The following is a 54,940-nucleotide window of genomic DNA, read 5'->3' as shown; positions in this document are numbered from 1 at the left end:
CACGCCGAAGTGGTGCTACGGCAAGACCTCGAAGAAGCTCGTCGGCTCCGCCGCCAAGAAGATCGAGGAGCACATCGCCCTCAAGTGCGCCATGACCGAGGGTGCCGACGGTGGCCCGTGGCTGTACAAGTACAGCAACACCAAGCGTCTCGGCTACGTGAACGGTGTCACCAGCACCTTCAACGACCAGGACGGCAACGGCCGCGTCGACTACATCTCCTCGCCGTACTTCGACGGCGAGACGGCTGCCGTCTACAAGGCCGCCTCCAACGTGTGGTCCGGCAAGATCGTCTAGTTCGCTAGATCCCCAACGATCATCTCCCAGGCGATCGTTGACCCTGTAACACCCGAGGGGCCCGGCATTGCCGGGCCCCTCGGTCGTTTTTGTGTGGCCCATTGGACGCAGGAGACGCGCTGGCGGTGCCATCCGGGCGATGTGATGTGCATCACACACGGATGGGAAGGTCCTCCTGGGCGGCACTTCAGTCACAGAAGCCACACTTACCCCGCACTTATGCTGATCAGCTCAAATGCCACCCAAGCGACACTCCGCCGGGCCATGCGCTTCTGCCGCCTAAACATCACAGAACGATCACGGCCGATCTGTCCCGGCTTTTCCCGCCAAAGCGGCTACCAGATCCCAAGATCGACACTGTATGTTCCTGGCTATCCCTTTACTGACGCATGGGACGCAAGAAGCGTTCCACGACAGCGCAAGGAGTTACCTTGAAGCGCATCCTCCTCCCCGCCGGTGGCGCCATTCTGGCCACCGGTCTGCTGGCTGCTGGCCTGGCCGGCACCGCTCAGGCCGACAACCCGTACGACATGGACCAGATGGCGGCTGCCGCCAAGGTCAACGATGTCCTCAACTTCTGGACGGCCGCCAACGGCGCTGCCCTGAAGAGGGCTGAGGCGTACACCTTCGACTACAAGAAGGTCAGCCACATCCAGCAGAAGGGCGGGTATACGCCCGACACGAAGCCCAGCTCCGTGCCGGCGATCGGTGACGAGCCGAAGAAGGCCATCAAGTACCAGAACATCAACGTTCCGAAGAGCATCGGTCGCGTGTTCTTCGCGATCGGCGACAAGCTGTACTGGTGCTCCGGCACCTCGGTGCAGTCGCAGTACCGCAACCTGGTCGCCACGGCCGGCCACTGCGTCTACGACATCGCTGGTAACAACGACGTCCTCGACAAGTGGGTCTTCGTCCCGGGCTACTACCAGGGCAAGGCTCCGGCTGGCATCTACGTTGGTAAGACGGCGTTCACGCACTACGACTTCACCAACTACGAGGACTTCGACCGCGACTACGCGTTCGTCCAGGTCTACAACGGCCTGAAGACGCAGGAGCAGATCCAGCCGAAGAAGGTCTCCTACGAGGAGTTCCAGGCCTGGAAGGGCCTGAGCGACGCCAAGGACATCGAGATCGGCTACGACGAGTACAAGAAGTGCTACGACCTGCACGGCGGCGAGACCCCGGACTGCTGGGCCAAGGCGAGCACCACGGACGACCAGGTTGGTCCTGACTTCGTGGGCGCCATCAAGGTTCTCAAGGAAGTCCCGGTCGAGACGTACAACGCCGCGCCGACCGGCAAGGTGAACGGTGGCAAGGCTATCTCCGCCACCTACACCGAGCAGGTCACCAAGTCGGCGTACGACGCGTACACCGGCCCGGGCTACCGGAAGATCGACGCCAAGGGCAACTACACCATCACCCACTACTTCGTGAAGTACTGGGTGAAGCGCACCAACAGCGTCAAGTTCTACCGGACCGAGTTCTACATCATCGACAGCGCGGCGGTCGACGCCGGTCGCCTCGGCGACAACGTCGGCGGCGCTGGCCTGGCGTGGAACCAGCCCACCAACAAGTACGTCCGTACCTTCGGCTACCCGGGTGGCGAGCACCCCGACGGCAACCGTCCCTACACGGGCGTCACGCCGAAGTGGTGCTACAACAAGACCTCGGGCAAGGCGACTGTCATCGCCGCCTACAAGGTCGAGGAGCAGGTGGCCCTGAAGTGCGCCGTCACCGGCGGCATGGACGGTTCCTCCTGGCTGTACAAGTACAGCAACGCCAAGCGCACCGGTTACGTCAACGGCATCACCAGCCTCATCCTGGACGTCGACGGCAACAACCGTTACGACACGATCACCTCGCCGTACTTCGACGGTGAGACCGCTGTGGTCTACAAGGCCGCCAGCAACCAGTGGTCCGGCAAGCTGTACTAAATCAGCTTCCTCTGGCCTGGGGTCCAAACCCAGTCCAACCAGCTTCACCCGAAGGGCTCGGCGCAAGCCGGGCCCTTCGGCCTTTCACCGGAAGGGGCTCCTGCATACGCAGGGGCCCCTTCCGGCTTCTCTCCGATATCACCGCACTTCAGGAGCTCCAAGACATCCGGCAAGATCCCTTACCTCTGTGACCAGAGTGACGCTAGGGTCTTTACACCCCAAGTGTTAACTCTGTGGAGTCCCTTGTGAAGCGCCTGCTCATCCCCCTGACCATCGCCGGCCTGAGCGCAGCTGCTCTGACCCTCCCCGCCCAAGCCGACCCGACCGATCCCCTCACGCCCAAGGCCGCAGACGCCTACCGCGCGGCCTCCTTCTGGCTGGACGCCAACGGCGCGGCACTCAAGAAGGCCACCGAGTACCACTGGGATCTCAAGCAAGTCCCTAAGCTCATCCAGGCCAAGACCACCCCGGACGGCAAGCCGGGCGAGACCGCCCCCATCACCCCGCAGGCTCCCAAGCACGCCCAGAACATCAACCTGCCCATCACCCTGGGCAAGATGTTCTTCCTGGACCGCGAGGGCAACTACCGCTGGTGCTCCGCCTCCTCCATCCAGGCCCGCAACCGCAACCTGGTGGCCACCGCCGCCCACTGCGTCTACGAGGGCGCCGATCGCACCTACGCCAAGTGGGTCTTCGTGCCCGGCTACTACCAGGGCAAGGCCAACTGGGGCGTCTACGTCGGCGCCTACGCCTTCTCCGGTGACGCCGACGTGGCATTCGTCGCCGTACACAATGGCTTCGCCTTCAACGGCGAGAAGCAGGTGTCCTTCGAAGAGTTCAAGAACTGGCAGGGCGACAAGTGGGTCAAGCCCCGCGAGATCGCCCCGAAGGATTGCCTGCTCAAGCTGGGCCAGTGCTGGTCCGAGGGATCCAGCAAGGAACTCGTGGGCCCCAGCTTCCCCAACGCCGCCCTTGAGCGCAGCGAGGTCACCGAGCAGGTGTACGGCGCGGCCAAGCCGGGCAAGGGCAACGGCTTCAAGCTCGGCGAGCCCATCCCCACCCCCGTCACCAAGTCCCAGTGGGACGCCTACAAGGGCCCCGGTAAGAAGAGCGTCGACGCGGCGGGCAACTACCTCATCACCCACTTCTACACGCAGAAGTGGGTCAAGCCCGGCCTGGACCGTAAGTTCTACGTGGCCGAGTTCATCATCGGCCTGGCCAAGGACACCGGCCGCCTCGGCGACGCCGTCGGCGGCCAGGGCGTCTCCTGGAACCAGCCCATGGGCAGCCCGGTCATGGCCTTCGGTTACCCCGCCGACCCGCAGCCCGACGGCGACAAGCAGTTCACCGGCCTGACGCCCAAGTGGTGCAGCGGCAAGACGGGCACCAAGATGTACCAGGTCAATACCTTCCGGGCGGAGACGCACCAGATCCTGAAGTGCTCGATGACCGGCGGCGCCGACGGCGGCCCATGGATCGCCAAGTACGACAACAACAAGCGCAGCGGCTTCGTCAACGGCGTCACCAGCCTGATCCAGGACACCGACAACAACGGCCGCATCGACACGATCAGCACCGCCTACTTCGACGGCGAGATCGCCGGCATCTACAACAAGGCCACCTCCGCCGCCACCAACCCGGTCGTCAGCCCCAAGGGCGAACTGATGCAGTAGCCGCCTAGGTGAGGGCGAGCTCCTTGGTCTGCTCGTGCAACTCGATGACGACCGGCTCTGACTTGTACGGCTCAAGCCGCCGCCGCAGGTCGTTGGCGTAGGAACGAGATCGGGCGGACTGGAGCTCGCCCGCCATCGTGAACGCCTCGGCGGCAGCCGTACAGGCCTCCTCGAGTTCGCCGCACTGCAGCAGGCCCGCGGTCAGCAGCGACAGATTGAACATCTTGCCGCGGACGAATCGACCGTCCATGTCGAGCGAACGGCGGGCCTGACGGACCGTGCGATCGCCCTCCCCCAGGTCGCGAAAGCAGTGGGCGAACTTGGCCGACAGATACGCCTCGTCGAAGTAGCCGAGCCACTCCGGCTCGTCGGCACGGACACGCCGATCGAAGGACACCTCCGACTGGTGCAACGAAGTCGCGCAGGAACGCGCGTCGCCCAGGCCCGCATGGGCGTGGGCCTCCAGGACGTGGCACGAGGCCACCAAGGCGGGAGTGTCCGACTGGCGGGCCGACATCTGCGCGGCGCGCGCCAGATCGAGCGCGTGCGCCGGCTGGCCCATGTAGATCGCCTGGTGAGCCATGCCGGCCAGGATCTCCGCGCCCAGCGCGTGGTCGCCCGCGCCGCGGGCCAGGCGCAGCGCCTGGATGAGGTAGCGCTGGGCCAGGCCGTGCTGCTCCAGGTCGTAGGCCATCCATCCGGCCAGCCGGGTCAGCTCGGCCGCGGCAAGTGCCAGCTGCTTCCCGGTGGCCTCGCCGTACGAACCCTCCTTGAGCAGCGGGGAGACGGCCGAGTCCAGATATTTGATGACAGAGGAGCGGACGCGCCCGCTGCCGAAGCGATTGTCCAGCTCACCGAACGACCGCGTGATCTCGTGGATCGCGGCGATGTCCGCCTTGCCCACTCTGCGGCTACCTGTGCCCTGAGGTCGGGCTTCGGGTGGAGAGGTGAGCCATCGGATCGCCCCCACGGATCCCGCCCCGATCGCGAACGTCGAGTCGAGCAGGAACCTCCGTCTCTCCACATCGGCCCGCCACAGCGCCGTCACGGTCGCGACCCCCTCCTGCCAGGTGTGCGTGAACTCCTGCCCGAGATGGAGGGGTGTAGTAGCGCTCGGCATGCCGAGGTCCTCGGGGGTGACCGGCCTGCCCAGGCTCAGCGCGAAGATCTCTGTCAGGAGGCACGGCACGGGATCGCGCGGCCGCTGACCACCGATCCAGCGCAGCACGGAACTGTGGTCGTAGCGCAGGCCAGGAGTCCCACGGGCAACGCCAAGGTCATTGAGACGCCTGGCCAGCCCCTTGTGGGAGAAGCCCGCCTCGGTGATGATCCGCTGGAGCAGTCGGTTGGGCTCGCGTTCCATCGCTCTCCTCGTCACAGGAGTCGGCGCTCCGCATCCTTACAGAGAGCACCTGTTATAGCACGATGAGTAAAGCCTCTCTTGACGTTCCCAAACCTCTTTGCTGAAGGTCCAGCTCGAGACCCTCATCGGACGGCGGGCCGCTCCGGTCGTCTAGGGAGATGCTCCTCCGACGACACGGGCTAGTCGCCGGAGGTGGTGTACGAATTCAGCCTGGTGATAGGCGCGGCTGCCGTGTCTCCAGGATCTACGCCAGAAAGAAGGCAATGACCCTCAATGTGCAGGTGGAGGCGTTCTGCATCCGAGCTTTGGACCGCCGGCCGCACGCTGACGCACTGCCCCAGAAGGTGCGCGAGTACCCAAGGTGTGGGGTGGACGACTTCGCCCTGCACCGCCGTCACCGCTACGCCACCGTGCTGCGCCCGCTGGATGAACCATCATCAAGCGCCAGGCACGCGTGCCCGAACCCGAACGCCTACAACGCGTGCCGCACTACCGGCCCATCCTCGTCGCCCTCTGTCGCGACCGCTGCGTCGGCGATCCCGCTGTTCCCCTCCTGCACGTATTCAACGAGATCAAGGCCCTCGGCTACCCCGGCAGCTTCAACCTTCTCCACCGCTACATCACCCAAGGCCAGGTCGAAGCAGACCGCCTGCCCATCGGACCTTTCGGGCCTATCGAACGTAACGATGGAGAGGACCAGGTGGCGAGCTTGCATCAGCAGGTTGAGCTTAGACGCTGCATTGGCGTTCAGCGCCATCGCAAATTTCCAGCGCCTTGAGTGACGCGCCATGGATAGATGGCTTACAGCATTAAAGAACGGCGTGAACAACCGCTAGCTTCCCATCCATCGACCAATTGTAGCTTTCTGCTCAGCTATTGTTCCTACAGCGTCCGGAGCGGCAGGGGAGAATATATCGACGCTAGGCAGAGGGTCGGAAGATCGCGACTCAACGTGGACGTATGCATACCGCCCACGGGCCATTTGACGCTGCATGGCCGACGAAAAGACATCACGCCGAGCACCATTACATAGAAGGAGTAGTCCTGCGTCTTCCAAATCCTGGCGAACCCACGCCAGACATTCGAAGAGGTCCAGGCCGGAAGCGCTCACCACATGGCCGCCAGGTAGTTCAACCTCAACTATCGGGGTCCCTGTACTTGAGAATCAAACCTGGGCCTCTTCCGATGAGTCGGACTCAACAACCCGCAGGGTGACTGATTTCATACCGCCAGCATTCGACATTAGGCAACCATTCATCTGATTTCAGAATCCCAGGCACCTTGCCGATCTGACGATGTATGTGCCGCGGAACGGACACCTCGTTCTCGCCTGCTGTCACACTCCGGCCCAACGAGGGCGACCACGCAAGGACGCCGAGCATCACTCCCCGCCATATCTGCCTACACAGACGGCTCAGAGCACTACACAACATCCGGACTTTAACTTTGGCTTACACTGCACACAAGATCCCAAAAACGTGACAGGAAAGTCGCAATCCGTGGCAATCGGACTATTTCACCAAACCTGCCTGGATCCGCTCCTGGCCGTCCCGATGACTGCGGCTGCATGTTTAACATGCATCGTGCGGGGCGCGGATCAACTGGTCCGGAACGCTTCTATCGATCCCGATTGGTCCTTTTCCTCTGCGGGCTCAACAATCGCCCGATGGCGCCTGGGCCTTCCGGAAATACAAACGGCTCATACGCCTGTGCTCATTCATCCTGGGTGAGGTTTCGTGCTCCTGCGGTTGAGACGAGTACACCTCGCCGCTTCCACACCTGCTTGCAGTCTGTAGTGAATCACTAGCATCCCGTGTTCATGCCCTCACCGCGTCATGACGCCATGAAGAACCTCTTCCGCGACTGCCCACAGGCGGCAGTCGAGATCCTCCAATCCTTGGGGGTCGACCTGCCCGACACCTCGCTGATCCGGGAGGAGAGCCCTGTTTTCAACACCAGGCCCTCCGATGACCTGGAATCCGACCTGGTGTTGGTCCTCGGGCCGCCCCAGCAGCCGCTGCGCGGTATCGCCGTGGAGCCGCAGGGGGACAAGTCCAAGGATCCCGTCCAACTGGCACGATATGCGGCGGCGGGATGGCTGCAACTGCAGTGCCCGTTCCACGTGCTGGTGGTCACCCACGACCGCAAGGTCGCCGAGCACTATGCCAAGCCGGTGAGGACCGGCCTGCCTGGATACACCTTCCAGGCAATCGTCTTGGGCCCTCACAACGTGCCGGTCATTACCGATCCCAACCAGGTCACAGCACAGCCGGTGCTGGCCGCGTTCGGGGTCGCGATACACGGCCTCGACCCGGCGGTCAGGAGCGCATATGCCAAGGGTATCGCGCTGCTACCGTCCGATTACACTCCGGCTTACACTGAACACACCTACTGCATATCCCCCCGTGACATCCAACTGCTCCTGGAGGACGACATGCGCACCACCGACTGGCCGGTCTACAGCCCCTTCGCCAAGGAGCACTTCGGCCGAGGCCTCGCAGAGGGCCGCGCGGAGGAGGCGGCTCGAATGCTCCTACTGGTGCTGGAGACTCGGGACCTTGCCGTGCCAGACGAGTCGCGTACGCGGATCACTTCCTGCACCGATCTCGCCCAGTTGGAGTCCTGGACGCGCAGAGCTGTCACGGTCGCCACCATCCAGGAGCTGTTCGACTGACCATCGGCACAGGGATCAACCATTCGGGGCTCGCCTCGCCTGGCCTCCTACCGTCCACCACGTCACTCGACAGATGGGTGACGGCGGTTGTTGAAGTGGCGGGGCTCGGTTGGCGGTCGGGTGAGGCGGCCTTCAATGGCGCTCTCCGGGCGGTTGTGCGGCCTTGGCAATAGGTCGCTCCCCCTTTTAGCCGATGGGGAGCATGTGACTCCAGGGAATGCCTGAAAGCGCGATGTCGGACGACATGAGTACCACCGACTGGCCGGTCTACAGCCCCTTCGCCAAGGAGCACTTCGGCCGAGGCCTCGCAGAAGGCCTGGCAGAGGGCCTGGCAGAGGGCCGAGCAGAGGGCCGAGCAGAGGGCAGGGCAAAGGTGGCAGCGCGGATGCTCCTGCTGGTGCTGGAGGCTCGGGGCCTTGCCGTGCCAGAGGAGTTGCGTGTACGGATCACCTCCTGCACCGACCTCGCTCAGCTGGACTCCTCGACGATCAGAGGCGCTAACGCCGCCACCATTGAGGAGCTGTTCGACTGACGGGCGGCAAGGGGTCAACCCTTTAAGAGCTGCCTCATCTGACCTCCTACCGTCCATGCGACACTCGGCAAAACGGGTAGGCGGCGGGTCTTGGATGTCGGAGTTCAGTCCGTGATCGGGGAAGGCGCATTCCTCTGCTGAACCGCCGGCCTGACGTTGTCGTCTGCCTGCGTCTGGACATGAGCGGTTCACGCCGAGCAGTGCGTGTCTCCACCATTGAGGCGTATCAGCTCGACGGGCCCGCGAGGACATACAGGCACATCAACACGCTTATGAAGGACGAGCCCGGCGCGCCCGCCCTCGGCAGTCCCATTCCGATCGAGATCGACTGGGCCGAACTCGGGTTCTAGTGAGCTACGCGGGCGCAAGCTCTTGGAAAGCGCCCGAGCGCAGCGAGGACCACGCCGGTGTGGGGCTTGGGGGCGCCGAGGCCCCAGGGGAACACAGTCTGAGCGCCGCAGGCGTGAAGCCGTGCCCTTGTGGGGGGCGCTGAGCCCCCCACAGAGCGGTTAGCGGCGGGCGACGCCGTCTTCGCGGGCTTGGGTGGCGACCGCAGTGGTTACGGCGGGGGCGACTCGGGGGTCGAAGGGGCTGGGGATGATGTAGTCGGCGGCGAGGGCGTCGCCTACCACGTCTGCCAGGGCTCGCGCTGCGGCCACCTTCATGTTTTCGGTGATGGAGGAGGCTCGGACGTCCAGGGCGCCTCGGAAGACGCCGGGGAACGCCAGGACGTTGTTGATCTGGTTGGGGTAGTCGGAACGGCCTGTGGCCACGACGGCCGCGTGGCGGAGCGCCACCCCAGGGTCGATTTCGGGGGTCGGGTTCGACAGGGCGAAGACGATCGACTGGTCAGCCATGGACGCGATAGACGATTCCGAGACCGTGGAGCCCGACAGGCCGATGAAGACGTCGGCCCCCTCGAGGGCCTGCTCCGTCGAACCAGTGAAGCCGGCCTTGTTGGTGTCGCGGGCCAGGGCTTCCTTGTACGGGTTCAGGCCGGACCTGCCCGAATAGATCATGCCCTTGGAGTCGGAGACCGCGATGTCGCCGATGCCCGCTTCCAGCAAGATCCGGGTGACGGCAACGCCCGAGGCGCCGGCGCCCGCGACCACGGCACGCAGCGAACCCAGGGGCCTGCCGGTAAAGCGGGCCGCGTTGGTCAGGGCGGCGAGGGCGACGATGGCGGTGCCGTGCTGGTCGTCGTGGAAGACGGGGATGTCGAGCAGGTCGCGCAGCCGCTCTTCGACCTCGAAGCAGCGCGGGGCGCTGATGTCCTCCAGGTTGATCCCGCCGAAGGAGGGGGCCAGCCGTACAACCGTCTCGACGAGAGCGTCGACGTCGGTGCAGTCGAGGCAGATGGGGACGGAGTCGACGCCGCCGAACTCCTTGAACAGCAGCGCCTTGCCCTCCATCACGGGCATGGCGGCGGCGGGGCCGATGTCGCCGAGGCCGAGGACGGCGGTGCCGTCAGAGACGACGGCGACGACGTTGGAGACCCAGGTGTAGTCGTGGGCGAGCGACGGAGTGTCGGCGATCGCGGTGCAGACGCGGGCGACGCCGGGCGTGTAGGCCAGGGACAGGTCGTCGGCGTCGCGGACGGGGATGGTCGAGCGGACCTCCAGCTTGCCGCCCCTGTGCAGGGCGAAGGCGGGATCCAGGTCGAGCGTTTCGAGCGAAGTAGAAGCAGGCGTGACAGCCACAGCGACCCCTGTAGTTCATCGGACGGAAGAGACCTTCGGCAGACTTCGCGAGAGGCCTGGCTTCGGTAGCCGCCAGGATCCCCTCGACGATCGTCTCGTGAGGGGGATACGGGGGTCACCCGTTTGCCTATCGTGTCACATGCTCAGGTGAGTTGGGTGTCGGGGTCGACGCCGTTCTGTTGACGCATTGTTAAATACCTGAGGACGGAGTGCAGCAAGTCCAATCTAAACTTCACAAAACCCAACGTTCGTGGCATATCACTCACGAGGAGGCCAGACATGGCCAACTGGCCCATGCGCGGTGCGCTCGTCTTGACCGCCGCCCTCGCGCTGTCCGCCTGTGGCAGCAGCGGCGGCAGCCCTACCACGTCCACAAGTTCCGCAGCGGCGGGCGGTGTTCAGTTGGTCTCGCCGGGCAAGCTGACGACCTGCACGAACCTGCCCTATCCTCCCTTCCAGTCCAAGGACGCCAGCGGCAAGGTCGTCGGGTTCGACGTCGACATGATCGACCTGGCGGCGAAGAAGCTCGGCGTGACCCAGGAGATCGTCGACATCGACTTCGACGCGATCAAGGGTGGCGCGGCGCTCAACGCGGGAAAGTGTGATGTCGCCGCGGCCGGCATGACGATCACCGCGGACAGGAAGCAGCACCTGGACTTCTCCGACCCGTACTTCGACGAGGTGCTCGGCCTGGTCACCAAGAAGGGCGCGGGGGTCACCTCGCTGGAAGACGCCAAGGCCAAGAACCTCTCGGTCGGCGTCCAGGCGGGCACCACCAGCCTCGACATGGCCAAGAAGGCCGGCATCGAGGCCAAGGAGTTCAAGGACTCCGGCAAGGAACTTCTGGCGCTCCAGTCCGGCCAGGTCGACGTGGTCCTGCAGGACCTGCCCGTGGTCCTGGAGTGGATGAAGAAGCCTGCCGTCTCCTCGGCCTTCGAGCTGGCCGGCCAGGTCCCGACCCATGCGCAGTACGGCTTCGCCACCAAGAAGGGCAACACCGCGCTGCTCAAGGTCATCAATGACGCCCTGGCCGAGGCCGTCAAGGACGGCACCTGGGCGGCCGACTACCAGAAGTGGATGAGCAAGGCGCCCGTCTCCACGCCGTCGCCCGCCTCCTGATCATGGCGACCACCTCGACGCAGGCTGAGCCCGCCCGAAGCGGGCTCAGCCCCCGGCAACGGCGCCGGATCAGCCTGAGCATCCAGTACGTCGTCTTCGTCGTCGTCTGTCTCGCCGTCGCCCTGCTGGCCGACTGGCCGAAGATCGCGCAGAACTTCTTCAACGGCAAGGTGGCGGCGGGGATGTTCCCCGAGCTGTTCACGGTCGCGCTGAAGAACACGCTGATCTTCACCATCTCCGGCTATGCCATCGGCTTCGTCCTGGGCCTGGTGCTGGCGCTGATGCGGCTCTCGTCCGTGACGCCCTACCGGGTCGTGGCCCTGGTCTACATCGAGATCTTCCGCGGCCTGCCCGCGCTGATCATCTTCCTGCTGCTCGGGTTCGGCCTGCCGATCGCCTTCCCCGGCTTCAAGCTGCCCGGAGACGTGTACGGCACCGTCGCGCTCGCGCTCGGCCTGGTCGCCGCGGCCTACATGGCCGAGTCGTTCCGGGCGGGCATCCAGGCGGTGCCCAAGGGGCAGATGGAGGCGGCCCGGTCCCTCGGCATGAAACCCGGGCGCGCGATGCTGTCGATCATCCTGCCCCAGGCGATCAGGATCGTCATCCCGCCGCTGACCAACGAGCTGATCCTGCTGTTCAAGGACTCCTCATTGGTGTTCACGCTCGGCGTCACGGCGGCCACCACCGAACTCACCAAGTTCGGCTCCGACACGACGATCGACCAGGCCAACAGCACGCCCCTGATCGTCGCGGGGGCCACCTACCTGCTGATCACGATTCCGCTGGGCATCGTGGTACGCCGCCTCGAAGCACGCCAGGGGAGGAAGCGGTGACGCACGCGGTCGAGATCAGGGATCTGCACAAGTACTTCGGCGACAACGAGGTGCTCAAGGGGATCGACTTCACTGTCGAGCCCGGGCAGGTGGTCTGCGTGATCGGCCCCTCCGGCTCGGGCAAGTCCACGTTCTTGCGCTGCGTGAACATGCTGGAGACCCCGACGAAGGGACAGGTCTTCGTCAACGGCGCCGAGCTCACCGACCCGGACGCCGACATCGATGCCACCCGAATGCGCGTCGGCATGGTGTTCCAGCAGTTCAACCTCTTCCCGCATCTGACCGCGCTGCAGAACGTGATGATCGCCCAGCAGCGGGTGCTGAGGCGGAGCAAGAAAGAGGCGGCGATCGTCGCCAGGGACAACCTGGAGAAGGTGGGTGTCGCGGCCAAGGGCGACGCCTACCCGGGCCAGTTGTCCGGTGGCCAGCAACAACGGGTGGCCATCGCCAGGGCACTGGCGATGAATCCCGCGCTGATGCTGTTCGACGAACCCACCTCGGCTCTCGATCCCGAACTGGTCGGCGACGTCCTGGCCGTCATGCGCAAGCTGGCGGAGGACGGCATGACCATGCTCGTGGTCACCCACGAGATGGGCTTCGCCCGCGAGGTGGCCGACCGGGTCGTCTTCATGGACGGCGGCGTCATCGTCGAGGACGGCCCGCCGTCGCAGGTGATCGGAGCCCCTCAGCACGAGCGGACACGTTCCTTCCTCAAGCGCGTCCTGCACCCCGAGGGTTGAGTACGGCAGGCCTCCCATTCCGCGACCTGACACTCTGTTAAATCCGTAACGTGATCAGGCGGTTTACCGGGGACGACGGTGGAGATCTGATCAAATGGGGGATTCGATGGCGGATCGTTAACCTACCGAAGGGGACCTGCGACATCCTCCCCCATAACCTGCACAAAAACCGTAAATCTTCCTGCAACATCAAGGAGTCTGCCGATGCGCAGCACTTCCATCGGGGCCGGTGCACTCGCAGTGATCGCCGCCTGTACGCTGACCGCTTGCGGCGGCGGCACCACCACGGCGTCCCAGTCCAGCGCCCCGGCCGCCAAGCCGGAGAGCTCGCTGGCGGGGCAGGTGCCCGACGCCATCAAGAGCGACGGCAAGCTGGTCATCGGGACTGACGCCTCATACCCGCCGAACGAATCCGTCGACCCCGCCACCCAGAAGATCGTCGGGTGGGAGGTCGACCTCGGCAACGCCATCGCCGGCAAGCTGGGGTTGACGGCGGAGTTCCAGAACGCCGGGTTCGACACGATCATCCCGGGTATCGGCTCCGGCAAGTACGAAATGGGCATCTCCTCCTTCACCGACAACAAGGACAGGGAGAAGGTCGTCGACTTCGTCACCTACTACACCGCCGGCACCTCGTGGGCCGTGCTGAAGGGCAACCCGAAGCAGGTCAACCCGGAGGACCCGTGCGGTAAGACCATCGGCGTCCAGCAGGGCACCGTCCAGGTCGACGACATCAACGCGCGCAGCAAGAAGTGCGAGGCCGCGGGCAAGCCCAAGGTCAACGTCGTGGTGCGCAAGCAGCAGACCGAGGTCAACGCCGACCTGGTGTCCGGCAAGACCGACGGCATGCTGGCCGACTCGCCGATCGTCGGTTACGCGGTCAAGCAGACCGGTGACAAGCTGGAGATCATCGGCCAGGCCTACGACACCGCGCCGTACGGCTTCGCCGTCGGCAAGAACTCCGGCACGTTCAAGGACGCGGTCCTCGGCGCGCTCAAGGCGCTGATGGCCGACGGTACCTACAAGCAGATCCTGGACAAGTACGGCGTCGGCGATGGCGCCATCACGAACCCGGTGATCAACGGCGCGTCATGAGCGAGACTCCTACCGGCGGGCGGCCTGAGGCCATTCGGGCCGTCCCCGTCCGACACCCGGGGCGCTGGGTAGCCGCTGCCGTCATCGTGGTGCTCGCCGCGATGCTGATCAACAACGTGTTCACCAACACCGCCTACAACTGGTCGGAGCAGTGGAAGTACTTCCTGTCTCCGCCCGTGCTCAACGGCGTCCGCAACACGATCTGGCTCACGCTGGTGGCGATGGCCGGCGGTGTGGGTTTCGGGATCGTCCTGGCGCTCATGCGCATGTCACCGAACCCGCTGATGCGCGGCGCGTCGTGGCTCTACCTGTGGATCTTCCGCGGTACGCCGCTCTACACGCAGCTGCTCATCTGGGGCAACATCGGCGCGCTGTTCCCGCAGCTGAGCCTGGGCATCCCGTTCGGCCACGAGTTCGTCACGGTGCAGACCAACGCCCTCTACAGCGCGGCAATGGCGGCCGCCCTGGGGCTGGTGCTGAACGAGGCGGCCTACATGGCCGAGATCATCCGGGCGGGCATCCTGTCGGTCGATCCCGGGCAGCTGGAGGCCTCGAACGCGCTCGGCATGACCCGGATGAAGACCATGCGCCGGATCGTGCTGCCGCAGGCGATGCGGGTGATCGTGCCGCCGACGGGCAACGAGGCCATCTCGATGCTGAAGAACACCTCGCTCGTGGCGGCCGTGCCGTACCTCGAACTGACCTTCACGGCGCAGACGATCTACGCCTCGACCTACCAGGTCATCCCGATGCTGATCATGGTGTGCATCTGGTACCTGATCCTGTCGTCGATCATGATGGTCGGTCAGTACCACCTGGAGCGTTACTACGCCAAAGGCTCACTGACGGCGAGGATGGGACTGCGGGCCCGGCTCGCGGCGCGAGGGGGAGGCGGCGGCCAGTGAACGACATCATGGTCAAGGCCGAGCAGGTCTGTAAGAGCTTCGGCGCGCTCGAGGTGCTCAAGGGCATCGACCTGGTGGTGCGCAACGGCGAGGTCGTCTGCGTCATCGGCCCCTCGGGGTCGGGCAAGTCGACGTTCCTGCGCTGCGTGAACCACCTGGAAAAGATCAACGCCGGCCGGCTCTGGGTCGACGGCGAGCTCATGGGCTACCGCCAGAAGGGCGACAAGCTGCACGAGCTGCGCGAGAAGGAGGTCGCCGCCCAGCGCAGGGACATCGGCATGGTGTTCCAGCGCTTCAACCTCTTCCCGCACATGACCGCGCTGGAGAACATCATCGAGGCGCCGATCCGGGTCAAGGGCGAGAACAAGTCGGCGGCGATGACCCGCGGCAGGGAGCTGCTGGCCCAGGTTGGCCTGGGCGAGCGCTGCGACTCCTACCCCAACCAGCTGTCCGGCGGCCAGCAGCAGCGCGTGGCCATCGCCAGGGCGCTGGCCATGCAGCCCAAGCTGATGCTGTTCGACGAGCCGACCTCGGCCCTCGACCCCGAGCTGGTCGGCGAGGTGCTGGGGGTCATGCGGCAGCTGGCCGAGCAGGGCATGACGATGATCGTGGTCACCCACGAGATGGGCTTCGCCCGCGAGGTGGCCGATCGGGTCGTGTTCATGGACGGCGGCGTGGTCGTCGAGGATGGCGTGCCCAGCCAGGTCATCGCCAACCCGAAGCACGAGCGGACCAGGACGTTCCTCAGGCGAGTTCTCCACGCCGACGAGTAGATGGATCTGTCCTCCTACGCCGAGTGGGCGGTGCGGCTGGTCAATGACGGGGAGCCGCCCGCCGAGCTCGGTCAGGTGTTCACACTGGCCGCGCAAGGGCGCGAGCGGGATGCGATCGACCTGCTCAACGCCCTGCTCGTGCGGTATCCGGTGCGCCCGCAGCTGTCGGGGCACGACGGGCAGAGCTGGCATCTGCACCTGGCCGAGGAAACGGTGCCCTGCGCCGTGATGGGGCTGGCCGCGCTCGTCGCCGACCTGGGCGTGAACAGGCTGGGGCGGTGCGCCGATACCTCGTGCGGGCGGGCGTTCCTGGACACCTCGTCCAACCACTCGCGCCGCTACTGCTCGGCCCGCTGCGCCAGCCGGGCCAACGTGGCCGCCTACCGGGCGCGCCGGAGGATCGGCCAGTAGCGCAGCACGACCCGCCCGACGATGTCGGGCACCGGGCCGAAGTCCCAGCTGTCGCGCCGGCCGGGGGCGCGCTGGTTGTCGCTCTCCAGCCACCAGCCGTCCTCGCCGTGCCACTGGGCCCGCTTGACGATCAGCCGGTCCGGGTCGTCGGGCAGCCGGGCGACCACCAGGTCACCCGGGTGGACCGTGGCGCCGCGCCGTACCAGAAGCCAGTCGCCGGGCAGCAGGGCGGGCCGCATCGAATCCCCCTCGACACGCACTCTCATGGGCTCTGACCCCCTCCTCCGCAGGCGTATGGACCCGAGTAAGGTCGGTAGTTGGACCAAGCTGATTCAGCATCAAGGAAGGACTTTCTGATGCTCGCACGACTGCTACGACCCAAGCATGTCGCTTCCGCACACTGCGACCTGCCCTGCGGGGTCTACGACCCGGCGCAGGCCAGGATCGAGGCCGAGTCGGTCAAGGCGATCATGGAGAAGTACGCAGCCAACGAGGACCCTGTCTTCCGCGCTCGCGCCCTCACCATCAAGGAGGAGCGGGCCGAGCTGGTCAAGCACCACCTCTGGGTGCTGTGGACCGACTACTTCAAGCCGCCGCACCTCGAGACCTACCCGCAGCTCCACCAGCTCTTCTGGGACGCCACGAAGCTCGCGGGCGCGGCTGGGGCCAAGGGTACGGTCGACGTCGACAAGGCCGACGACCTGCTCGGCAAGATCGACGAGATCTCCAAGATCTTCTGGGAGACCAAGGCCGCCTAAATCGGGCCATAAGGCTCTGTGTGGTCCACACCGCACAGAGCCTTTTCCGTCGATGGCGAGTCTGAATCCGCCAACCACTCCTCCGGGGCGGTAAGTTGCAGTCAGCGTCGTATACGCGAGGAGGAACGTGACCAAGGAAACCGAGACGCGTGCGGCGGACGAGGCCGGCATCCGCGACGTGGTGAGCATCAGGCTGCCCGCCGCGAGCGCCTACCTGTCCGTGCTGCGTACGGCTACCGCCGGGCTGGCCGCCAGACTGGACTTCACGCTGGACGAGATCGAGGATCTGCGGATCGCGGTCGACGAGGCGTGCGCCATGCTGCTCAGTGAGGCCGTGCCGGGAACAGACCTGACCGCCGAGTTCGAGCTCTCCGGCCAGGAGATGCAGGTCAGGGTGGAGGTCGCGACCGTCGGCAGCTCAGCGCCGAAACGCGATGATTTCGCCTGGATGGTGCTGACAGCCCTGGCCGACGATGTGGACGCGGTGACAGACTCCCCCGATCGCATGGCGATCGTCCTGCGCAAGCGCCGAGGCGCGGCGAGGCCGGCGTGACGGAAAGGACTGGAGCCATGGCCACCAGCGAACACGCCGTGCCCGACAGGGTGCGTGCCCGTATGCTCTTCGCCGAACTGGCCGAGCTGGGTCCCGATGAGCCGCGCAGGCAGCGCATCAGGGACGAGCTCGTCGAGCTTCACCTTCCCCTGGTCGAATACCTGGCTCGCCGTTTCCGCAACCGCGGCGAGTGGCTGGACGACCTCACCCAGGTCGCCACCATCGGACTGATCAAGTCCATCGACCGCTTCGACCTCGCCCGCGGCGTGGAGTTCTCCACGTACGCCACGCCGACCATCGTCGGCGAGATCAAGCGGCACTTCCGCGACAAGGGCTGGGCGGTCCGGGTGCCGCGCCGCCTGCAGGAGCTCAAGCTCTCGCTGACCAAGGCGATCAGCGAGCTGTCGCAGCGCGAGGGCAGGGCCCCGACCGTCGCCGAGCTCGCCGCCTACCTGAAGATGACCGAGGAGGAGGTGCTCGAGGGACTGGAGTCGGCCAACGCCTACTCCACCGTGTCGCTCGACGCGCCCGACTCGGGCGACGACGACGCGCCCGCCGTGTCCGACTCGCTCGGCATCGTGGACGAGTCCCTCGAGGGCGTCGAATACCGGGAGTCACTCAAGCCGCTGCTTGAGCGGCTCCCGCCGCGGGAGAAGCGCATCCTGCTGCTGCGGTTCTTCGGCAACATGACCCAGTCGCAGATCGCCACCGAGCTGGGCATCTCGCAGATGCACGTCTCGCGTCTGCTGGCCCGCACGCTCGCCCAGCTGCGCGAAGGTCTCACCGCTGAGGACTAGCGTCCTCGCCGTAGAGCGCTTTGGTGGTGGGAGGCGCCAGGAGCGTGCCTAGCCCGATCAACGCGAGCACGACCAGCGGGATCCCGAGCAACGGCTTGCCCGAGTCGAACAGGGTGATCGCGACGGGGATCGCGATGATCTGCGCCAGCACGCCTGGCGCCCTCCCCCATCGCTCCATCCGCAGCAGCCCGCCCCAGGCGACCCACAGCAGCCCCGCGCCGAGCAGAATCCCGAACCCCGCCTCGGCCGCGGCCGGCGCGAGGTCCTTGGCCGCGCCCATCAGCGTCTCGACTGCCACGTAAACGCCCAGCCCCAGGGCCACGAGCCCCTCCAGGGCCACGACGGCCGCAGCAACGATGACAGTAACCGGACGCATGTTGGCACCCTATCTCCCGCCTGCTCCGGGCGCTGTTTCGCTTCCTGCCGTACGGCAGGCGTCTTGATCGTCCTCTTGTACGGCGAGGCCGCCCCACCGCCACCCGCCGCACTTCGGCCAGGCCCTGTCCAGGGAGACGCTCCTCCGGTGATGCGGGGTCCCCGCCGCTACGGCGCTCGGAAACCACCTGGGCGGTTTCTGGGCCGGGCCACCGTACCGGACAGAAGCTGGGCCACCGTACCCGGGCAGAAAAGGTATGACGGCACGGCAAAAAAGGGACGTTGTGGCGGGAAGGGGGACAAGGATCAGCGGTTACGCTGGCGATATGCGTGCCATGCTGCTGGTCAACCCCAAGGCGACCACCACGAACTCCAGGCGGCGGGACGTGCTGATCCGGGCGCTGGGCGCGGCCGTGGACCTGACCGTGGAGGAGACCGCCTACCGCGGCCACGCGGCGGCGCTTGCGGGCACGGCCTGCGAGAAGGGCTACGACGTGGTCGCCATCCTCGGCGGCGACGGCACGATCAACGAGGCCGTGAACGGCATCCTCGTCACCGACGCCGACCCGGAGACCAGGCCCGCGCTCATCGTGATCCCCGGGGGCAGCGCCAACGTGTTCGCCAGGGCGCTCGGGCTGCCCAACGACCCGGTGGAGGCGACCGGCGCGGCGCTGGAGGCCCTGCGGGAGGACCGGCGGCGGAGCGTGGGTTTGGGACAGGCCATCTGGGAGGACCAGAGCCGGTACTTCACTTTCTGCTCAGGCCTGGGCTTCGACGCCGAGGTGGTCAGGGCCGTGGAGGGCCTGCGGGGCGCGGGCCGCAAGGCGACCCCGGCACGGTATGTGAACACGGCCGTACGCCACTACATGGCCACCGACAAGCGGCATCCGGCGATGACCCTCACCGGGCCGGGCATCCCCACCGAAGAGGGCATCTTCATGGCGATCATCTCCAACGTCTCGCCGTGGACCTACGTGGGCACCCGCCCGGTCGCCCCGACGCCGTGGGCCAGCTTCGAGACGGGGCTGGACCTGCTCGGCCTGGAGCGGATGGGGCTGTTCTCGATGGGCTCACTGATCCGACAAGTACTCACGGAGCGTGACAGTCTTCCGTCCGGCCGGCACCTCGTCCAACTGCACGACGAACCCGAATTCACGCTCACAGCGGACCGCCCGATGGCCTTTGAACTCGACGGGGACTACCTCGGAGAACGGGAATCCGTAACATTCCGGTCTACACCGAACGCATTACAAGTTCTGGTCTAGCCGGTTACATTCGGTCATTGTGTGACGCATCCGACATCCATATCCGCCAAAACTTCCCGCCAACCCTCTTGCGTGCACTCTCCGTGGCTGAAAGGCTCGTCACTGACGTCGGAACGTAGGACCTTTGACGAACTCTAAGGCCCCTACCGGCGTCAACGGATGTCCCGGGTCCAAACCTCGATCCGGGTAAACGTTCGCGCGAGTTAGTGAAAGACTTCACAAAGTAGTAGCCGCACGGAGCCAACCAACGGCTCCATCTACTAAGGAGTGGACGCATGGACTGGCGCCACCGAGCTGCCTGCCGTGACGTGGACCCCGAGCTGTTCTTCCCGATCGGCAACACCGGCCCCGCTCTCTCGCAGATCGAGGAGGCCAAGGCAGTGTGCCGGTCCTGCTCGGCCGTCGACGCCTGTCTCAAGTGGGCCCTCGAATCCGGCCAGGACGCCGGTGTCTGGGGCGGCCTGAGCGAGGACGAGCGCCGCGCCCTCAAGCGCCGCAACGCCCGTCTTCGCGCTCGGGCGACCGCGTAGTTCTCCTTTACGGCAGGCCGTCCCACCGGCCGCCCGCCGTTCTTCGGCTGAGGGCCCGCGACCGGCGCTTCCGGCGAGTCGGGGACTCCTGCCGGCCGTAACGACGCCCTGTGTGCGGTCTGGCTGGTCGAGGCCGAAACCTCCGACGACCACGGCTCTCACGGGTTGGGCAGCGGGATCGACAGCGTGACCTCAGTCCCTCCCCCGGGTCGCGGCTGGATGGAGAGCTTGCCCGACAGTTCGCCCTCGACGAGGGTGCGCACGATCTGGAGACCCAGACTGGTGGAGGTTTCCAGATCGAAGTCCTCCGGCAACCCCTTGCCGTCATCCCACACCAGCACGTCCAGGCGTTCCCCGCGCGAGACGACCACCTGCAGGCGGCCGGGGTGCCCGTGCTGGAGCGCGTTCTGCAGCACCTCGGTCAGCGCCATCGCCAGCGGGGTGGCGATCAGCGAGGGCAGCACGCCGAACGCGCCGACGCGGCGCGGCGTGACGGCGACCTCTGCCGACGACACCTCCCCCGCCATTGCGATGACCCGGTCGGCGATGTCGTCGAAGTCCACGAACTCCTCGGGCGCGTGAGAGAGCGTCTCGTGCACGATCGCGATCGAACCCACCCGGCGTACCGCCTCCTCCAGCGCTTCCCTGCCCTCGGGCACGCGCAGCCGGCGGGCCTGCAGGCGCAGCAGCGCGGCGACGGTCTGCAGGTTGTTCTTGACCCGGTGGTGGATCTCGCGGATCGTGGCGTCCTTGGTCATCAGCTCGCGCTCGCGGCGGCGCAGCTCGGTGACGTCGCGGATGAGCACCAGCGCGCCGATGCGGCCGCCACCCACGATGAGCGGGATCGCGCGCAGCTGCACGATCGTGCCGCCCGACTCCACCTCGGTCTCCTTGGCGGCCCGGCCGCTGGCCACGATCATCAGGTCTTCGTTGATGGGCTCGTCGGAGTAGCACAGCTGCGCGGTGACGCGGCCCAGCTCGGCGCCGACCAGGTCGGCGTGCAGGCCCAGGCGCCGGTAGGCCGACAGCGCGTTGGGCGAGGCGTAGGTGACCCGGCCCGCGCGGTCGAGCCGGAGCAGCCCGTCGCCGACGCGCGGCGAGCGGACCAGGATCGGCTCCTCGCCGGAGAACGGGAAGCGCCCCTCGGCCACCATCTGGGCCAGGTCCGAGGCGCTCTGCAGGTAGGTCAGCTCCAGACGCGAAGGAGTGCGTGCCGAGGACAGGTTCGTGGAGCGCTGGATGACGCCGAGGAAGCGGCCCTCGCCGTCCGGCGTGTTGCGCCGTACCGGGATCGTCTCCTCGCGGACGGGGACGCCGGTGGACCAGTCGGGGTCGCCCTCGCGGCAGATGCGGCGCTCGTCCCAGGCGGTGTCGATCAGGTGGCGCTCGCCCTTGGCGGCGACGGTGCCGACGATGTCGTCGTGGTAGACCGTGGGCCCGGTGGTCGGGCGCATCTGCGCGATCGCGATCCAGCCGCCGCTGTGCTCATGGTCTCCCGCCGGGCTCTTTCGCTCGGCACCGATCAGCGGCGCCCACAGGATGAGGTCGGCGAAGGACAGGTCGGCCAGCAGCTGCCAATCCGAGACGAGCGAGTGCAGCCAGTCGAGGTCCGCCGCATCGAGTGCGGTGTGGCGGACGACGAGGTCGGCAAGAGTCGGCACGAGTGCATCATGCGTGCTTTCGGCCCGAACATCCAAACTGGGGAATACGGACCGCCCTTTGTGCACTCAACCGGCCGTTTTCGGGAATCTCACATTGTGAGAACCGTCACACTGTCCCGAACGCCCGGATCGCAGGCCGGGACGGTGCTCGGCGCACCGGAGGTGATCGCCACGCTGATCGACACGGGCAGGTCGTCCGGCTCCGACACGCCTCTCCCACCGGGCCCGATGGCCGCCGCGCTCGCTGCGCTGGATATCCTTCTCAGTCAGCCTGACCTGCTTGGACGCGCCCGCGCCCGCGCGGTCGGGTCGGCCGCGACGGCCCACGGACCCGTCCATGAGACGGGCCGCCCGGCGGGAGCGGTGGTGCCCGTGGTGTCCGCTCCCCAGGGAGCCGCACTTTCGGCCGCCGCGACCGGTGCGGATCGCGTGGCGCCGTGCGCGTCCGTGGACCGCTCTTGCCTGCGGTTGACCGCCCGGGCCAATCTGAGTTCCGATGATCCCGCGGTGATCAAAGTCGCCCTCACCGCCGTGGCAGAGAAGGTGAGAGCGTGAGTGACGAGGCCCCCCGGGTTCCCAAGTACTACGACGTCAAACGGAGCCTCCTGGAGCTCACCAAGAGCCTGACGCCGGGCACCGCGCTGCCGCCCGAACGCACGCTCGCCGTACGGTTCGAGACCTCGCGCACGACGGTGCGGCAGGCGCTGACCGAGCTGGTGGTGGAGGGGCGGCTGCTGCGCATCCAGGGCAAGGGCACGTTCGTGGCCCAGCCGAAGGTGGCGCAGGTGCTCCAGCTGACCTCCTACATCGGCGACCTGCGCACGGCCGGCCTCGAGCCGGACACCAAGATCCTCGAGATCGGTTACATCACCGCCGACGAGTCCCTGGCGCGGCGCCTGGCCATCAACCCCGGCGGACGCGTGCTGCGCATCCACCGCCTGCGCCTGGCCAACGGCGAGCCCGTCTCGATCGACACCACACACCTGTCCGCGCGGCGCTTCCCCAGGCTGCGGCGCGAGCTCGAGGTGCATGCCTCGCTGTACGAGACGCTGCACAACGCCTACAACGTGCGGCTGACCGACGCCGAGGAGATCATCGAGACCGTCCTGGCCACGCCGTACGACGCCAAGGCGCTGGGCGTGGACGTGGGTCTGCCGATGCTGCTGCTGACCCGGCACGCCTTCGACGCCGACGGCAACCCGGTGGAGTGGGCCCAGTCGCTGTACCGCGGCGACCGCTACAAGTTCGTCACGCGGCTGAGACGGCCATGAGCGTCCTGGTCGTCACCGGCACCGACGTGGGAGTCGGCAAGACCGTCGTCACCGCGGCGGTCGCGGCGCTGGCCGTCGGGCGCGGCGCGTCCGTGGCCGTGGTCAAGCCCGCCCAGACCGGCCTGGCGCCCGGCGAGCCCGGCGACCTGGACGAGGTGATCCGGCTGAGCGGGGTGACGACCACGTTCGAGCTGACCCGCTATCCCGCCGCGCTCTCCCCCGCCGCGGCGGCCAGGGCCGGCGGGCTGCCGCCGCTGTCGATGGCCGGGGCGGCCGAGCGCATCGGCGAGCTGGCCGAGTCCCACCGGCTGGTGCTGGTGGAGGGCACCGGCGGGCTGCTGGTGCGCTACGACGAGGAGGGCGCCACGATCGCCGACCTGGCCCACCTGCTCGGCGCGCCGATGCTGGTGGTGACCAGGGCGGATCGCGGCACCCTCAACCACACCGCGCTCACGCTGGAGGCGCTGGCCAATCGCGGCCTGGACCTGGCCGGGCTGGTCATCGGCAGCTGGCCCGCCTCGCCCGGCCCTGCCGAGCGCTCCAACGTCGGCGACCTGGAGATGCTGGCCGCCAGGCCGCTGGCGGGCGCCCTGCCCGCCGGGGCCGCCGCCGACGACGACTTCCCCGCGATCGCCCGCGCCGGCCTAGGCGTCACGCTCGGCGGCACGTTCAGCCCGGCCAGCATCAGAGCGGCCTAGCAGGCGGCCTCGGGCAGGTCGCAGACCTTGACGGTCATGGCCTGCGCCTGGGCCACGAGCTTCCTGAAGTGCTTGAGCGGCAGGCTCCTGGTCGGCCAGGCCGACTCGCCCGCGATGTAGAGGGCGGCCCCGCGGCGTACGGCCACCGCGTGCTCGCCGTTCTCGAAGAAGCGCCCGCCGGCGCGCAGCCCGTCGTCGCCCACCTCCAGCGGCCGGGTGAAGTACCGGTAGCGCTTGTATCCTCTGCCCACGTCCGCGCAGCGGCGCAGGTCGGCCCGGAGCCCCCGCATCGCGCGCTTGGCGGACGCGACGTCCTTGTAGACGACCAGCTGCTCGTACTTCATCTCGTACTCGCCCGAGTAGAGCACGGCCCGCCCCTCCAGCCGCCCCGCGTCGGCCCGCGACCGCCTGAAGCATGGGTTGAGCTGCAACGGGAGGGCCTTGGAGTCCGTCACCCTGTAGCTCTCCCACGACTGCGCGGGCGGGTGCGACTCCATCGTCAGGAACCCGTCAGGCAGTCCCCCGCCGCCGAACGCCAGCGCACCCGCTAACACCAAGTGCCACATGTCATCCTCCCCGTCTGGCCATCCATTCATCAGATGTACGGCAATGCCGTTTCGTTCGCGGGTTCGCGGAGTGATGATGCAGCCATGGCAAAGGCGATCGAACAACCAGTCTCCGGCATCACGGTCGGCCACGCACTCCTGGCACGTGCCAACGGTGTGGCCCAGCCGGTCGACAAGGTCGTGCACGACGGTGACACGATCAACATCGCGGCCGACGGCAACTTCGGCGTGCGTTTCCTCGGCATCGACGCCCCCGAGGTCAGCTTCGAGCTGCCGCCCAACGTGGGCTTCCCCAAGGGCTTCGTGGAGATCACCAACCCGGCCTGGACCACGTTCCTGACCGACCCGTTCGCCCCGACCTACCCCGGGCTGGCGCTCAGCAAGGAGCTGATGGAGAACCTGCTGCCCCGCCTGGGCGCGCAGACGGCCGCCAACCACGCCACGCACGCGGCCCCGGCCACCCAGGCGCTCAAGACCATGATCCAGGGCGACATCACCGAGCAGGGCCACACGGACGAGACCTTCAAGATCCGGCTGGCCTTCGCCTACGAGATCCTCGACCGGTACGGCCGGCTGCTGTGCTACGTCAACCGCGACCAGAAGCTGAAGCCGCGCCCGCCCTCCTACAACGAGCGCCTGCTGACCGGCGGCAACGTCACCCCGTACTTCATCTGGCCCAACGTCGACCCGTTCGTCAGGCACGAGGGCAAGCTCGCCGACGCGGTCCCGGTGCCCGGCAGCGGCCAGGAGATCGGCGCCGCCGGCGCTCTCGGGTTCGCCAGAGCGGCGGTGAAGACGGCCCGCGAGGCCGGGCAGGGACTGTGGGACCACACCAACCCGCTCATGCTGTACCCCTTCGAGCTGCGCTACCTCGCCGGGCGCCGTGCCCCCGACCGCTACGTGCTCGACCTGTCGAGCGACTCCACCGAGCTGCTGCACCCGCAGAGCTACTTCCGCATCCCCAACCCCGAGGACCGGCTGTTCGTCAACTCCGAGCATGGGCCGCTGTTCGCCGCCAAGGGCTGGACGATCCCGCCCGCGTGACGGGGTGGGGTTAGCCCCACCCCGAACGCGCACACCAAACCCATGTCGCGGTGCTCGCCACGGTCAATACCGTTGAGGCATGACAGTCCCTCGGCCGTGGTCGGCGCGCGCCTGGCTGGACACGGCCCACGTGGTGACCGGGCTGCCGGTCGCTGCGGTGCTCGGCTTCCTGACGCTCGTGCTGACCGTGCTCCCGCCCGTGCAGCGCCGCGGCGTGCCCGCTTTCACCCGGGTCCAGCGCTCGCGCTTCGCCGCCTTCCTCCATGCGGACATCCCGCCGCCCGTGGCACCCGTCAGGTGGCGTAGCGCGAGCCTGTGGCGGCAGTTCGCCTATCACGTGGTGTTCTCCACGCTGGTCGCCGGGGTGGGCACGTTCGTGGTCGCCGTCGCGTGGGGCGGCGGCCTGGTCGGGGTCACCGCGTTCATCCAGCCGCAACTGCAGCCGCGGCCGATGGAGTTCCCGATCGACCTCAGGAACCCGCTGGTGGCGCTGGCCTACGCCGCGGTGGGCGTCGGGCTGCTGCTACTGGCGCCGATCCTGGCGCGCGGCATGGCCATGGTCGACCTGGCGCTGGCCCGTGCGATGCTCGGCCCCAGCAGGCGCGAGCTGGACCGCAGGATCGAGCAGCTGGCAGAGAGCCGCGAGGGTGTGATCAGCGCGGCGGACGCCGAGCGCCGCCGCATCGAGCGCGACCTGCACGACGGCGCGCAGCAGCGGCTGGTGTCGCTGGCGATGAATCTCGGCCTGGCCAGGGCCACGCTCACCGACCTGCCCGAGCCCGCCCGTCAGGCCATCGAGCAGGCCCATGAGGAGGCCAAGCAGGCGCTGAAGGAGCTGCGCGACTTCGTCCGCGGCCTGCACCCCGCCGTGCTCAACGACCAGGGGCTGGACGCGGCCCTGTCCGGCGTCGCGGCCCGCTCCCCCATCCCGGTACGGCTGCGCGTCGACATCGAGCGGCGTACCTCCCCGACCATCGAGGCGGTGGCATTCTTCATCGTGTCCGAGGCTCTGACGAACATCGCCAAGCACGCGGCGGCCCGGCACGCCGAGGTGACCGTGACCCGCACCGGCAACCGGCTGCACGTGCTCGTCTGGGACGACGGCTGCGGCGGCGCCCGGCTCGACCGCGGCACCGGGCTGCGCGGCCTGGCCCAGCGCATCGACTCCGTCGACGGGACCTTCACGCTGTCCAGCCCGCTGGGCGGCCCGACCACGATCGAGGTGGAGCTGCCGTGCGAGTAGTGCTGGCAGAGGACTCGGTCCTGCTGCGCGAGGGCCTGATCAGGCTGCTCGAGGCCGCCGGCATGCAGGTGGTCGCGGCCGTGCCCGACGCGGCCAGGCTGCTGCGTGCCACCGACGAGCACCAGCCCGACCTGGTCGTCACCGACGTCCGGATGCCGCCTTCGCACACCGACGAGGGCCTGCGGGCCGCGCTCGTGCTGCGCAGGCAGCAGCCCAGGCTCGCCGTCCTGGTGCTGTCGCAGTACGTCGAGGAGCGATACGCGGCACAGCTGCTCGCCTCGGCCGCCACCGGCGGGGTGGGCTATCTCCTGAAGGACCGGGTGGCCGATGTGGCGGAGTTCATCGACGCGCTGCGCCGCGTGGCGGGCGGCGGGACCGCGCTGGACCCCGAGGTCGTCGCCCAGCTGCTGCTGCGCGGCCACAGCGACCCGCTGAACCGCCTGACGCCGCGCGAGAGCGAGGTGCTCAAGCTGATGGCGGAGGGACGCTCGAACGCCGGGATCGGGCAGGAACTGGTGCTCAGCGAGGGGGCCGTGGGCAAGCACATCGGCAACATCTTCACCAAGCTGGACCTGCCCCAGACCGAGGGCGATCACCGCAGGGTGCTGGCCGTGCTGCAGTTCCTCAAGATCCGGAGCCTGCCGTGAGACCGCTCTGGCTCGCCGCGGGCACGGTGTGCACGATCGCGGCACTGCTCTTCGCGACCGGCGGACTCTGGACGTTATTCGTCGAGGCCCGGCCGCCGATCGAGTACACGAGCCGGTCCATCCCGTTCTCGGGGAAAAAGCTCGTGGTCGAGGTGGCGCAGGGCAACGTGAGCCTGAACGTCGAAACCGGCGAGGCCGGAGTCGTGGACGTCTACCGCATGCTGCAATGGTCGCAGGACAAACCCCTCGTCAAAGAGGACTGGGACGGCCACACGCTGCGTCTGAGCGCCACCTGCTCGGGTGACGACCACCCGGACAGAACCGTGTGCACGGCGGATTACCGGGTCGTGGTGCCGGCCGAGGCAGAGGTCGAGGCGAAGACCACCAACGGCGTTCTCAACGCGTCGCATCTGCACGGCACCGTGCGCCTGACGTCGGTGTCCGGTGACATCACGGCGGCGGGGATCGCCGGCAACGTGGTGATCAGGAGCGGGTCTGGGAACATCACCGCCGACAAGCTGGAGAGCCATCAGGTGGACGCCGAGACGGGCTCGGGCAACCTGCGATTGTGGCTCACCACGCGGCCGACGCTGCTCAGGGCGGTTGCCAGGGTCTCGGGCGACATCGACGCGTGGGTGCCGAAGGGCGCCTACGACGTGACCACCGCCGCCAGGTGGAGCAGGGTGGACGTCGACCGCGACCCTGCGTCGCCGAGCAAGATCACATTGTCGGCCCCGGAGGGCGCGATCAGTCTCGACGACAGGTAGGACATGATCGTCTAGTCTGATTCGAGGCGAAAGGAGCCCCCATGGCCGAAGAACGCGCCATCGACACCTCCGTACCGCATTCGGCCAGAATCTGGAACTACTGGCTCGGCGGCAAGGACAACTACGAGGTCGACAGGATCGCCGGTGAGGAGTTCCTGAAGATCGCGCCCGGCATGCGCGAGGCCGCCCGCGCGTCCCGCGGATTCCTCACCCGGACCATCACCTGGCTGACCGGCGAAGCGGGCATCAGGCAGTTCCTGGACGTCGGCACCGGCCTGCCGACGGCCGACAACACCCACGAGATCGCCCAGCGCATCGCCCCCGAGACGCGCGTGGTCTACGTCGACAACGACCCACTGGTGCTCGCGCACGCCCGCGCCCTGCTGGCGGGCACCGACGAGGGCGCCACCGACTACATCGACGCCGACGTGCGCGACCCCGAGACGATCCTCCAGGTCGCGGCCAAGACGCTCGACTTCTCCCGGCCCATCGCGCTCAACCTGTCAGGGATCATGGGCCACGTGGTCGACGACGACGAGGCGCGCGCGATCGTGCGGCAGTTGCTCGACGCGCTGCCCTCCGGCAGCTACCTGGCGCTCAATGACGGCACCAACGTGCTCAGCCAGGCCAACAGGGACGCCCACGACCAGTACAACCAGAGCGGCGCGCTGCCCTACATCCAGCGCAGCCCCGAGCAGATCGGTGGCTTCTTCGAGGGCCTGGAGCTCGTGGAGCCCGGCCTGGTCTCGGTGTCGCAGTGGCGGCCCGAAGGCGTGGGGACGCCGGCGCAGGTGGACGGCTTCGGAGCTGTCGGTCGCAAGCCGTAGGTTGTAGGTTCCCGGCATGGAATCCGCGAAGCACGCAGGAGACGCGGCGGTCGCCGTGTCCAAGGCCTACGGCGTCGAGACCATGTTCACACTCTCGGGAGGGCACGTCTTCCCGCTCTACGACGGCGCGGTGCACGAGGGGATGCGCATCCTCGACGTGCGCCACGAGCAGAGCGCCGTCTTCGCGGCGGAGGCCACGGCCAGACTGACCAGGAAACCGGGCCTGGCCGTGCTCACCGCCGGCCCCGGCATCACCAACGGGGTCAGCGGCGTGGCCACCGCCCACTTCAACGGCTCGCCCGTGGTCGTCATGGGCGGCCGCGCGCCCAAATCGCGCTGGGGCAGCGGCGCGCTGCAGGAGCTGGACCACCCACCGCTGCTCGAGCCCATCACCAAGCTGTCGTTCACCGCCGACTCGGTCGGCCAGGACGTGGAGTCCGCCTTCCGCACGGCCATCGCGCCGCACCGCGGCCCGGTGTTCGTCGACTTCTACATGGACGACCTGTTCGGCCCCGCGGCCGAGCACCAGGCGGCCATCCAGACGCCCTCACCGCTGGAGCCCGACCCCGACGACATCGCGGCCGTCGCCCGGCTGCTGGCCGAGGCCGAGCGGCCGGTGCTGGTGTACGGCTCAGACGTGTGGATGGACCGCGCCGAGGAGGCCGCCCGCGACTTCGCCGAGGCCTGGCGGCTGCCGGTCATCCCGAACGGCCAGGGCCGCGGCATCCTGCCCGCCGGCCACGAGCTGCTCGTCACCCGCGCCCGCGGCCAGGCCTTCGCCCAGGCCGACCTGGTCGTCGTGATCGGCACCCCGCTCGACTTCCGGCTCGGCTACGGGTGGTTCGGGGGCAAGGACGGCGCTCCCCTGGCCCGCGTCGTGCACATCGCCGACGCTCCCTCGCAGCTGGCCACGCACATGCGGCCCGCCGCCACCGCCGCGGGCGACCTGTCGGTGGTCCTCTGGAGCCTCGGTACGGCCTGCGGCGAGAACTCCGTGGACCCCGCGAAGTACGCCCCGTGGGTGTCCAAGCTCGCCGACACGGCCGCGGCCGCCATCGCCGGCGACGCCGACCTGCTGGCCGCCGAGTCCGACCCGATCCACCCCATGCGCATCTACGGCGAGCTGGGCAGGGTCCTCGCCGACGACGCCGTGGTCATCGGCGACGGCGGCGACTTCGTCTCCTACGCCGGCAAGTACGTCGAGCCCAAACAGCCCGGCAACTGGCTCGACCCCGGCCCCTACGGCTGCCTGGGCACCGGCCTCGGCTACTCCATCGCCGCCCGCCTGGCCAGGCCGTCGTCCCAGGTGGTGCTGCTGCTGGGTGACGGGGCCGCCGGCTTCTCGCTGATGGACGTGGACTCCCTGGTACGGCACGGCCTCCCGGTCGTCATGATCTGCGGCAACAACGGGATCTGGGGCCTGGAGAAGCACCCGATGCAGCTGCTGTACGGCTACGACGTGGCCGCCGAGCTGCAGCCGCAGTGCCGCTACGACCAGGTCGTGACCGCGCTGGGCGGCGGGGGCGAGCTGGTGACCAAGCCGTCGGAGATCGGTCCCGCGCTGCGGCGCGCCTTCGACAGCGGCGTGCCGTACATGGTGAACATCGCGACGGACCCGCAGGTCGCCTACCCCCGCAACACCACGGGGGTCTAGGGCTTCAGCGTGTTGGTCACCGTGTTGGTGGGCGTCGGGGTCGGACAGGTGTCGGCCCTGATGGCCACCACGGTGACCGTCTTGCCCTCCTCCCACATGGTGCCGCCGTCGGGGAACGTCTGACCGATGATCTTGCAGCGGTCAGGCACGTTCGGTCCCGCCTGGTTGTCGACCCGCAGGACGAAGCCCGCGTCCAGCACCATCTGCCTGGCCTCGAGCAGCGGCAGGTTGACCACGTGCGGGACCGCCTTCTTCTGGACGCTCTTGGACGGCGTGGCCGAGGGCGTCTTCGTCGGCGTCTTCGTGGGAGACGCCGTGGCGGTCGGCGTCTTCTTCGTGGTCACCGGCTTGGCGGTGGGGGTGATGCGCTGCTGCGGCGGCTTGGTGGTCGGCGTGTGGCGCGGCCTGGGCCTGGTGGTCGACGGCGGGTCGATCGGCGAGGGCATGGTGTCGGAGTTGGCCGCGTCGCTGGTCGACATCGTGGGCTGGGGGGTGCCCTTGCTGGTCATGCCGGTCAGCGCAACGGCGCCCGCGCCCACGCCGAGCACGACCGCGGCGGCGATGCCCGCCACCAGGCCGCCCCTGCGGCTGGACTTGGCGGCGGCCCGGCGGCCCGCCCTGGGCCGGGCCTCGGTGGGCGGCGCCTCGGGCGCGGTCTGGTGAGCGCCGGTCTGCTGAATACCGGCCTGGTGAGCGCCGGCCTGGTGGGCGCCGGTCTGGTAGGCCTCGACCGGGGGCACCATCGTGGCGCCCGTGCTCAACGACTCGAAGGCGGGCACCTCGCCGGCGGCGATCTGCTTGGCGGTCTCGCTCATCGCCCGCGCGGTCGGGAAGCGCCTGGCGGGGTCCTTGGACAGGGCCTTGTCGACCAGGGCGCGCACGGGCGCGGGGATCTCGGCGGGCAGTGGCGGCGGAGACTCACGGATGTGCTTCAGCGCGATCGTCACGGCGCTGTCGCCATCGAAAGGGCGCTGGCCGACCAGGCACTCGTAGGCGACCACGCCGAGTGCGTAGATGTCCACGGCGGGCGTGACGGGCGCGCCCTCGGCCTGCTCGGGCGCGCAGTAGGCGGCGGTGCCCAGCACCATGCCCGCGTCGGTGAGCCGGTTGGCCAGGTCGGAGCGGGCGATGCCGAAGTCGGTGAGCACCAGCGTGCCGTCGCGCTGGACCAGCAGGTTGCCCGGCTTGACGTCGCGGTGCACGATGCCCTGGTCGTGAACGGCCTGCAGAGCCGAGGCGGCCTGCGCGATCAACTGCATCGCGGGCTGCGGCGCGATCCTGCCCAGGCGGGCCAGCAGCCGGTCGAGCGGCTCGCCGTCCACGAACTTCATCACCAGGTAGACGGTGTCGCCGCTGATCCCGTAGTCGTAGACGTCGACGACGCCCGCGTGGTTGATCGTGGCCATGGCGCGGGCCTCGCCCTGGAAGCGGGCCACGAATCCCGGGTCGTCCATGCGCCCAGGGAGCAGCACCTTGATGGCGACGGTGCGGGCCAGCACGATGTCTTCGCCTCGCCACACCTCGCCCATGCCTCCGGCGCCGATGCGGGTGTCCAGGCGATACCGCCCCGCCAGCGTCGTCCCTTGGGCCGTCATGATTCCCCCGCTACCCCTCTACCTCTCCCCACCCCAGGGTTCTCCAACAAAGCGCACCTGCGTCGCGGTCCGATAACGTCCAGGTCACGGAAGTCTGACTCACGTGTCCCACACGCCTCTCAAATGCCACAAGCGGTACAAACCCTATCCTGCGGCCTCCTGAGGCGTGTTGTCCGCGTTTCCCGGAGATCAGCCACCCGCCTACTAGGCTGGCCATATGACGATCGCTCCCGGTCTCAACGCCAGGCTGCTCATCATGGTCGAGCGGGAGGACACCGCGCAGAAGATCGGCAGCGGCGACGTCCCCGTCCTGGCCACGCCGCGGCTGCTCGCACTGGCCGAGATGACCACCGTCCAGGCGCTGCGCCCGCACCTGGAGCCCGGCACGACCTCGGTCGGCACCCGGGTCCAGCTGGAGCACCTGGCGCCCAGCCCGCTCGGCACGCACGTCGAGATCACCACCGAGCTGACCGAGGTGGACGGGCGGCGGCTGGTCTTCGCCTTCCAGGCGCGTGACCGCAGCCAGGTCGTCGGCCGGGGGACGATCGAGCGCATGCTGGTCGACCGTGATCGGTTCCTGGCGCGCGCTACTCGATGACGGCGATCAGGTCGCCTTCCTGGATCACGTCTCCCTCGGCCACCTTGAGCTGCGCCACCACACCGTCGTCCTCGGTGAGGACCGGGATCTCCATCTTCATGGACTCCAGGATGACCAGGGTGTCACCGTCGGACACGGTGTCGCCCTCCTGGACGACGACCCTCCAGACGCTGGCCACCATCTCCGCGCGCACCTCGGCCACCTGGGCTCCTCTCTTCCGATGAGCTAACAATGTCACGGGTCGACCAGGCCCGTGACGCAGCCGCCGCTGACGAACTCATTCCACGCAGAACGGCAGATTGCTCTCGAAGACCACCTCCACGGCCCACAGCGGAGTCGTGGCGGCGGGCAACCGTCACCGACTCGCCGGAAGCGCCGCTCACGGGCCCTCAGCCGCAGTACGGCGGGCGGCGGGTGGGGTGGCCTACCGTACAGGAAATTCAGAGCTTGTGGGAAAGGGCCAGCCGGTCGACCACGCGCGCCATGGAGCTGATGACGGCGGGGTCGTACTCCGTGCCGGAGCCCAGGCGCAGGCGCTCCATGGCGGCGCCGGCGCGGTCGCGGTCGGTGGAGCCGCCGACCAGGTCGTCGTAGCCGTTGGCGGCCTTGATGATGCGGCTGGACAGCGGCGGCTCGTCGGCGATGCAGTCGGTCTGGCGACGCACCACGTCGGCGACCCGGTCCAGGACGCCGGTCTGCTTGATGACCTCCGCACCCAGCTCGGCGATGCGGCGCGCCTGCTCGGGGTCGGTCAGCACGGTGGCCCCTCCGGGGATGGGGTCGCGCAGGGACAGCTGGCCGATGTCGTGCATGAGCGCGGCGTACTCCAGCTCGAGCAGCTCAGGCTCGGACATGCCCAGCTCCCGCCCGACCGCCACCGCCAGGCGGCTGACCCGGCGCGAGTGGCCGGGCTCGACGTAGCCGCCCACCTCGGTGACCCGCGACAGAGCGCGCACCGTCTGCAGGTAGGTGGCGCGGATCCCGGCGTACTTGCGGAAGGCGACCTGCGTGACCAGCAGCGGCGCGGCGAACACGAGCAGCGCGACCAGGTCCATGCTGTGGGTGGCCAGCGCGAGCAGCACGCCCGAGGCGGCCACCGCGGCGCCCAGCGGGAAGGCCATGTTGAGCTCGTCGCGGATGGCCACTCTGAAGGCCGTGCGGACCTGTTCCGACCGCAGTAACGCGGCGATGAGCACGTCGACGAACAGAGTGATGGTGATGAGCGCCACCATGACGCCCAGCGCGGGCCACCAGGTCGGCTCGGGCCCCTGCGTGAGGCGGTAGAGCGGGCCTGCCAGCGGCCGGAAGGCGAAGGCCAGCAGCGCGCCGGTGAGCAGGCGGCGGGCCATGGCGTCCAGCCGGGGCGGCCGGCCGACCGCCAGGTGCGGCAGCGCTCCGGCGATCATGCCCACGGCGATGACGGCCACGACCTGCAGCGCGGTGTGGTCCAGCTGGTTCTGGCTGAGGTCGAGCAGCAGCGTGTAGCCGAGCGCGGCGGCGGCGCCGATGGGCGCGACCTCGCGGTTGCCCGGCATGGTGAGCCTGGCCAGCTCGCCCACCGCGATGAGCGCGCCGAACCCGACGGCGATCTCCGGGTGGTCGAGCCCGACGGCGGCGGTGTGCGCGACGCCGGCCACGGCGACCAGCCCGGCGCCGGAGATGAGCAGCAACTGTCCCGAGTCGAGGCCCTGAAAGCTCATGACATGCCCTCAGCTCCGCTTGAGGGCATGTCAGGGTGTCCGGTGGTTGGCTCGCTCACGGGCCGCTCACCACTTCGATGGGCATGGTGGGGTCGTCATGGTCCTTGGTGGTGGTCTGGGTGGCCCCGGCGGGCGGCGGCTCGACCGGGCGGGGCGGCTGCCACGGACTGTGTTCGAGCGCCTTGACGAAGGCGTTGACCATCTCCGGGTCGAACTGGCTGCCGGCGCCCTTGTGCAGCTCCCCCACGGCCACCTCGACCGGGCGGGCGCCGCGGTAGGAGCGGTCGGAGGTCATCGAGTCGAAGGCGTCGGCCACCGCGATGATCCTGGCGAACTCCGGGATCTCGTCACCCGCCAGCCCCATCGGGTAGCCCTTGCCGTCGTGCCGCTCATGGTGGTGCATGATCCCGGCGAAGGCTTCGTCGAGGAAGTCGATGCCGCGCACGATCTCCAGCCCGCGCATCGGGTGCAGCTGGATGGCGGCGAACTCCTCCTCGGTGAGCGGCCCCTCCTTCTGCAGCACCTTGGTGGGCACGCCGAGCTTGCCCACGTCGTGCAGCATCCCGGCGTAGCGGATGGCGCGCAGCCGCTCCAGGCCCATACCGATCTCCTGAGCGATCATTCCGGAGGCCAGCGAGACGCGCCTGCAGTGGCCGCGGGTGTAGTAGTCCTTGGTCTCCACGGCCTGGGCCAGCGCGGCGATCGTGGCGTCGTAGGACTTCTGCTGGGCGTGGTACTGCCCCAGCGCCCAGCGCGCCACGAACAGCGGCAGCAGCACCAGCACCGCCGAGATCGACTGCACGGTCGCCCACAGCCCGGCCACCAGCAGCCCGAACGTGCCGTAGCCCAGGTACGACAGCAGGAACTGGGCCATGCCGCGCAGCGGCACCTCCATCGCCCGCACCCGGGTGGCCAGCCAGATCATGGTGAGCGTGAGCAGGATGTTCAGCGGGACGAACACCGCCGTGGCGGCGGCGTAGGGCCCGATGAGGTCGTCGAAGGCGTTGACCTTGGGCACGCCGGTGACCCCGCCGAGCCACTGGTAGACCCACCCGGCCGCGTAGCCGCAGATGGCGAACTGGGCCCCGTTGAACAGCCGCTTGATGAGCGGCAGCCCGGGCCGCACGCTGATCATCGCCGTCAGGCCCACCAGCGCGGCGCCCTCGGGCCCGATGAGCACGACGGCCGCCAGCGCGGCGGAGAAGCTCACCGACACGGCGAACTGCTCCACGTTGAGCAGCGTCGGCATCGACTCGCACACCAGGAACAGCAGCGCGAGCACCAGCAGGATACCCAGGGTCTCCGACGACACCAGCCCGTCGGTGAGCACGCTGTGCCCGATGAGTGCGGCCGCCGCGGCTATGACGGCGACCAGGTAGAGCTTCGCCGGCCACGGCAGATCACGCATTGCGGCCCCCTACGGGTTGGTCAGGTCCAGGACACCCCGGGGGGCAGCGCGAACCCGCCGCCGCCAACAAGCAGCACCACAGGAGCGATCACCGCGAACGCCGTGATCAGCCTCGCGGCCATCACTTTCAACATCCACTCGCCTCCACGTCTGACGTATGTGGGTCACGCTACAGAAGTCGAGGTGTCCAGAAGGGCGGACTCGGGAATCGCAAGCAAAGCGTAATCAAGCCACTACCTGCGGCGACCTCGCGCCCACTCGACCGTGGCCCGCAGACCGGTCGACAGATCGGTGCGCGGCTGCCAGCCCAGCCCTTCGAAGGCGGGCACCGGGTCGACGGCCATCGCGGGCAGGTCGCCCAGTCGCGGCTGTGCGAAGCCCGGCTTGTCCGGCGCATCGGCGGCGTCGGCGATCAGCGCGTGCAGCCTGCGGTCGGTGGTCTGGAGGCCGGTGCCGAGGTTGAAGCGCATGCCGTTGCCCGCCTGGCCGGACGCCTTGACGAAGCCGTCGACCACGTCGTCGACGTAGACGTAGTCGCGGGTCTGGGTGCCGTCGCCGTAGAGCACGGTCGGCGTGCCGCTCAGCAGCCCGTCGGTGAAGATGGCCACCACCCCGGCCTCGCCCTCGGGCGACTGGCGCGGGCCGTAGACGTTGGACAGCACCAGCGTGGTGTACTCCAGCCCGTACAGCGCGCGGAAGGTCGCCAGGTAGGTCTCGCCGCTGAGCTTGGAGGCCGCGTACGGCGAGCGGGGATCGGTGGCGGCGTCGCTCGGCACCGGGATCGTGGCCGGCCTGCCGTACACCGCGACGGAGGAGGCGAAGACGACCTTGCGGGTGCTGCCCTCGCGGGCGGCGGTCAGCACCGAGGCGGTGCCCTCCACGTTGATCCTGGCATCGTGCACCGGGTCCATGACGCTCTTGCGGACGCTGATCTGCGCCGCCAGGTGGACGATGACCTCCGGCTGCAGCTCGGCGGCCAGCCCGATCAGCGCGGGATCGCGGATGTCCAGCTCGCGCAGCCGGAAGGCGTCGTGCTCGGCGGCCTGGGTCAGGTTGTCTCTGCTGCCTGTGGACAGGTCGTCGACCGCGACGACCTCGTGCCCTTCGAGCAGCATTCGGTCGACGAGGTTCGAACCGATGAAGCCGGCACCCCCGGTGACGAGCACGCGCATGGGGGAATCCTAGTCGGAGAGCTCCGACCTCACTTGAGCGATGCGGGCCAGCACCTTGGAACGCAGGTCACCCGGGACCGGGTCGCAGCCGCAGTGTTTGGCGACCAGCTGCTTGATCGCCTTGTCCAGGTCGTATTCCTTCAGGCACGGGCTGCACTCGTCGAGGTGGACCCGGATGGCGACGATGTCGGCCTCGCCGAGCTCCCCGTCGAGGTAGGAGTAGACCCTCTCGAGTACGTCACGACAGTCGGTGTCGTGCGGGTTTCCACAGCTCATTTCGATCCCTCCGCCGGGACCAGGCCACGCTCGCGAGCATAGTCCTCAAGGTGCGTACGCAACTGCCGGCGGCCGCGATGCAGCCTCGACATCACCGTACCGATCGGAGTGCCCATGATGTCGGCGATCTCTTTGTACGGGAAGCCCTCGACGTCGGCCAGATAGACCGCGATCCTGAACTCCTCGGGAAGCGCGGCGAGCGCCTCCTTGATGTCGCCGTCGGGCAGGTGCTCGAGCGCCTCGACCTCGGCCGACTTCAGGCCGCTCGACTGGTGCGACTCGGCCCTGGCCAGCTGCCAGTCCTCGATCTCCTCGGTGCCCGACTGCTTGGGCTCACGCTGCTTCTTGCGGTAGCTGTTGATGAACGTGTTGGTCAGGATGCGGTAGAGCCACGCCTTGAGGTTCGTACCTTCCTGGAACTGGTGGAACGACGCGAACGCCTTGGCGAAGGTCTCCTGTAGCAGGTCCTCCGCATCCGCGGGGTTCCGGGTCATCCGGAGCGCGGCCGAGTAGAGCTGCTCGAGGTAAGGCATCGCTTCACGCTCGAACCGCTCACCGCGCTGCTCCAGAGTCTCCGTGCCTGTCGCGGGCACCGGACCCACCCCCCTATGATCACCGGTGGCCGGCTGTGGCGGTACACCGTACTCAGGGGAGAATACCCGCTCGTCAACGTCCGGCAGGTCACCGGGGATGGGCTTCAGCATCCGAGCGAAGGAGCTCGGCGGGAGAGAGCGAGCGGAGTAATGCCAACGAGCGCCGTAGCGGTCGCGACCATCAGCAACAGCGAGCATGCTCGTCGCAACACACCCGCACTCTCGTCTGTTCCCGCAAGATAGAAGGTGACGAACGACCCGGTGCGGGGAAAGCCATACGTACCGGCTGGTAGCCATTTCCCGGAACCCAGGAGTCGCGTGTGCTGCCCATTCCGGCCGAGGAACTGAACGGCTCGGGGACGCTCGGGCCGTACTGGACCTTCTACCGCGCAGTCGTCGCCGAACAGTTGAGCCAGTGGCTCCCCGGCAGCCCCTCCGTCATCCTCGATCTCTCCGGCGGCCGCGGCCGGTGGTCGGCCCATGCCGCCAGGGCCGGGCACCGGGTGCTGGAAGTACTCGACTTCCGCAGGACCCTCGACGTGCACGCCCGATTGCGCGACGCCGACCGCGTCCGCCAGGTGCGCGCCGACGACCTGGCCTTCCTTCCCGACGAGTGTGTGGACGCGGTGGTCGCCGAGGAACGGGCGATGTCCATCGAGCTGATGGCCGAATCCGCGATGAGCGACGTGGCCCGGGTGCTGCGGCCCGGCGGGCGGGCGCTGGTCTGCGTCGACTCGCTGGTGCTGGGCATGGCCATCCTGGCCGAGCAGGGGCAGTGGCAGCACCTGACGCAGACCGGCGAGGTCATGCTGGTGCCCTGGCCCGACGGCAGCATCACGCGCTGCTTCAGCAGCGGGCAGCTGCGCGAGCTGCTGATGGGCGCGGGACTGGAGGTGGAGTGGATGCGGCCGCGCACGGTGCTGTCGCCGTCCACCGTCGACCACATCCTGGCCAGCGACGCCAGGGCGCTGGCCTACCTGGTGCGCACCGAGCTTGAGGCGCGTCCCGACGACAACGACACGGTCGGCATCCACCTGCTGGCCAGCGCCCGCAAGACCTGACCGGGGTCAGCGGCGGCGCTCCAGCTTGGACTGACACTGGACGCAACGGGCCGCCTCGGGGCGGGCCTCGAGCCTGCCCTCGGGGACCGGCTTGCCGCAGTCGACGCACTGCCCGTAGGTGCCCTCGTCGAGGCGTTTGAGCGCGTCGAGCACCTGCCGGCGGTGGGCGCTGGCCACCGCCAGCATCGCCTCCACGCGGTCGGCGTCGGTGAGGTCGGCTCCCGCGTCGGCGGCCGACCTGTCGCGGACGGCGACCGGGTCGCCGCTCAGCACTCCGATCGATCGCTCCACGTCGGTGAGCATGCATTGCAGCCGCTCACGAGCGGTCGTGTCGTCCACGAATCCGCACCTCCGGGTAAGCAAGGGCAACCCGCGACGGGTCTCCCCGGCAGTCCCGCGCGGCGCATGAGGGGGCATGTTCGGCGGTGACTCCGAGTACACGGATACATCGCTTTCCTCACCGGATGCCCACTTAGCGTGCTTCTTACACCTGTCTAGAAGAGCCCGTCTCCCTCTCCGTCAGGAAGAGGTTCGATCAGCTCGGGCCCGTTGTTGCGCACGCTGTTGACCTCGGTCGAGACCGGGACGGCCGTCAGCCTGCCCGACTGCGCGGGAACCAGCAGGCCGGAGGCGGTCTTGGTGTCGGTCATCTGCGGGTCGAGCCACTCCGCCCAGCGTTCGCGCTCGATCATCATGGGCATCCTGTCGTGGATGTGCCCCAGGTCGTCCTCGGCGTCGGTGGTGATGACCGTGCAGGTCACCAGCCACTTCAGCGGGTCGTCGTCGTCGCGGGTGGGGTCCTTCCAGAACTCGTACAGCCCCGCCATCGCCAGCACGCCGCCGTCCTCGGGGTGGATGAAGTAGGGCTGTTTCTTCTTCTTGTCGCCCTCGACCGGCATCCACTCGAAGTATCCGTCGGCAGGCAGCAGGCATCTGCGCTTGGCGAACGCGCTTCTGAAGGAGGGCTTCTCGGCGAGCGTCTCCGCCCTCGCGTTGATCATCCGTGAGCCCACCGAGGGGTCCTTGGCCCAGGCGGGCACCAGTCCCCACTTGAGGATCCTGAGCTGCCTGACGCCCCGCTCGGCACTCTCAGGGACGCGGCTCAGCACCGCGTAGACGTTCTTGGTCGGCGCCACGTTGTAGTCGGGGCCCAGCTCCTTGTCCGGGTCACCGTCCTGCTCGACCTGGAACTCCTCGAGCAGTTCGTGCTTCTTCCTCGCCGACGCGTATCTGCCGCACATATCGCCACTGTGCCACGCCAAGCTTTCGCATGCATGTACGAGTCAACCCTGAGATACTCAGCGTGTCATCTCGGTCACGAAGGGAAACGGCCGCCATGGTTGCAGCCTCACGCAAGACGCATGCCTGCCCCACTCCGGACCCCCAGCCGGAGGTGTCCGCGACGACTACACCCCCCGCCGACCGGGGTGAGGCGGAGCTCACGACCCTGCGCCAGGTCTACGACTTCCTCGCCGACCACACCAAGCTCCGCATCGAGATCATCAACGAAAGGCTGATCGTGAGCCCCTCCCCCACCCCCCTGCACCAGCGGGTCTCCGGCCACCTCTACGCCAAGCTCCTTCCCATCGCCACGGAGCATGGCTGGGTGGCGTATCCGGGCGTCAGCATCTGTCTCGATGGGACGAGGGAGCCCTACGAGCCAGATCTTGTGATCGCCCCACCTGATGCCCCCACGTGGGGAGAGCGGGAGATCTTCGCCAGTGGCGTCATCATGGTCGGCGAGATCGTCTCCAGGAGCAGCATGGCCGACGACCGCACACACAAACCCGATATCTACGCCAGTGCCCGAATCCCGATCTACCTGCTGGTGGATCCCATCGCGGACCCGCAGGCCGTCACGGTGTTCAGCGAGCCCAAGGAAGGCCAGTACACCGTCTCCACCACGGTCGCCATGGGCAAGGAGATCCACATCCCCGCCCCCGTCGACTTCCTGCTGGACACATCGGTCTTCCTCTGACCCGCCGGTAGGCTTTGGGGCATGCCCTCTCAGCACTGGCCCGCTCCGGTCGCGACCGCTCCTGTCGAGGCCGTCGTTCAGCTGCCCGGTTCGAAGTCGGTGACCAACCGCGCGCTGCTGCTCGCCGCGCTCGCCGACGGCCCGGGCGTGGTACGGCGGGCGTTGCGGAGCCGTGACGCCGACCTGATGGTGGCCGCGCTGCAGACCCTGGGCGCCGGGCTGGAGGAGCGCGACGGCGACTACCACGTGACGCCAGGGCCGATCGCCGGCGGCGGGCGGATCGACGTGGGGCTGGCGGGCACGGTGATGCGGTTCGTCCCGCCGATGGCCGCGCTGGCCGACGGCGAGGTGTTCTTCGACGGCGACCCGCACGCCAGGAAGCGCCCGATGGGCCCGATCCTGGACGGGCTGCGGGCGCTGGGCGCCAGGATCGACAACGACGCGCTGCCGTTCACCATCCGCGGGCCGCTGACCGGCGGCGAGGTGACGCTGGACGCCTCCGGCTCGTCGCAGTTCGTGTCGGGGCTGCTGCTGACCGCGCCGCGCTTCGAGAAGGGCGTGACGATCCGCCACGTGGGCCCGCCGGTGCCCTCGCAGCCGCACATCAAGATGACCGTGCACATGCTGCGGGCGGCCGGGGTGAGGGTGGACGACGCCGAGCCCGACGTGTGGCGGGTGGAGCCGGGGCCGATCGCGGCGCGCGACCTGGTCGTCGAGCCCGACCTGTCCAACGCCGCGCCGTTCCTGGCCGCCGCGCTGGTCACCGGGGGCAGCGTCACGATCCCCGACTGGCCGCGGGAGACCACACAGGGAGGCGACGCCCTGCGGAGCCTGCTCGCCGGTATGGGGGCGCGCGTGGCTTTCGACGGCAGCGACCTGATCGTCACGGGAGCGGGAGCAGGAGCGGGCACGATCGAGGGCGTCGACGTGGACCTGCGGGACGAGTCGGAGCTGGTGCCCACGATCGCCGCGCTGGCCACGCTGGCCAAGAGCCCGACCCGGGTCAGGGGCGTGGCGCACATCCGCGGCCACGAGACCGACCGGATCGCCGCGCTGGTCACCGAGATCAACCGGCTGGGCGGCGACGCCGAGGAGACCGACGACGGGCTCGTCGTCCGGCCCAGGCCGCTGCACGGCGGCGTCTTCCACAGCTACGACGACCACCGGATGGCCACCGCCGGCGCGGTGATCGGACTGGCCGTGCCCGGGGTCGAGGTGGAGAACATCGCCACGACGGGTAAGACCCTGCCGGAGTTCGACCGGATGTGGGCGGAGATGCTGGGGGTAGGCCGCTGAGAAAGCGGGAGTACGACGAGGACGACGTACGGGTCCGGCCGGGCAAGGGGTCGCGGCCGCGGACCCGGATCCGTCCTGCCCATGAGGACGCGGTGGAGGGGTTCGTGGTCGCCGTCGATCGCGGCCGCTACACCTCCGTGGTCAACCCGCCGGGCCGGCGCGAGAAGCCCCGGTTCGTCGTCGCGATGAAGGCCAGGGAGCTGGGCCGCAAGGGCATCGTGGTGGGCGACAGGGTGGCGCTGGTAGGCGACGTGTCCGGCGCTCCTGACGCGCTGGCGAGGGTGGTCCGGGTCGAGCCGCGCACCTCGATGCTGCGCCGTTCCGCCGACGACACCGAGGACACCGACGGCATCGAGCGCCCTGTCGTGGCCAACGCCGAGCAGCTGGTCATCGTCACCGCGCTGGCCGATCCGCCGCCCAGGCCGCGCATGATCGACCGCATCCTGGTGGCGGCCTTCGACGCCGAGATCGAGCCGCTGCTGTGCCTGACCAAGTCCGACCTGGCCCCGCCTGACGAGCTGGTGGCGCACTACGAGCCGCTGGGCGTGCCGTACGTGGTGGTGCACAAGGGCAGCTCGCTCGACGAGCTGCGCGACCACCTCGCCGGACGCATCAGCGTCATGGTCGGCCACTCGGGCGTGGGCAAGTCCACGCTGGTCAACGCGCTCGTGCCGGACGCCAACCGCGCCGTCGCCCAGGTCAACGCCGTCACCGGCCGCGGCCGCCACACCTCCACCTCGGCGGTCGCGCTGGAGCTGCCGGCCGGCGGGTGGATCATCGACACGCCCGGGGTGCGCAGCTTCGGCTTGGCCCACATCCATCTGGAGACGGTCCTGGCGGCCTTCCCCGAGCTCAACGAGGGCGCGGTCAACTGCCCCAAGGGCTGCACCCACCTCACCGAAGGCTGCGCCCTCGACGCCTGGGTCGCCGCCGGCCACGAGAGCCAGGCCCGCCTGCTCTCCCTGCGCCGCCTGCTGTCCTCCCGCGAGGGGGGCGCTGATGAGCCTTCTTGAAAGCTCGCTCCTCGTACGGCAAGCCGCCCCCACGCCACCCACCGCACGGGGCCGGGCCCTGTCCAGGGAGACGCTCCTCCGGTGATGCGGGGCTGAGCACCGTTACGAGCCACGGTGCCCGCGTCCCGAGGCGCCGTGGCGGCGGGCACGCGGCACCGACTCGCCGGAAGCGCCGCCCGCGGGCCCTCAGCCGAAGTGCGGCGGGCGGCCGGTGGGGCGGCCCGCCGTACAGCATCAAGAAGCCTTGAGCGTCCAGATGACGGTGACTTCAGAAACGGTCAGGCCGTCGGCATTGGTCAGGGTGACCGTCACGGGGAATTCGGGGCGCTTGCCCGCGTCCAGCTGGGCGACGATCTCGTCGCGGGTGGCCTGCAGGCGGGCCTCGGCCCGGATGTCGCCCTGGGCGAACTTGTGATACTCGACCGTGGCCGACCTGGTCAGCGGCACCGCGCGCGCCAGCAGGTCGCCCAGCGCCGACAGCATTGCCGCCCCCGAGGCCGACTCCGCCAGCGTGAACAGCGCGCCCGCGTGCGGCCCCGCCACGTGATTGTGCAGTTCGGGGCGGTCGGGCAGGCGGCAGGCAGCGTAGCCGTCCTCGACCTTGTCGAACTCGACGCCGACGGTACGAGCGAAAGGCACGCTCTCGAGCAGGAAAGCACCGACATCAAATGACATGAGGCACATGCTACTGGCGAGTAACCATCGATTGAAAAACGCGACTGATGTAAGTCATGCCTGACGCGGTAGCGTGGCTCCTCGTGACGGGTTATAACGACGATCTGCGCCTGGCTCACGTCATGGCGGACGCCGCCGACGATCTGACCATGCGGCGGTTCAAGGCGGTCGACCTCAAGGTCGAGACCAAGCCCGACCTGACTCCTGTCAGCGACGCCGACCGTGCTGTCGAGGAGGCCATCCGCGGCACGCTGCGGCGGGCCAGGCCGCGCGACGCCGTGGTCGGCGAGGAGTTCGGCAGGACCGGGTGGGGCGCCAGGTCGTGGATCATCGACCCGATCGACGGCACCAAGAACTACGTGCGCGGTGTGCCCGTGTGGGCGACGCTGATCGCGCTGATGGAGTACGGCAAGGTCGTCGTGGGCCTGGTGTCGGCTCCGGCGCTCGGGCGGCGCTGGTGGGCGGCCACCGAGGGCGGCGCGTGGACGGGCAAGAGCCTGACCAAGGCCAGCCGGATGCAGGTGTCGCAGGTGTCGACGCTCAGCGACGCGTCGTTCTCCTTCTCCGACATCGAAGAATGGGAAAAGGCCGGGCGGCTGTCGAACTTCCTGGATTTGTCGCGCAATTGCTGGCGCAGCCGGGGATACGGCGATTTCTGGTCCCACATGATGGTGGCCGAGGGCGCGGCCGACCTGTCCGCCGAGCCGGAACTGTCCCCCTGGGACATGGCAGCGCTGACGGTCATCGTCGAGGAGGCGGGCGGCGTCTGGACCGACCTGGCCGGGGTCCCGAGCCTGGAGGGCGGCAGCCTGGTCTGCAGCAACGGCACCCTGCACGACGAGGTGCTCAAGCGCCTCAATAACTCATAGCGCCAGCACCCTGCCGACCGCCGCCATCAGGCTGTCGCGGTAGGAGCCGCCAAAGAGGACCACGTGCACCAGCAGCGGATGCAGTTGGTGCAGCGGTACGCGCTCGCGCCACCCGTCGGCCGGCAGGAACTCCTCCCGGTAGGCGCCGAGTATCCGGTCCAGGTGCGGCGCGCCGAACAGCGCCAGCATCGCCAGGTCGGTCTCCCTGTGACCGCCGTGCGCGGCCGGATCGATGAGCACCCCCGCGCCGCCTGACCACAGCACGTTGCCGCTCCACAGGTCGCCGTGGATGCGGGCGGGCGGCTCGGCGGGTCCCGCGACCTCCGCGAAGCGGTCCACCGCCCGGTCGATCTGCCGCATGTCGCGCGAGGGCAGCCCGGCCTGCCGTACGAAGGGCAGCACGCGGCGGGTGGCGTAGAACGTCGGCCAGTCGTCGGCGGGTGAGTTGTCCATCGGCAGTTCGGCGATGAACCCGGGCCAGGGAGCGCCGAAGGCCTGGGCCTCGGCGCGGTGCATCCTGGCCAGGTCGCGGCCGAACCGCTCGGCGGCCTGCGGCGTGGGCCGCTCCTCGGAGACCCACTCGAGCACGAGCCGGTCCTCACCGACCGAGATCACCTCGGGGACCGGCACGCCCGACTGCCCGAGCCAGCGCAGCCCGGCGGCCTCGGAGGTGAAGTCGGCGCCGCTCTTGACGAAGACCTGGCGCCCGTCGTCCAGCACGGCCCGCGAGAGCCGCCAGCCGTGCGACGAGCCCAGGTCCTCAACCGATCTCATCGGCCAGGTGCTTGGCCAGGCCCTCGGCGGCGGCCTCGACCATGGTCAGCACGCGGTCGAAGGACCCGTCGTAGTAGGGATCGGGCACCTCGGCCCCTGCCGGCGCCGCCGGGTCGAACTCACGGAAGAGCCGGGCACCACGGAGAGAGCGAAGATTGTCCCGGTCCATGGCGAGAACAAGGTCATAGTCGTCGAAAGTGAACTGTTTGGCTCGATGGGCGCTTCCGTCGTATCCATGAGCCTTGAGCGTCCGGAGCGCCCTGGGATCCATGGGTTCACCCGCGTGCCACCCGCCGGTCCCCGCGCTCTCCACGCTCACCCGCTCGGCAAGCCCGTGGTCCGCGAGTTTCCTGCGCAGCACCACCTCGGCCATCGGGGAGCGGCAGATGTTTCCCATGCACACCAGGCATACGCGATAGGTCATGGACACCATCATGAGGGTGACCTGGCGCGTTCACCGAACGTTCACCCTTGTTGGGGGGTTTGAGTCACTTTCGCTGCATAGCTTCATGGCGACTAAGGACCAAGTGGGAGGAACCCAACCGTGAAGTATGCAGGCCGGCTCGCCGCCGTCGCCGTAGTCGGCGCGCTCTCGCTCGCTGCGTGCGGCACAGACAACAATGGCGGAGGCAGCACCACCGCCGCGACCGCTTCGGGCAACGACGCAGGCACCGGGGGCTCGATCAACGCCGCCGGCTCCTCGGCCCAGGCCAACGCGATCGACCAGTGGAAGAAGGACTTCCAGGCCAAGAACCCCGGGGTCAGCCTGAACTACCAGCCGAGCGGCTCCGGCGCCGGCGTCCAGGCCTTCATCCAGGGCACGATCGCCTTCGCGGGTTCCGACTCGGCCCTCAAGGACGACAAGGGTGAGCCCGCCCAGGCCGACGCGCGCTGCAAGACCGGCAAGGCCATCAACATCCCGATGGTGACCGGCCCGATCGCCGTCGTCTACAACGTGCCCGGCGTGGACGGCCTGCAGCTCAAGCCGCAGACGATCGGCGACATCTTCAACGGCAAGATCACCAAGTGGGACGACGCCGCGATCAAGGCCGACAACCCGCAGGCCAAGCTGCCCTCGACCCCGATCCAGGCCTTCCACCGCGCCGACGAGTCGGGCACCAGCGACAACTTCACCAAGTTCCTCAAGGCCACCGCCGGCTGGCCGTACGAGCCCGCCAAGGCCTGGCCGGCCGAGGCCAAGGGCCAGGGCGCCAAGGGCTCCGACGGCATCGCCTCGTCGGTGAAGAGCACCGAAGGCGCCATCAGCTACGTCGAGCTCTCCTTCGCCGAGAACTCGCAGCTGCAGAAGGCCAAGGTCGCCAACGGCTCGGGTGAGTTCGTCGAGCTGAACGCCGACAGCGCCGCCAAGACGATCGAGACCGCCGAGGTCAAGGGCTCCGGCAACGACCTCAAGCTGGGCATCGACTACGCCACCAAGACGGCGGGCGCCTACCCGATCGTCCTGGTGACCTACGAGATCACCTGTGAGAAGGGCCTGCCGGCCGACCAGGCCAAGCTGGTCAAGGACTTCCTCACCTACACCTCCAGTGACGAGGGCCAGGCCTCGCTGAAGGACCTGGGCTACGCCCCGCTCACCGGAGACCTGCTCGCCAAGGTCCGTACCGCCGTCAGCGCCATCTCCTAGGACGTCATGACGACCAACGTCAGAACACGTGGAGGCGGACCGGTCACGCACCGGTCCGCCTCGCGCGGCACCCGAGGTGAGGGTGCCTTCCGCTTCCTGTCCACGGGTGCGGGCGTCGTTCTCCTGGCGATCATGGCGGCCATCGCCGTGTTCCTCATCAGCGAGGCGATCCCGGCTCTGCGGGACAACAAGGGGAACTTCTTCACCGAGCTGACCTGGCAGCCGAACAGCACCGGGGTCTTCGGCATCGCCGCCCTGGCCTTCGGCACCGTCCTCAGCTCGGCCCTCGCCCTGATCATCGCCACGCCGATCGCCATCGGCGTGGCGCTGTTCATCTCCCACTACGCCCCCAGGCGCGTTGCGGGTCCTCTCGGCTACCTGGTCGACCTCCTGGCCGCGGTCCCCTCCGTGGTCTACGGCCTGTGGGGCGTGGCCTTCCTGGTGCCGCTGCTCAAGACCCCCTCACAGTGGCTGAACGAGCACCTGGGCTGGTTCCCCTTCTTCTCCGGTGAAGGCGCGATCGGCGGGAAGACGATGCTGGCCGGCGGGATCGTGCTGGCCATCATGATCCTCCCGATCATCGCGGCCATCTCCCGCGAGGTCTTCCTCCAGACCCCCAAGATGAACGAGGAGGCGGCGCTCGCCCTCGGCGCGACCCGCTGGGAGATGATCCGGATGGCCGTGCTGCCGTTCGGCCGTCCCGGCGTGATCAGCGCGGCGATGCTCGGCCTCGGCAGGGCGATGGGCGAGACGATCGCGGTGGCGCTGATCTTCCCGGCCACCTTTGACATCTCCATCCAGATCCTGACCCCCCACGCCAACAGCATCGCCGCCAACATCGCCAACGGCTTCGGCGAGGCCACCCCGATCGGGCGCGGCGCCCTGATCGCCTCCGGCCTGGTGCTGTTCGTGATCACGTTGCTGGTGAACATGGCCGCGCGGTTCATCATCAACCGCCGCAAGGAGTACGCGAGGAGTGGAGCATGACAGCTCTTCAGCACATCTCCACCGGGCGGCGCGTGAAGAACCGCATCGTCCAGGGGCTGGTCTACCTGGCCTTCGCGCTGGCCGTGGTCCCCCTGATCTCCGTGCTCTGGCTGGTGATCAAGAACGGCCTGGCCCGCCTCGACATGGAGTTCCTGACCCACTCCTACCGCAACATCGGCGCCAGGGACGCCGGCGGCGGCGCCTACCACGCCATCATCGGCACGCTCGAGCAGGTGCTGCTCGCCTCCCTCATCTCCATCCCGATCGGGTTGCTCACCGCGATCTACCTGGTGGAGTACGGCAGGGGCGGGCGGCTGAGCCGTACCATCAGCTTCTTCGTCGACGTCATGACCGGCATCCCGTCGATCGTGGCGGGCCTGTTCATCCTGGCGTTCTGGATCCTGTTCCTGAAGCAGCCGTACTCGGGATGGGCCGGGGCGATGGCGTTGTCGATCCTGATGATGCCGACCGTGGTCAGAGCCGCCGAGGAGATGCTCCGCCTGGTGCCCAACGACCTGCGCGAGGCCGCCTACGCGCTGGGTGTGGCCAAGTGGCGCACCATCCTGAAGGTCGTGCTGCCGACCGCGCTGACCGGCATCATCACCGGCGTCATGCTGGCCATCGCCCGCGTCGCCGGCGAGACCGCGCCGGTGCTGCTGACCGTGTTCTTCACCGACTCCATCAACACCGACCCGTTCAACGGGCCGCAGATGAATCTCCCCCTTTTCGTGTTCGACCAGGCCGGACGCCCCAGCGACCTGGCCGTCAACCGGGCCTGGACAGGGGCTCTCGTCCTCATCGTGATCGTCATGCTGCTCAACCTGGCGGCGCGGGCCATCGCCTGGTGGCGAGCCCCCGCCAAGGGCCGATAAGGGGGTATCCGCAGCAATGTCCAAGCAGATCCAGGTATCCGGGCTCGACGCCTACTACGGATCGCACAAGGCCATCGAGGACGTCTCGATGACCATCGAGCCGCGCTCGATCACGGCCTTCATCGGGCCGTCCGGGTGCGGCAAGTCCACGTTCCTGCGCACGCTCAACCGGATGCACGAGGTCATCCCGGGCGCGCGGGTCGAGGGCAAGGTGCTGCTCGACGGGGAGGACCTGTACGCGCCCACCGTCGAGCCTGTCTCGGTACGGCGCAGCATCGGGATGGTCTTCCAGCGGCCCAACCCGTTCCCGACCATGTCGATCTACGAGAACGTGGCCGCGGGGCTCCGCCTCAACGGCCGCCGATCCAAGTCCCACACGGACGGCGTCGTCGAGCAGTCGCTGAAGGGCGCCAACCTCTGGAACGAGGTCAAGGACCGGCTCAACAAGCCCGGCGCCGGTCTGTCGGGCGGCCAGCAGCAGCGCCTGTGCATCGCGCGGGCGATCGCGGTCGAGCCGCAGGTACTGCTCATGGACGAGCCGTGCTCGGCGCTCGACCCGATCTCGACGCTGGCCATCGAGGACCTGATGGTCAAGCTCAAGGACGACTACACGATCGTCATCGTCACGCACAACATGCAGCAGGCCGCTCGCGTCAGCGACCGGACCGCGTTCTTCAACCTCGCCGAGCAGGGCAAGCCCGGCAAGGTCGTCGAGATGGATGAGACGTCCCGCATGTTCACCAATCCGTCCCAGAAGGCGACCGAGGACTACATCACCGGGCGCTTCGGCTGATGTTCGACCAGGTCAACGGGGAGACGAGGAGCAAGCCGGTGCTGCTCATCGCCGACCCCGACACGGCCGTGGTGGCCGATGTCGCGACCGCTCTGGAAGGTGAGGGCGTCGCCGTCACCGGCGTGTCCGACGGCGCCCAGGGACTGCTGCAGGCCGGTGCCCTCCGGCCGGACGTGGTGCTCGTCTCGGCCACGCTGCCGGTCATCGACCCGATCGAGTTCGTCCGCGCGGTACGGCTGTCGCGGGCCGTGCCCGTGCTGCTGGGAGTCGGCGAGGGGCACGCGGAGCAGGCGGTCCAGGCGCTCGCCGCCGGGGCCGCCGCCTGCGTTGCCCGGCCGTACCGGGTGCCCGAGCTGCTGCCGTTCATCCAGGCGGCCTCGCCGGAGGCGCGCAAGGTGCTGTCGGTGGGCGAGGTCGAGCTGGACGTGCAGGCCTACCAGGTCCGGGTGGAGGGGCGGGTGGTGCACCTGCCGTTGCGCGAGTTCGAGCTGCTGCACTACCTGATGCGCAACACCGACAGGACGGTCACGCGCGAGCAGATCATGCGCCACGTCTGGCACGCGGCCGCCAGCACCTCGACGAACACGATCGCGGTGCACGTCAAGCGGCTGCGCGCGCGCTTGGGCGACGACGAGGACCAGCTCATCCAGACCGTGCGCGGCGTCGGCTACCGCCTGGTCAGCCCCGGCACTTCCGGAACGCCTTCATGACGCGGGTGGCGACCCCCTGCACGGTCGCGATCCCGTGTCCGACCTCGGCGCTTCCCTCGGTGAGGACGGCCACCGCGTAGACGTGACCGTGGCCGCGGATCAGCCCGGCGCTCACCACGGCCCAGTGCTTGTTCGACACGCGCTTGAGCCAGCCGTTCTTGAGCGCCACGTGCTCGCCGCGGCACGCGGCCTCGCTGATGCCCCAGGCCTGGCTCTTGGTGACCTTGCCCATCAGCCTGAGCACCTGGGCGCGGTCCTTGGCCCGCAGCGGGCTGCGGTCCGACACCAGCTGGTGCATGAGGCGGACCTGGTCGCCGGCGGTGGTCCTGGTGATGCCCCAGCAGTACAGGTCGAGGCAGTCGCCCGGGATGCCCTGCGTGTGGCGCAGGCCGAACTTCCTGCCCGCCCTGGTGAACGCGCCCGCGCCGCCGATCTTCAGCCAGAGGCGGTCGGCGGCCTCGTTGTCGCTGAAGCGGATCATCAGGTCGGCGTCATGCCTGGTGGCCTTGGACAGCTTGCGCCACGGGGTCTTGAGCAGCAGGGCCATCAGGATCTGCACCTTGGCGGTGCTCGCGGTGATCATGACCTGGTGGCGGTGGTAGCGGTAGACGCGGCCGGTCGTCAGATCCTTGACCACGGCGGTGACCGGGCCGGGGCGCCCCGCCAGGTAGTGGTCGAGGCGCTTGCTGACGGCCTTGGAGTCGATCGGCTTCGTACGGCCGGCCGTGGTGGCGGCCACGGAGGCGGTACGGCCGGCCCTGGTGGGCTCCGTGGGGTTGCGGCCCGCCGTGACGGGTTCCGTGTGGCCGGCCGTACTCTGGTGCGCTCTGGGATGGTCGGCTTGCGCCTCGGTCGTGCAGGACGTGAGGGACAGCACGAGGGCGACCGCCGTGATCCATCGAGGTAACAAGCCGTCGCCCTTTCCGAGATTTTTCGCGAATTATTGCGAAAAATCGGGATGAGGCGCTAGGTGCTGGAGTGAGCCAGTTTGGCGATGGTGTCGTCGTCGCAGGTTGCCCAGAAATCGCCGACGACGTCTTCCAGGTGCTCCAACGAGTCGGCCCGGAACAACACGTCCTGATATTTCGTGATGTCGTAGTGGGTAGTGCCCATGGCCCCCAGATCGAGCGGGCGGATGTCCATCCCGCGGAACTCCTCGATCTCGCCGTAGGACGACAGGATTCCGGCGCCGTAGGCCATGAGCTCGCCCTTCTCGGCCATCACCCCGAACTCCAGGGTGAACCAGAAGATCTTCGAGACGAACTCCAGCGCCTCGTCGCTTTCCACCCTGCGCGCCGCTTCCCCGGCCAGGTGGTAGAGCGCGGCATAGCGATCGCTGGCCAGCGCATTGGCATGCCCGATCACCTCATGGATGACGTCGGGCTCCGGCGTATAGAAAGGCACGGAATGGTGCCGAATGTACTGCGTTGAGTGGAAATATCCGTCGGCGAGCACGCCGTAGAAGTCCCGCAGCGGCACCAGCCCGGCGGCCGGCAGGTAGCGGAACCCGGTCAGCGGCTCCAGCAACCGGCTGACCTCCTCGAGCTGCGGGATCCGATCCTCCGGCAGCCCCAGCCGCGCGGCCCCGTGCCGATATTCGGCCGTGGCGTAAATCGCGTGCTTGATCGCCAGCTCCTTGGTGACCAGCGACCAGATACCGTGCTCGCGCTCCGTGTACTCGGCCGCCGGGATCGGCTCGCCGCGCCGGTGGTTGACCGCCAGCCCGGCGATCGCGTTGCGCCGCTCCCGGTACACCGGGTCAGCGAAACCGGGGTGCGAGGCGGCCAATTCCACCACGACCGACCCATCGCTCCGGCTCTCCACCGGGGCGAAGTACTGCGCTTCCTCGAACATGTCCAAGATGACAGCAAATTCGCGATTCGCTGGCAAGAGCGCGCAGTTCTACTGCGCGATACGCTAAGTCTGGTATGGCTCTTGGTGCCTATGACTGGTCGGATCGACCAGTCGCAATCACGTGGCTCCAAACGACCGCGTCGACCAGGCGGCATCATGCCTCTGCCTGGGCGTTCGTGCCTTTGCCCGGCCGTTCGCCGGTCGAGGCCGTCGGCTCGGTGTCACGGCCGGGGCCGCCGCCGTTGATCGGTTTCGCGTTCGGGAGGGACACCGTGGACGAGCTCGACGCCAGGTTGCTGACGACCATGCGGGCGCATCCGCGCATCGGGCTGACCGAGCTGGCCCGCCTGCTCGGCGTCGCCAGGGGCACCGTGCAGGCCCGCGTGGAGAAGCTCACGGCTCGGGGCGTCATCGTGGATTTCGGGCCCACCATATCCACGGCCGACGCCGGCTATCCGATCATGGCGTTCATCTCGCTGCAGATCGCCCAGGGGCGGCTGACCGAGTCGGTCGAGGCGCTGCGTGCCGTACCTCAGATCCTCGAGGTGCACGGGACGAGCGGGCAGTACGACCTGCTGTGCCGGGTGGTGGCGCGCAGCACCGATCACCTGCAGGAGGTGATCGCCAGGGTCCTGGCCTCGCCTGCGGTGCAGCGCACGGACACCACGATCGCGCTGTCCACCCAGGTCCCCTACCGCGTCGAGCCTCTCCTGCTCTCGCGCGACTAGCCCCGCCGCCTGACGTTCTGAACCACCAGAAGCACCCTCACATACCTCTTCTGGATAGTCGCCACCGGCGCAACCACAGTCGGCCCGACCATCCTCGGCCGCCCGCCCCTGTGGCTCCTCCTCCAACTCCTCGCCGTAACCACCATCGCCGCCGGCACCACCCTCACCCTCCGCCAGCGACACTCCCAGGACGCTGTACGGCAAGCCCTCCTCACCACGGCCACCCTGGCATTCATCCCATGGGCCGCCTACTGGGGCCTCCTCACCGTGTAACGCGGTGTGCAACCGAGCCGAGTGCCGCCAGGAACCAACACCCAGACCCGGAGCAGGGCCGGGGTGCCGGAAGCAACCGACGCCCTGGCCCGAGGCAGCGAGCCAACGCGATACGCACAGGCTCGACCGACGCCGCCAGCGATACGTTCACATCCGCGAGACGCGCGCGTGACCGGCGTGGTCCCAGTGCTACGTTCACATCCGCGGCACGCACGCGTAACCGGCGTGGTCCCAGTGCTACGTTCACATCCCCGGGACGCACGCGTGACCGGCGTGGGCCCGGCGATACGTTCCACTTGCGAGACACGCGTGCTTGCAGAACGCAGCACTCACGACGCGGCGACGAATCCCTCAGAAAAGCGACGGCCGCACGGATGGAGAGCTCGGCAAAGCGCCCCACACTGCAAGGGGCACCCGCACCGTGAACAGCCCCTGAAAGCAGCAAGCCACCCCACTGTCGGGATGGCTAAGCCACCAGGCGCGCTTTCGTGCCGCGGAGGCTAGTGGTGCTGGGTGGGTCTGCCGCCGAAGCGCCAGGGGTGGACCTCTGTATGACCGTCGCCGCTGGGCGGCAGCAGCGTCGCGGCGGCTTCCTGGTCCGGCGCTTCTACCAGTGCCACCCGGCCGAGCCGCGCCTCGCCATCGAGGGCGAGCAGCTCGCCGTACACGATCACGTGTTTCGACGTGACCGGCGCGGCGACGGAGTCGTCCATGGTGATCACCAGGAACCGGCCGTAACCGTCGACAGCATCGGTGAAATCCCACATGGTGCGGCCCAGGACATTGTGAAAGCGGCACAGCAGCACCGACTCGAAGGCGCCAGCGCGGTAGTACGGCTCTTCATAGGCGAAGGTGCGGGCGGCTTCCACGTCCGGAAGGTCAACGATGTGCAGGCTGCCCGTCGACTCGACCTCGTCGCCATCGCCGGTCAGCGTGGGACCGCGAGCGATCAGCAGCTCCCCGTACCCATCCATGAAGGACCAGTGCTCGTCCTTCAGGCTCACCTTGAGCCCGAAGGCGCCAGGACGGTCGCGGCCGTACACGAAATACTGCACGGTCGCTCAGCCTAGACGATCGTGACGGCGACCCCCTCCTGACCAGCTCCAGCCTCACGTCCCCAGAGTCCAGAAGCAGCACCCCTAGAAACACGAAAAGGGGCCACCCCGAGATGCGGGATAGCCCCTCTGAAACGCGAAAAGGGGCCGCCCACACCGTGGACAGCCCTGGAAATGCGGAAAGGCCCACCCCGAACCCGGGATGGGCCTTTCCAGTAATATTTGTGCGGCGGCGACCTACTCTCCCACACCCTCCCGAGTGCAGTACCATCGGCGCTGGGAAGCTTAACTTCCGGGTTCGGAATGTAACCG

Annotated in this window: 60 protein-coding genes and 1 rRNA gene (1 of these 61 cut by a window edge); 38 read left to right on the top strand and 23 right to left on the bottom strand. The window is 68.3% G+C overall.

The annotated features are described in order from the left end of the window. The 3 genes from ACIBHX_RS16245 to ACIBHX_RS16235 form a co-directional block, all read left to right on the top strand. Positions 1–295, top strand: the 3' portion of a protein-coding gene (locus ACIBHX_RS16245) for a trypsin-like serine peptidase (protein ID WP_397067884.1). 1,214 nt of this gene lie to the left of the window's left edge; the window shows 295 of its 1,509 coding nt (coding positions 1,215–1,509); the start codon falls outside the window, past its left edge; the stop codon is at positions 293–295. Between the two features lie 431 nt (positions 296–726). Next, a complete protein-coding gene (locus tag ACIBHX_RS16240) occupies positions 727–2,229 on the top strand; it encodes a trypsin-like serine peptidase (RefSeq protein ID WP_397067883.1) in 1,503 nt (500 codons plus the stop codon). A gap of 245 nt (positions 2,230–2,474) precedes the next feature. After that, entirely contained in the window at positions 2,475–3,902 is a 1,428-nt protein-coding gene (locus ACIBHX_RS16235) for a hypothetical protein (RefSeq protein WP_397067882.1), read from the top strand. A gap of 4 nt (positions 3,903–3,906) precedes the next feature. Here the strand turns inward: ACIBHX_RS16235 and ACIBHX_RS16230 are convergent, their stop codons facing one another. Both ACIBHX_RS16230 and ACIBHX_RS16225 read right to left on the bottom strand, forming a co-directional pair. Then, positions 3,907–5,265: a hypothetical protein gene (locus ACIBHX_RS16230; protein ID WP_397067881.1), complete on the bottom strand. Its 1,359-nt coding sequence runs from the start codon at positions 5,263–5,265 to the stop codon at positions 3,907–3,909. Positions 5,266–5,737: 472 nt separating this feature from the next. Then, complete coding sequence (locus tag ACIBHX_RS16225; RefSeq protein WP_397067880.1) at positions 5,738–6,094, bottom strand: hypothetical protein; 357 nt, start codon at positions 6,092–6,094, stop codon at positions 5,738–5,740. A gap of 1,014 nt (positions 6,095–7,108) precedes the next feature. On the opposite strand from ACIBHX_RS16225, the gene ACIBHX_RS16220 reads away from it, so the two are divergent. After that, on the top strand, positions 7,109–7,939 hold the full coding sequence (locus tag ACIBHX_RS16220) for a hypothetical protein (protein WP_397067879.1): 831 nt from the start codon (positions 7,109–7,111) through the stop codon (positions 7,937–7,939). Between the two features lie 244 nt (positions 7,940–8,183). Then, on the top strand, positions 8,184–8,471 hold the full coding sequence (locus ACIBHX_RS16215) for a hypothetical protein (RefSeq protein ID WP_397067878.1): 288 nt from the start codon (positions 8,184–8,186) through the stop codon (positions 8,469–8,471). Positions 8,472–8,980: 509 nt separating this feature from the next. Here ACIBHX_RS16215 and ACIBHX_RS16210 read toward each other — a convergent pair. Further along, positions 8,981–10,171 carry an NADP-dependent malic enzyme gene (locus tag ACIBHX_RS16210; RefSeq protein WP_397067877.1) on the bottom strand — a complete coding sequence of 397 codons (1,191 nt, stop codon included), beginning with the start codon at positions 10,169–10,171 and terminating at the stop codon, positions 8,981–8,983. 279 nt (positions 10,172–10,450) lie between these two features. Here ACIBHX_RS16210 and ACIBHX_RS16205 point away from each other — a divergent pair, with 279 nt between their 5' ends. The 7 genes from ACIBHX_RS16205 (at position 10,451) to ACIBHX_RS16175 (ending at position 16,047) form a co-directional block, all read left to right on the top strand. Beyond that, positions 10,451–11,290, top strand: a complete 840-nt coding sequence (locus ACIBHX_RS16205; protein ID WP_397067876.1) for an ABC transporter substrate-binding protein — start codon at positions 10,451–10,453, stop codon at positions 11,288–11,290. Beyond that, complete coding sequence (locus ACIBHX_RS16200; RefSeq protein ID WP_397067875.1) at positions 11,245–12,123, top strand: amino acid ABC transporter permease; 879 nt, start codon at positions 11,245–11,247, stop codon at positions 12,121–12,123. The genes ACIBHX_RS16205 and ACIBHX_RS16200 overlap by 46 nt, the downstream gene beginning before the upstream one ends. After that, positions 12,120–12,863 (top strand): amino acid ABC transporter ATP-binding protein, encoded by a 744-nt coding sequence (locus tag ACIBHX_RS16195; protein ID WP_397067874.1) that lies wholly within the window; start codon positions 12,120–12,122, stop codon positions 12,861–12,863. Before ACIBHX_RS16200 ends, ACIBHX_RS16195 begins: the two co-directional genes overlap by 4 nt. Before the next feature lie 204 nt (positions 12,864–13,067). Further along, on the top strand, positions 13,068–13,958 hold the full coding sequence (locus tag ACIBHX_RS16190; RefSeq protein ID WP_397067873.1) for a transporter substrate-binding domain-containing protein: 891 nt from the start codon (positions 13,068–13,070) through the stop codon (positions 13,956–13,958). Further along, the gene (locus ACIBHX_RS16185; RefSeq protein ID WP_397067872.1) at positions 13,955–14,863 is read left to right on the top strand and encodes an amino acid ABC transporter permease; all 909 of its coding nucleotides are present in this window, start codon (positions 13,955–13,957) and stop codon (positions 14,861–14,863) included. Before ACIBHX_RS16190 ends, ACIBHX_RS16185 begins: the two co-directional genes overlap by 4 nt. Before the next feature lie 8 nt (positions 14,864–14,871). Then, complete coding sequence (locus ACIBHX_RS16180; protein ID WP_397068325.1) at positions 14,872–15,636, top strand: amino acid ABC transporter ATP-binding protein; 765 nt, start codon at positions 14,872–14,874, stop codon at positions 15,634–15,636. Further along, positions 15,637–16,047: a CGNR zinc finger domain-containing protein gene (locus tag ACIBHX_RS16175; protein WP_397067871.1), complete on the top strand. Its 411-nt coding sequence runs from the start codon at positions 15,637–15,639 to the stop codon at positions 16,045–16,047. On the opposite strand, the gene ACIBHX_RS16170 is transcribed toward ACIBHX_RS16175, so the two are convergent. Beyond that, positions 16,017–16,313 (bottom strand): S24 family peptidase, encoded by a 297-nt coding sequence (locus ACIBHX_RS16170; protein WP_397067870.1) that lies wholly within the window; start codon positions 16,311–16,313, stop codon positions 16,017–16,019. The two genes, ACIBHX_RS16175 and ACIBHX_RS16170, sit on opposite strands and share 31 nt — an antisense overlap. A gap of 90 nt (positions 16,314–16,403) precedes the next feature. Between ACIBHX_RS16170 and sodN the strand changes: the two genes are divergently transcribed. The 3 genes from sodN (at position 16,404) to ACIBHX_RS16155 (ending at position 18,155) form a co-directional block, all read left to right on the top strand. Beyond that, positions 16,404–16,805: a superoxide dismutase, Ni gene (sodN, locus tag ACIBHX_RS16165; RefSeq protein WP_397067869.1), complete on the top strand. Its 402-nt coding sequence runs from the start codon at positions 16,404–16,406 to the stop codon at positions 16,803–16,805. A 127-nt stretch (positions 16,806–16,932) separates the two neighbouring features. Further along, positions 16,933–17,358: an anti-sigma factor gene (locus tag ACIBHX_RS16160; RefSeq protein ID WP_397067868.1), complete on the top strand. Its 426-nt coding sequence runs from the start codon at positions 16,933–16,935 to the stop codon at positions 17,356–17,358. A 17-nt stretch (positions 17,359–17,375) separates the two neighbouring features. Further along, positions 17,376–18,155: an RNA polymerase sigma factor SigF gene (locus ACIBHX_RS16155; RefSeq protein WP_397067867.1), complete on the top strand. Its 780-nt coding sequence runs from the start codon at positions 17,376–17,378 to the stop codon at positions 18,153–18,155. On the opposite strand, the gene ACIBHX_RS16150 is transcribed toward ACIBHX_RS16155, so the two are convergent. After that, complete coding sequence (locus ACIBHX_RS16150) at positions 18,139–18,531, bottom strand: hypothetical protein (RefSeq protein ID WP_397067866.1); 393 nt, start codon at positions 18,529–18,531, stop codon at positions 18,139–18,141. The genes ACIBHX_RS16155 and ACIBHX_RS16150 overlap by 17 nt on opposite strands. Before the next feature lie 325 nt (positions 18,532–18,856). Between ACIBHX_RS16150 and ACIBHX_RS16145 the strand changes: the two genes are divergently transcribed. Further along, positions 18,857–19,795: a diacylglycerol/lipid kinase family protein gene (locus ACIBHX_RS16145; protein ID WP_397067865.1), complete on the top strand. Its 939-nt coding sequence runs from the start codon at positions 18,857–18,859 to the stop codon at positions 19,793–19,795. A gap of 275 nt (positions 19,796–20,070) precedes the next feature. Beyond that, the gene (locus ACIBHX_RS16140; RefSeq protein WP_397067864.1) at positions 20,071–20,325 is read left to right on the top strand and encodes a WhiB family transcriptional regulator; all 255 of its coding nucleotides are present in this window, start codon (positions 20,071–20,073) and stop codon (positions 20,323–20,325) included. A 158-nt stretch (positions 20,326–20,483) separates the two neighbouring features. Here the strand turns inward: ACIBHX_RS16140 and ACIBHX_RS16135 are convergent, their stop codons facing one another. Beyond that, positions 20,484–21,986, bottom strand: a complete 1,503-nt coding sequence (locus ACIBHX_RS16135) for a histidine kinase N-terminal domain-containing protein (protein ID WP_397067863.1) — start codon at positions 21,984–21,986, stop codon at positions 20,484–20,486. Here ACIBHX_RS16135 and ACIBHX_RS16130 point away from each other — a divergent pair. The 3 genes from ACIBHX_RS16130 to bioD are packed head-to-tail and all read left to right on the top strand — an operon-like array spanning position 21,954 to position 23,955. After that, positions 21,954–22,541, top strand: a complete 588-nt coding sequence (locus tag ACIBHX_RS16130) for a hypothetical protein (protein ID WP_397067862.1) — start codon at positions 21,954–21,956, stop codon at positions 22,539–22,541. The two genes, ACIBHX_RS16135 and ACIBHX_RS16130, sit on opposite strands and share 33 nt — an antisense overlap. Further along, complete coding sequence (locus ACIBHX_RS16125; RefSeq protein ID WP_397067861.1) at positions 22,538–23,257, top strand: GntR family transcriptional regulator; 720 nt, start codon at positions 22,538–22,540, stop codon at positions 23,255–23,257. The genes ACIBHX_RS16130 and ACIBHX_RS16125 overlap by 4 nt, the downstream gene beginning before the upstream one ends. Further along, complete coding sequence (gene bioD, locus ACIBHX_RS16120) at positions 23,254–23,955, top strand: dethiobiotin synthase (protein WP_397067860.1); 702 nt, start codon at positions 23,254–23,256, stop codon at positions 23,953–23,955. The genes ACIBHX_RS16125 and bioD overlap by 4 nt, the downstream gene beginning before the upstream one ends. Here the strand turns inward: bioD and ACIBHX_RS16115 are convergent. Beyond that, positions 23,952–24,521 (bottom strand): hypothetical protein, encoded by a 570-nt coding sequence (locus ACIBHX_RS16115; protein WP_397067859.1) that lies wholly within the window; start codon positions 24,519–24,521, stop codon positions 23,952–23,954. The genes bioD and ACIBHX_RS16115 overlap by 4 nt on opposite strands. A gap of 84 nt (positions 24,522–24,605) precedes the next feature. Here ACIBHX_RS16115 and ACIBHX_RS16110 point away from each other — a divergent pair, with 84 nt between their 5' ends. The 6 genes from ACIBHX_RS16110 (at position 24,606) to ACIBHX_RS16085 (ending at position 30,703) form a co-directional block, all read left to right on the top strand. After that, entirely contained in the window at positions 24,606–25,565 is a 960-nt protein-coding gene (locus tag ACIBHX_RS16110; protein ID WP_397067858.1) for a thermonuclease family protein, read from the top strand. A 79-nt stretch (positions 25,566–25,644) separates the two neighbouring features. Beyond that, positions 25,645–26,808, top strand: a complete 1,164-nt coding sequence (locus ACIBHX_RS16105) for a sensor histidine kinase (RefSeq protein WP_397067857.1) — start codon at positions 25,645–25,647, stop codon at positions 26,806–26,808. After that, entirely contained in the window at positions 26,799–27,455 is a 657-nt protein-coding gene (locus tag ACIBHX_RS16100) for a response regulator (RefSeq protein WP_397067856.1), read from the top strand. The genes ACIBHX_RS16105 and ACIBHX_RS16100 overlap by 10 nt, the downstream gene beginning before the upstream one ends. Beyond that, the gene (locus ACIBHX_RS16095) at positions 27,452–28,222 is read left to right on the top strand and encodes a DUF4097 family beta strand repeat-containing protein (RefSeq protein ID WP_397067855.1); all 771 of its coding nucleotides are present in this window, start codon (positions 27,452–27,454) and stop codon (positions 28,220–28,222) included. The genes ACIBHX_RS16100 and ACIBHX_RS16095 overlap by 4 nt, the downstream gene beginning before the upstream one ends. Before the next feature lie 41 nt (positions 28,223–28,263). Next, entirely contained in the window at positions 28,264–29,049 is a 786-nt protein-coding gene (locus tag ACIBHX_RS16090; protein ID WP_397067854.1) for an SAM-dependent methyltransferase, read from the top strand. A gap of 16 nt (positions 29,050–29,065) precedes the next feature. After that, complete coding sequence (locus ACIBHX_RS16085) at positions 29,066–30,703, top strand: acetolactate synthase (protein WP_397067853.1); 1,638 nt, start codon at positions 29,066–29,068, stop codon at positions 30,701–30,703. On the opposite strand, the gene ACIBHX_RS16080 is transcribed toward ACIBHX_RS16085, so the two are convergent. Next, positions 30,700–32,298 (bottom strand): protein kinase, encoded by a 1,599-nt coding sequence (locus ACIBHX_RS16080; protein WP_397067852.1) that lies wholly within the window; start codon positions 32,296–32,298, stop codon positions 30,700–30,702. The genes ACIBHX_RS16085 and ACIBHX_RS16080 overlap by 4 nt on opposite strands. Positions 32,299–32,515: 217 nt before the next feature. On the opposite strand from ACIBHX_RS16080, the gene ACIBHX_RS16075 reads away from it, so the two are divergent. After that, positions 32,516–32,896, top strand: a complete 381-nt coding sequence (locus tag ACIBHX_RS16075) for a thioesterase family protein (RefSeq protein ID WP_397067851.1) — start codon at positions 32,516–32,518, stop codon at positions 32,894–32,896. Here the strand turns inward: ACIBHX_RS16075 and ACIBHX_RS16070 are convergent. The 6 genes from ACIBHX_RS16070 to ACIBHX_RS16045 form a co-directional block, all read right to left on the bottom strand. Then, entirely contained in the window at positions 32,886–33,098 is a 213-nt protein-coding gene (locus ACIBHX_RS16070) for a biotin/lipoyl-binding carrier protein (RefSeq protein WP_397067850.1), read from the bottom strand. The genes ACIBHX_RS16075 and ACIBHX_RS16070 overlap by 11 nt on opposite strands. Before the next feature lie 238 nt (positions 33,099–33,336). Then, positions 33,337–34,596: an HD-GYP domain-containing protein gene (locus tag ACIBHX_RS16065; RefSeq protein ID WP_397067849.1), complete on the bottom strand. Its 1,260-nt coding sequence runs from the start codon at positions 34,594–34,596 to the stop codon at positions 33,337–33,339. A gap of 55 nt (positions 34,597–34,651) precedes the next feature. Then, entirely contained in the window at positions 34,652–36,004 is a 1,353-nt protein-coding gene (locus ACIBHX_RS16060) for an HD-GYP domain-containing protein (protein ID WP_397067848.1), read from the bottom strand. A 233-nt stretch (positions 36,005–36,237) separates the two neighbouring features. After that, entirely contained in the window at positions 36,238–37,176 is a 939-nt protein-coding gene (locus ACIBHX_RS16055) for an NAD-dependent epimerase/dehydratase family protein (RefSeq protein WP_397067847.1), read from the bottom strand. A 9-nt stretch (positions 37,177–37,185) separates the two neighbouring features. Continuing rightward, a complete protein-coding gene (rsrA, locus tag ACIBHX_RS16050; protein ID WP_397067846.1) occupies positions 37,186–37,452 on the bottom strand; it encodes a mycothiol system anti-sigma-R factor in 267 nt (88 codons plus the stop codon). Further along, complete coding sequence (locus ACIBHX_RS16045; protein ID WP_397068324.1) at positions 37,449–38,054, bottom strand: sigma-70 family RNA polymerase sigma factor; 606 nt, start codon at positions 38,052–38,054, stop codon at positions 37,449–37,451. The genes rsrA and ACIBHX_RS16045 overlap by 4 nt, the downstream gene beginning before the upstream one ends. 311 nt (positions 38,055–38,365) lie before the next feature. Between ACIBHX_RS16045 and ACIBHX_RS16040 the strand changes: the two genes are divergently transcribed. After that, entirely contained in the window at positions 38,366–39,106 is a 741-nt protein-coding gene (locus ACIBHX_RS16040) for a class I SAM-dependent methyltransferase (RefSeq protein ID WP_397067845.1), read from the top strand. A 6-nt stretch (positions 39,107–39,112) separates the two neighbouring features. Here the strand turns inward: ACIBHX_RS16040 and ACIBHX_RS16035 are convergent, their stop codons facing one another. Next, on the bottom strand, positions 39,113–39,445 hold the full coding sequence (locus ACIBHX_RS16035; protein WP_397067844.1) for a TraR/DksA family transcriptional regulator: 333 nt from the start codon (positions 39,443–39,445) through the stop codon (positions 39,113–39,115). A gap of 155 nt (positions 39,446–39,600) precedes the next feature. Continuing rightward, positions 39,601–40,347, bottom strand: a complete 747-nt coding sequence (locus ACIBHX_RS16030; RefSeq protein WP_397067843.1) for an SOS response-associated peptidase — start codon at positions 40,345–40,347, stop codon at positions 39,601–39,603. Between the two features lie 95 nt (positions 40,348–40,442). Here ACIBHX_RS16030 and ACIBHX_RS16025 point away from each other — a divergent pair, with 95 nt between their 5' ends. From ACIBHX_RS16025 to rsgA, 3 genes are read left to right on the top strand one after another with little or no spacing between them, the layout of a single operon-like run. Continuing rightward, complete coding sequence (locus ACIBHX_RS16025) at positions 40,443–41,084, top strand: Uma2 family endonuclease (protein WP_397067842.1); 642 nt, start codon at positions 40,443–40,445, stop codon at positions 41,082–41,084. Positions 41,085–41,105: 21 nt separating this feature from the next. Further along, positions 41,106–42,380, top strand: a complete 1,275-nt coding sequence (aroA, locus tag ACIBHX_RS16020; RefSeq protein WP_397067841.1) for a 3-phosphoshikimate 1-carboxyvinyltransferase — start codon at positions 41,106–41,108, stop codon at positions 42,378–42,380. Beyond that, complete coding sequence (gene rsgA, locus ACIBHX_RS16015; RefSeq protein WP_397068323.1) at positions 42,377–43,393, top strand: ribosome small subunit-dependent GTPase A; 1,017 nt, start codon at positions 42,377–42,379, stop codon at positions 43,391–43,393. The genes aroA and rsgA overlap by 4 nt, the downstream gene beginning before the upstream one ends. 234 nt (positions 43,394–43,627) lie before the next feature. Here the strand turns inward: rsgA and ACIBHX_RS16010 are convergent, their stop codons facing one another. Continuing rightward, on the bottom strand, positions 43,628–44,068 hold the full coding sequence (locus tag ACIBHX_RS16010) for a DUF4442 domain-containing protein (RefSeq protein ID WP_397067840.1): 441 nt from the start codon (positions 44,066–44,068) through the stop codon (positions 43,628–43,630). Between the two features lie 56 nt (positions 44,069–44,124). On the opposite strand from ACIBHX_RS16010, the gene hisN reads away from it, so the two are divergent. Further along, on the top strand, positions 44,125–44,937 hold the full coding sequence (gene hisN / locus ACIBHX_RS16005) for a histidinol-phosphatase (RefSeq protein ID WP_397067839.1): 813 nt from the start codon (positions 44,125–44,127) through the stop codon (positions 44,935–44,937). Here the strand turns inward: hisN and ACIBHX_RS16000 are convergent. Together ACIBHX_RS16000 and ACIBHX_RS15995 are read right to left on the bottom strand one after the other, a co-directional pair. Beyond that, positions 44,932–45,711: a fructosamine kinase family protein gene (locus tag ACIBHX_RS16000; protein WP_397067838.1), complete on the bottom strand. Its 780-nt coding sequence runs from the start codon at positions 45,709–45,711 to the stop codon at positions 44,932–44,934. The genes hisN and ACIBHX_RS16000 overlap by 6 nt on opposite strands. Next, complete coding sequence (locus ACIBHX_RS15995) at positions 45,698–46,135, bottom strand: low molecular weight protein-tyrosine-phosphatase (protein WP_397067837.1); 438 nt, start codon at positions 46,133–46,135, stop codon at positions 45,698–45,700. Before ACIBHX_RS15995 ends, ACIBHX_RS16000 begins: the two co-directional genes overlap by 14 nt. A 120-nt stretch (positions 46,136–46,255) precedes the next feature. Between ACIBHX_RS15995 and pstS the strand changes: the two genes are divergently transcribed. Genes pstS through ACIBHX_RS15970 form a run of 5 tightly spaced genes read left to right on the top strand, consistent with a single transcriptional unit; the run spans position 46,256 to position 50,718 of the window. After that, entirely contained in the window at positions 46,256–47,356 is a 1,101-nt protein-coding gene (pstS, locus tag ACIBHX_RS15990) for a phosphate ABC transporter substrate-binding protein PstS (protein ID WP_397067836.1), read from the top strand. Positions 47,357–47,362: 6 nt separating this feature from the next. Then, positions 47,363–48,343 (top strand): phosphate ABC transporter permease subunit PstC, encoded by a 981-nt coding sequence (gene pstC / locus ACIBHX_RS15985; protein WP_397067835.1) that lies wholly within the window; start codon positions 47,363–47,365, stop codon positions 48,341–48,343. Next, positions 48,340–49,215, top strand: coding sequence for a phosphate ABC transporter permease PstA (gene pstA, locus ACIBHX_RS15980; RefSeq protein ID WP_397067834.1), 876 nt, complete (start codon positions 48,340–48,342; stop codon positions 49,213–49,215). Before pstC ends, pstA begins: the two co-directional genes overlap by 4 nt. A gap of 16 nt (positions 49,216–49,231) precedes the next feature. Further along, positions 49,232–50,008: a phosphate ABC transporter ATP-binding protein PstB gene (pstB, locus tag ACIBHX_RS15975; protein WP_397067833.1), complete on the top strand. Its 777-nt coding sequence runs from the start codon at positions 49,232–49,234 to the stop codon at positions 50,006–50,008. Next, on the top strand, positions 50,008–50,718 hold the full coding sequence (locus ACIBHX_RS15970; protein WP_397067832.1) for a response regulator transcription factor: 711 nt from the start codon (positions 50,008–50,010) through the stop codon (positions 50,716–50,718). Before pstB ends, ACIBHX_RS15970 begins: the two co-directional genes overlap by 1 nt. On the opposite strand, the gene ACIBHX_RS15965 is transcribed toward ACIBHX_RS15970, so the two are convergent. Both ACIBHX_RS15965 and ACIBHX_RS15960 read right to left on the bottom strand, forming a co-directional pair. Further along, positions 50,687–51,628, bottom strand: coding sequence for a serine hydrolase (locus ACIBHX_RS15965; protein ID WP_397067831.1), 942 nt, complete (start codon positions 51,626–51,628; stop codon positions 50,687–50,689). The two genes, ACIBHX_RS15970 and ACIBHX_RS15965, sit on opposite strands and share 32 nt — an antisense overlap. A gap of 56 nt (positions 51,629–51,684) precedes the next feature. Further along, positions 51,685–52,572, bottom strand: coding sequence for a phenylalanine 4-monooxygenase (locus tag ACIBHX_RS15960; RefSeq protein WP_397067830.1), 888 nt, complete (start codon positions 52,570–52,572; stop codon positions 51,685–51,687). Between the two features lie 272 nt (positions 52,573–52,844). Between ACIBHX_RS15960 and ACIBHX_RS15955 the strand changes: the two genes are divergently transcribed. Next, the gene (locus tag ACIBHX_RS15955) at positions 52,845–53,300 is read left to right on the top strand and encodes an Lrp/AsnC family transcriptional regulator (protein ID WP_397067829.1); all 456 of its coding nucleotides are present in this window, start codon (positions 52,845–52,847) and stop codon (positions 53,298–53,300) included. Between the two features lie 773 nt (positions 53,301–54,073). Here the strand turns inward: ACIBHX_RS15955 and ACIBHX_RS15950 are convergent. Both ACIBHX_RS15950 and rrf read right to left on the bottom strand, forming a co-directional pair. After that, positions 54,074–54,616, bottom strand: a complete 543-nt coding sequence (locus ACIBHX_RS15950) for a YciI family protein (RefSeq protein ID WP_397067828.1) — start codon at positions 54,614–54,616, stop codon at positions 54,074–54,076. 236 nt (positions 54,617–54,852) lie between these two features. Further along, positions 54,853–54,940, bottom strand: a 5S ribosomal RNA gene (gene rrf / locus ACIBHX_RS15945); the annotation flags it as partial.

This window comes from Nonomuraea sp. NPDC050536, from assembly GCF_044457685.1.
Lineage (GTDB): Bacteria > Actinomycetota > Actinomycetes > Streptosporangiales > Streptosporangiaceae > Nonomuraea.
The sequence above is the reverse complement of the archived record's forward strand: the minus strand, read 5'-3'. Positions and strand labels throughout refer to the sequence as shown.

Bases quoted from the DNA above. Each gene is read 5' to 3' on its own strand.
- sodN (WP_397067869.1), top strand. From the start codon at position 16,404: ATGCTCGCACGACTGCTACGACCCAAGCATGTCGCTTCCGCACACTGC.
- ACIBHX_RS16190 (WP_397067873.1), top strand. From the start codon at position 13,068: ATGCGCAGCACTTCCATCGGGGCCGGTGCACTCGCAGTGATCGCCGCC.
- ACIBHX_RS16075 (WP_397067851.1), top strand. From the start codon at position 32,516: ATGACGATCGCTCCCGGTCTCAACGCCAGGCTGCTCATCATGGTCGAG.
- ACIBHX_RS16205 (WP_397067876.1), top strand. From the start codon at position 10,451: ATGGCCAACTGGCCCATGCGCGGTGCGCTCGTCTTGACCGCCGCCCTC.
- pstA (WP_397067834.1), top strand. From the start codon at position 48,340: ATGACAGCTCTTCAGCACATCTCCACCGGGCGGCGCGTGAAGAACCGC.
- ACIBHX_RS16155 (WP_397067867.1), top strand. From the start codon at position 17,376: ATGGCCACCAGCGAACACGCCGTGCCCGACAGGGTGCGTGCCCGTATG.
- ACIBHX_RS16055 (WP_397067847.1), bottom strand. From the start codon at position 37,176: ATGCGCGTGCTCGTCACCGGGGGTGCCGGCTTCATCGGTTCGAACCTC.
- ACIBHX_RS16090 (WP_397067854.1), top strand. From the start codon at position 28,264: ATGGCCGAAGAACGCGCCATCGACACCTCCGTACCGCATTCGGCCAGA.
- ACIBHX_RS16030 (WP_397067843.1), bottom strand. From the start codon at position 40,347: ATGTGCGGCAGATACGCGTCGGCGAGGAAGAAGCACGAACTGCTCGAG.
- ACIBHX_RS15960 (WP_397067830.1), bottom strand. From the start codon at position 52,572: ATGTTCGAGGAAGCGCAGTACTTCGCCCCGGTGGAGAGCCGGAGCGAT.
- ACIBHX_RS16170 (WP_397067870.1), bottom strand. From the start codon at position 16,313: ATGAGAGTGCGTGTCGAGGGGGATTCGATGCGGCCCGCCCTGCTGCCC.
- ACIBHX_RS15995 (WP_397067837.1), bottom strand. From the start codon at position 46,135: ATGACCTATCGCGTATGCCTGGTGTGCATGGGAAACATCTGCCGCTCC.
- rsrA (WP_397067846.1), bottom strand. From the start codon at position 37,452: ATGAGCTGTGGAAACCCGCACGACACCGACTGTCGTGACGTACTCGAG.
- pstC (WP_397067835.1), top strand. From the start codon at position 47,363: ATGACGACCAACGTCAGAACACGTGGAGGCGGACCGGTCACGCACCGG.
- ACIBHX_RS16175 (WP_397067871.1), top strand. From the start codon at position 15,637: ATGGATCTGTCCTCCTACGCCGAGTGGGCGGTGCGGCTGGTCAATGAC.
- ACIBHX_RS16215 (WP_397067878.1), top strand. From the start codon at position 8,184: ATGAGTACCACCGACTGGCCGGTCTACAGCCCCTTCGCCAAGGAGCAC.
- ACIBHX_RS16145 (WP_397067865.1), top strand. From the start codon at position 18,857: ATGCGTGCCATGCTGCTGGTCAACCCCAAGGCGACCACCACGAACTCC.
- ACIBHX_RS16140 (WP_397067864.1), top strand. From the start codon at position 20,071: ATGGACTGGCGCCACCGAGCTGCCTGCCGTGACGTGGACCCCGAGCTG.
- ACIBHX_RS16185 (WP_397067872.1), top strand. From the start codon at position 13,955: ATGAGCGAGACTCCTACCGGCGGGCGGCCTGAGGCCATTCGGGCCGTC.
- ACIBHX_RS16085 (WP_397067853.1), top strand. From the start codon at position 29,066: ATGGAATCCGCGAAGCACGCAGGAGACGCGGCGGTCGCCGTGTCCAAG.
- ACIBHX_RS16080 (WP_397067852.1), bottom strand. From the start codon at position 32,298: ATGACGGCCCAAGGGACGACGCTGGCGGGGCGGTATCGCCTGGACACC.
- ACIBHX_RS16105 (WP_397067857.1), top strand. From the start codon at position 25,645: ATGACAGTCCCTCGGCCGTGGTCGGCGCGCGCCTGGCTGGACACGGCC.
- ACIBHX_RS16065 (WP_397067849.1), bottom strand. From the start codon at position 34,596: ATGAGCTTTCAGGGCCTCGACTCGGGACAGTTGCTGCTCATCTCCGGC.
- ACIBHX_RS16150 (WP_397067866.1), bottom strand. From the start codon at position 18,531: ATGCGTCCGGTTACTGTCATCGTTGCTGCGGCCGTCGTGGCCCTGGAG.
- ACIBHX_RS15970 (WP_397067832.1), top strand. From the start codon at position 50,008: ATGTTCGACCAGGTCAACGGGGAGACGAGGAGCAAGCCGGTGCTGCTC.
- ACIBHX_RS16025 (WP_397067842.1), top strand. From the start codon at position 40,443: ATGGTTGCAGCCTCACGCAAGACGCATGCCTGCCCCACTCCGGACCCC.
- ACIBHX_RS16180 (WP_397068325.1), top strand. From the start codon at position 14,872: ATGGTCAAGGCCGAGCAGGTCTGTAAGAGCTTCGGCGCGCTCGAGGTG.
- ACIBHX_RS16230 (WP_397067881.1), bottom strand. From the start codon at position 5,265: ATGGAACGCGAGCCCAACCGACTGCTCCAGCGGATCATCACCGAGGCG.
- pstB (WP_397067833.1), top strand. From the start codon at position 49,232: ATGTCCAAGCAGATCCAGGTATCCGGGCTCGACGCCTACTACGGATCG.
- aroA (WP_397067841.1), top strand. From the start codon at position 41,106: ATGCCCTCTCAGCACTGGCCCGCTCCGGTCGCGACCGCTCCTGTCGAG.
- ACIBHX_RS16110 (WP_397067858.1), top strand. From the start codon at position 24,606: ATGGCAAAGGCGATCGAACAACCAGTCTCCGGCATCACGGTCGGCCAC.
- ACIBHX_RS16220 (WP_397067879.1), top strand. From the start codon at position 7,109: ATGAAGAACCTCTTCCGCGACTGCCCACAGGCGGCAGTCGAGATCCTC.
- bioD (WP_397067860.1), top strand. From the start codon at position 23,254: ATGAGCGTCCTGGTCGTCACCGGCACCGACGTGGGAGTCGGCAAGACC.
- hisN (WP_397067839.1), top strand. From the start codon at position 44,125: ATGCCTGACGCGGTAGCGTGGCTCCTCGTGACGGGTTATAACGACGAT.
- ACIBHX_RS16000 (WP_397067838.1), bottom strand. From the start codon at position 45,711: ATGAGATCGGTTGAGGACCTGGGCTCGTCGCACGGCTGGCGGCTCTCG.
- ACIBHX_RS16115 (WP_397067859.1), bottom strand. From the start codon at position 24,521: ATGTGGCACTTGGTGTTAGCGGGTGCGCTGGCGTTCGGCGGCGGGGGA.
- ACIBHX_RS16060 (WP_397067848.1), bottom strand. From the start codon at position 36,004: ATGCGTGATCTGCCGTGGCCGGCGAAGCTCTACCTGGTCGCCGTCATA.
- ACIBHX_RS16010 (WP_397067840.1), bottom strand. From the start codon at position 44,068: ATGTCATTTGATGTCGGTGCTTTCCTGCTCGAGAGCGTGCCTTTCGCT.